Here is a 57671-nt window from a genome sequence, read left to right on the forward strand (position 1 = left end):
TACCCGCTAAAATATATATGCTATTCCCCAACAATTGGTTTACCCACCATTTGCTAGAAAAAGAACCATGATTGCTGTCGTGCATAACATTCATACCCACACCTGCCATTCCCAAGCCCATTAATACACACATTACCAACTGCCAACTTCCTTGTAGGGTAGGAAACAACAACAAGGCAAAATAAGGAACAAACAACAGGGCAAACATTAACAAGGCTTTTACATATAAAACCCAGTTTCCTGTTCGCTTTAAGTTGTTATCCTTAAAGTATTTATTAACCCTTTGATTCAGGGTTTTAAAAAAGAGATTATTGGTATCTCTGGTAAAGCTTACTTGTTGCATTTGTAAAATGAAGGCATTTTTAACCGTATAACAGGCAAAAATAACGAATTTTCGGTCAGATTAATAGTCTTTTTGACTAAGAAATTTAAGTTTTAAACACTTTTATAGCTTTTGTAAATTCCCTTTAGTCAATTAGATAGAATGTTAAGCAGTTTTGTTTAAAATTCCTCCAAGACTTCTAGCCAAAGTAGAGAAATAACTTCTGTAAGCTCTAATAAAAGTCACGACAAAAACCAATATTTAAATCTATTACTATGTTTTTAAAAAAAATTGCTCTAGCATTGTTATGCTTTCTTAGCCTAAGTGTGTTTGCACAAGAACAAAATTCAGACTATTCATTTATTTCTTCAGGTTCTAAACTTATTGCAGGTAGCATTGCTTATGCTAACAATAAAACCAAATCTGAGGTTGAAGATTCAACAACTCACACTACCAATTTAAATTTAAACTATGGATATGCATTACAAGACAACTTAGTTATAGGTCTTAATACTATTTATTCTATTACTAGAATTGATGGTGGAAGGTCTGATTTTTTTGGAAATCAAGAAGACACAAGACTTGACATATACAATATTTCTTTTTACCTCAGAAGATACTACAAAATCACAAATAGGCTATTATTCAATGTAGAGGGACAGGCAGGAATTTTGAAAGGTAAAATTGAAGACTTTAATATACCGTCAGAAATAAAAACGAATGGATATAACCTTACTTTAGAACCAGGGATTACATTTCAATTAACCCCTAGATTTGGACTCATAGCCAGTTTTGGAAATATAAGCTTCGTACATATGGAATTTAGCTCAGATGAGATAGAAGCTGATAGAGAAACAGATGCATTTAATTTTAATTTAGGTATAGACAACCTTGCTCTTGGAGCAATATTAGTTTTATAAATGTATCAGCTTAATATCTAACTCTCTTAGATATCATAATCAGCACCTGATTACTCAGATTTAAATCACTAACCAGATGGCTCGGATTTGCAATCCGAGTCCTTATACAATTAAAACAAATCTACCCAATTCACCGTAGTAATAGTTATAAAATATCCCGTATCCTTTTCTGTAGCTTTGTATCTGGAAGGCATCCTTTTTTTTCTAAAAATAATAAAAAATGCCAACTAATAAGTAGTTGACATTTCTTGTTATACGCTATACTATAGACTCGGATTGCAAATCCGTTCCATCAGGTATCTGAACCATTACCTAAATATGAATTGACACAACGATATGTACTTGATTTATTCTTTGCCATTTTTTGGAGTCCCCTTAATTTGCAATACTATAAAGCCAAGATATTTTGCTTTTAGATAATGGATAAACCTTTTCTTTCCTTGCTTTATCAAAACCTATTTTCCTGATATTCTCAAACCATTTTTCATAATTTTGATACGCTTTTTCTATGATTTGCCCTTTTATTGTTTCTTCTTTTTTCGTTTCGCGATCTATTAAAACAGGTATAGGGGAATAATTAAAAGGAGTGTCAAAAAATATTTGATTAATTAAAAACAAAGCTTCTAATTGAATTGAATAATCTTTGGCCTTTCCTCTATAAATTTTAGATAGTTTTGGATTATAATTAGATATAGCATTACTGCATATTCTATAATCATCTTTAAAAGACAATAACTCTTCTATCATTTGCAATTTCTCTTCATCACTATAAGTAGAAGTATTAATTGGATAAAGCAATAATTCTTGATTACCTTTTTGGCTAATCTTATAATAAATTTGATTATTGTCATTGACCGTTTGGAACAAAATTCTTTGCCCTTCTATTACTTCGAAGTAGTCTTTTTTAACCCCATTATTACACGAGAAAAGAGCGATTATGTTAAAAAATAATATAATACTTTTCATATTTTAATTACCATTTAATATTTTTAAAAATTCTGCAATATCTTTCTTGTTAGTTATTTTTCTAACACCAGATAGCTCGGATTTGCAATCCGAGTTCCTCACACAATTAAAATAGTGGCAAACAAACTACCTCTAAAACTGATTCTAAATCAGAATAGTTTCTTGCAGAACTAAACAAATAATCTTCCGGATTCTCCACTATTCTTTCTTTAACAGGATTATTATGAATATAATTAATCTTTTGCTTTATAAACTTCTGAGAGAAGACTTTCTCTGCATAATATCCGTTTTGCCAAACTTTGAATTCCTGGTTTCTTTTTAAATGTTCACAAGCATCTGCAAACATTTTTAACAACCACTCTCTTCTACTTTCTGGTTCGTTTTGTATGGTTTCAATTATCTTCTTTGCTGTAAACTTCTTAAAATCCCTCATAATTTCTGAAACCGTTTGTTCCCCATCGTCTCTACACAATAAATGTATATGGCTAGACATAATACAATAAGCATAAATTTCTAATCCTTTGTTTTTAGAACAATATTGCAAACTATCAACTATTACTCTTCTTAGAGACAAACGCGTAAACAAATCTACCCAATTCACCGTAGTAATAGTTATAAAATATCCCGTGTCCTTTTCTGTAGCTTTGTATCTGGAAGGCATCCTTTTTTGCTAAAAATAATAAAAAATGCCAACTAATAAGTAGCTGACATTTCTTGTTATATGCTACACTACAGACTCGGATTGCAAATCCGAGCCATCGGGGTTACACCAAGTCATTAGCCGTTCGTTATTATCCTAGCCTATATAACCAACCTTAAGATTAACTGAAACTAGTCGCCCTTGATTTAAATTAAAAATCAAACTCATAGAACCCTCAAAATCAGAAACTACAACCTCTTTAGTTTCTAGGGGTATACTTAGATGTAACCTCTCTGACAATTCATCTATAGACATTCCTATTACCACACCTTCTAAACGCAGAAGTCCAGCGTTTAATATAATACCCGAACATAAAATATTTTTAGTGTTAGTTCTGTAATAGAATAAGACATCATTATAATTTGACACTAACTTCTCAATCCTATCTATTTGACTTGGATCATATTTATTCGGTTGTTCTTTTATTGAAACGATTTTGAACCTATCAACAATCTCTTCGTATTTTAAGCTCTCAAGAACTCTATAAACTATTTCATTATTTTCATTATAATCCTCTAAAGACTTTAGCTTAGAAGCTTCTAAGTTATTTTCATTCTTAAAAGAGGGCAAAACAGTATCTTTTCTATACTTATTTAGCTCTATACTTTCTTTTTCAACTTTCTTATTGATATTAACACCCTGTTCTTTTATATCATTTTTAACTTCTTTCTTATTTTCTACACAAGATGATAGTAGACAGAACAATAAAAACAGAAACAATAAATTCTTCATAGCATTTTTTGTTACAAATTAAGGTTTTCTATTTCAAAAAACTACCTCTTTTCATTTCTTCGATTCAAGCAATGGTTTACTTAAAATAAATTACTTTTGCAGAACTATGACAGTAGATCTTATTTTAAAATATTTTCCCGATTTAAGTCCAACTCAAATTGAACAATTTGGGAAACTAGAACAATTATACAAAGAATGGAATGCACAAATAAATGTAATTTCTAGAAAAGATATAGACGAGTTATACGTTCGTCATGTACTACATTCCTTAGGAATTGCAAAAGTGCAAGCTTTTAAACCCGGATCTAGAATTTTAGACGTAGGTACCGGGGGTGGATTTCCTGGAATTCCGTTGGCCATTCTATTTCCAGAGACTGAATTCTTGTTAGTAGACTCTATTGGTAAGAAAATTAAAGTAGTAAATGGAGTAGCAGAAGGTGTTGGATTAAAAAACTTAACTGCCGAGCATATGCGTGCAGAAAAGGTAAAAGGGGAATTCGATTTTATTGTAAGTAGAGCTGTTACCGCTATGCCCGATTTTGTAAAGTGGATTAAAAAGAAAGCCACTAAAAAACAAAATCACGCATTAAAAAATGGAATTCTATACCTAAAAGGAGGTGATTTATCTGAAGAACTAAAAGACTTCCCTAACTGTACGTTATACGATTTACCAGATTATTTTGAAGAAGATTTTTTTGATACCAAAAAAGTAGTCCACCTACCATTAAAATACAAACCCGTATAAACAATGAAAAAATTCTTCTGTATTTGTTGTTACCTGTTTTTTTTGAGCCTTGCGGCACAAGAAAAAGAAGAAGTGTTTGTAGACAATAAATATTTAGAAGATCAATTCTACATAGGAATACAATACAATAGTATTTTAAGTCCTAATACTACAATAGACAACAACGGAATTCCTTATAGTCTGCAAGCAGGTTTTATAAAAGACATTCCCATCAACAAAAGAAGAAACATTGGTTTTGGTATAGGCTTGGGATATAGTTTTGACTTAATAAGACCCAACATAACTATTACAACAAACAACAACGAACTGGTTTATAATATTAGCAATAGTTTTGATAATTATAGATACACTTCTCATAGTTTAGAACTCCCTTTAGAATTTAGATGGAGAACCTCAACACCTACTAAATTTAGCTTTTGGCGAATCTACACAGGGGCTTCCATAGTATACAACTTTAGCAACCAAGCTAGCTTTGAGGACAACGGAACAGATACGACCTACAAAAATCTTGATGCTTGGCGAAAGACCAATTATACTGTTTACACCTCTATTGGTTATGGAACATGGAACTTTCATATTAAGTACTCTTTAAATGCTCCTTTTACAGATAACACCTTAACCAGCGATGGAAAGTCTTTAGACTTTAATCAATTAAAGATTGGGGTTATGTTTTATATTTTATAAAACAATCATTAATAATTAGTTCTCGACTAATCGAACACCTTACGGAAACTAAACATACACTTTACAACTCAATACTTAAATAATAAAACTCAGTACAATTGGCAAGAGTATTCCTACTCCGGTTCCTATTAAAATCTCTTTATAGTTATGTGCTTTTAATAGAAGTCTAGCCGTTGCTAAAGCTCCCGAAAGAAAGACAATTAAGGCTATTAAAAAAACAGGATACTCATAGTTAGCACCATATATAAGCACAAAACTTAACACACTAGAGATTCCTAACATATGTAGACTTATCTTAATTTTGGTATACAAAAACACCCAAGCAATACATAAACCTGTTGCCGTAGCGTAGGCCAAAATAGTTAGTTCTTTAAATTGCCAAAAATTCTCTAAAACTCTTGCTAAAAATAAATAGTTAAAAATCATTATCAACACAGGAAACTTACGCTCTTGTATGGTTTTGGCATCGTTAGATTTTACTTGTCCTGTAATTCTTAATACAATTAATGTTAACAAGGGTACTAAAAAAGAACCTCCAACAATAATAAATAAGACTAAAAACTTTTGTGCTTCGGATATGGGGATTGGCAATCCTTGCAGATAACCTAAAACCGCATACGTTGGCAACAGTATAGGATGTAATAGATAAGAAAGTATTTTTGCAATTTTTTGTTCCATAGAATTTAAATTTCTTTTCTAAGTCTAGCTACCGGAATGTCTAATTGCTCTCTATATTTTGCTATGGTTCTTCTTGCTATTAAGTAACCTTTTTCTTTTAGCATAGCAGAAAGTTTATCATCCGTTAACGGTTTTCTCTTATCCTCATCTGCCACTACCTGTTTTAATATACTCTTAATTTCTTTGGTAGACACATCTTCTCCTTGATCGTTCTTCATAGATTCTGAGAAGAATTCTTTCACCAACTTGGTTCCATAAGGAGTTGCACAATATTTACTATTTGCAACACGAGAAACCGTAGAAATATCCATATCAATTTTTTCTGCAATGTCCTTTAAAATCATTGGTTTTAACTTACTCTCATCACCAGACAACAAATACTCACGCTGTTTTTCTACAATTGCATTCATTGTAACATATAAGGTTTGCTGACGTTGTTTGATAGCATCTATAAACCACTTGGCCGCATCTAACTTTTGTTTGATGAACTGTACAGCATCTTTTTGAGACCTACTTTTATTCTTAGACTCCTGATACCCTTTTAACATGTTATGATACTCTCTGGAAACATGCAATTCTGGAGCATTTCTAGAATTTAACAACAACTCTAATTCTCCTTCGTTTATTCTAATGGTAAAATCCGGAACAATTTGCTCGGCTATTTTTGCATTTCCAACCACAGAACTCCCTGGCTTAGGGTTTAATTTTTCAATTTCTTGAATGGCACATTTTAAATCATCCTCTGTAATTTCGAACTTAGCCAATAACTTTTTGTAATGCTTTTTTACAAAAGGATCAAAAGCCTGATCTAATATTTGAATCGCCAATTCTACCCCGTGTGTTTGTACTTTATTTTCTAACTGAATTAACAAACACTCTCTTAAATCTCTTGCCCCTACTCCTATCGGGTCCAATCGTTGTACTACATCGTACAATATATCATCAACTTTATTCTCTTCGGTATAGATGTTTTGGGTAAACGCTAAATCATCAACTATATCAATGGTTTCTCTACGCAAATAACCATTTTCGTTAATACTCCCCACTAAAAACTCTGCAATGGCATAATCTTGCTCCGATAAAGAAAAGGTATTTAACTGATTGATTAAAGACTGATGAAAAGTAACTCCTCCGGCATAAGGAATATCCTTTTCTTCATCATCCGAAGAATAATTATTGGCTTGCAATTTATAATCCGGAATATCATCGTCACTTAAATAATCGTCTATATTAATATCATCCGCCTCTATAGAGTCATTTCCCTCATTATCGTAATCACTGTAATCATCGTCTAAACTGTCTTCATTCTCCTTTTCTTTCCCAGACTCTAAAGCAGGATTTTCTTCTATCTCCTGTTTTAAACGTTGTTCAAAGGCTTGCGTTGGTAGTTGAATCATCTTCATCAACTGAATTTGTTGAGGAGATAATTTTTGCGATAATTTTAAGTTTAAGCTCTGTTTTAGCATAGTTTGATGATCGGTTCTAGTGCCTTTACATCTAAAGTAAGTAAAGTATTGGTTAGAAACAAGCAAGCGTTTATCAAATTTAATGCCAACTTTAAACACAACAACCTAACACACTTGTATACAACACAATAAAAAAGGAACAGTAATTTACCTACTGTTCCTTTTTTTAACCAAATAAACCTCTTTTATTTATTTTACCACCAAAGTATATTGAGGAGTTGGGTTTAGCGGACAAAAATATACGTATTCCCCTTTTTTTAATGTTACTTCCTTAGAGTGACCTTTGGTATTGTTCTTTACCAAAGAGGTTACATAGGCATTTTTAATATGATGTGCTTGATCTGTTTTTCCTTTTGGTGCTAATACAAAACCTACATCTTTCCCCACTTCTGTATTCGCGATTTCAAAAACATAAGTCCCTTCAGATAAAGTCAACCCTTTTTCTGTAAACTCACCTTTTGTTTGTTCCAAGGCTACTGTTTTCACTTCTTTACTTTGTGCATTTGCTGTAAATATTGTTCCTAATGCTACTAAAACTCCTAATACTAAATTTTTCATGATCTTGTTTTTTATAAATTTTATTGTTTGATATTGTTACTACAAAGATGCAACCCGAAGGAACCTTTAAAAATGGACAAAGGTTCCTACCCCTTGCACTTTTGTTTTTTAAGCTTGTACTGCAGCTAATTCTTCTGATTTTACGATTGGAAAATCAATCTCTGTTTCTGCAATATGGTTTACATAATTAGTTAGTGTGTTAGAGACCACGTTTAATACAATCTCTAAAACCTCACCATCGTCGTAACCTGCATTTTTAACAGCCTGCAAAGCCTCCGCAGACACCTGCCCTCTTTTTTCTGTAACTTCTTTGGCAAATACTAAACCTGCTTCTTGTTTTGCATCTTCCGCTTGTGCTTTTCTACTTGCCGTTAACTGATCTTGATTTAATCCGTTTAATTTCCCAATAGCAGAGTGTGCAGACAAACAATAATCACAATCGTTTGTTTGTGCAATCGTTAATGCCAATTGCTCTCTAAACTTGTTGGTAAATTTTCCACTTGCTGTTAGCTCTCCTAAAGACAAGTAACTTTTTAAAGTTGCTGGCGAGTTTCCAAATACTTTAATTAGGTTAGGAATAAAACCTAATTTCTTTTCAACTGCATTGAATAATTCTTTTGCTTCTCCTGTAGTTGTTGCTGGGTTTAATGTTTCAATTTTAGTACTCATAATTTCTATTTTTTATAATTAATAATTTGTTGTTCCCTTTGGACACTACAAAGGTGCAACCCATATGAGTCTTTAAAAATGGACAGAAGTTCCTACTGCTTGTACTTGGTTGTTGATGGTATATTAAATATCTTTCGACTATACAAATCTGCGAATATGGCTCAACTCTTACTTAAAGTATTTTTACCCCTATCTTTAGCGATTATTATGTTTGGTATGGGAATGACCTTAGTTATAAACGACTTTACCAGTGTTTTTAAGCACCCAAAAGCAGTAATTATTGGACTTATCAATCAGATTGTCCTCTTACCCTTAATTGCTTTTTTATTAGCCCTTCTTTTCAACATGGATCCTACCATGGCGGTGGGACTAATTATTTTAGCAGCTTGTCCCGGAGGACCAACCAGTAACATGATTACCCAAATTTGCAATGGTAATATTGCACTATCTGTTAGTTTAACCGCTATTGCTAGTTTTACAAGTATTGTTACCATTAATTTTATCGCCTCTTTTGCTTTGCAATACTTTGGATCTACGAACAATACCGCTATAGAACTTCCCGTTTTAGACACCACACTTCAAATTATGACCATTACTTTGATTCCCATATCGCTAGGAATGTTAGTTCGTAACTATAAAACAGCCTTTGCAATTAGAATGGAAAAACCAATGAAAATAGCTTCTACTAGTATTTTTGTACTCATTTTTGCGGGAATAATAGCCACCAATTTTAACATTCTAGGAGATGCCATCTCTAAAGTGGGACATATTACACTATTGCTTAATCTTGCTACTATAGGAGGAGGATATTTAGTAGCCAAAGCTGTTAAATTAAACTACAAAGATGCCATTGCCATTGGTATAGAAGGAGGAATACAAAACGGAACCTTGGCATTTGTAATTACCACGTCTATTCTTAACAATACAGAAATGGCAATTCCTACAGCCGCTTATGCTGTTTGGATGTATGTTACAGCGAGTATTCTAATGTGGAGACTAAAAAACAAAAAATAGTTATCGGTTGTTTGCTGTTCGTTGCTAGCCATAGACGTTGAATCAACTTAATATTCTTTTCGGAATTGTAAAGGAGACTTATCTGTAGCTTTGGTAAAAAAACGAGTAAAGTAAGCAGCATCGTTAAAACCTAAATCGTAAGCTACTTCTTTTACAGGAGCATGTGAGTAGATTAATTGTCGTTTGGCCTCTAATAGAATTCTGTTCTTAATAAATTCACTTGGAGAGGCCGCCCCTACCCTTTTAAAATTTTTAGTCAACGATTTTGGAGACACTCCCAACCTATCTGCATAATCCGTTACAGTATGTAGCGATTTAAAGTTCATCTCTACCAGCGTACTAAAGTCTTTAAACAACTTTGTCTCAACATCTGTTTTTATAGCCGCATTCTCTTTCTGAATTCTTACGGACAAAATAATAAATTGTTTTAGGTAAGCCTGTAACATATCGTACTGAGCTACTTCGCTCTTTTGAAACTCTTCTTCCAAACTTTCCAACACAAAACTTAGCTTTCTGGTATCGCTCTCGCAAGGCTGCACAAAAGGTGTTTCATATACATTGTTAAACAATACACCATTACAAGCCACGGCTTTGTCGTGTGTTTGAATGCAATAAAAATCTTTGGTAAACGTAATCTTATAAGCTTCTTTTATGCTTTCTGTAGCTACACTAAATACTTGTCCGGGTGATAAGAAAAACAATACATTATCTTCAAAATCATATTTTTTAAAGTCGATATGATAAGTTCCCTTCCCTTGCTTAATCCAATACACGCTATACCTATCTACTTGCTCGGGTTTATGAAACACACAAGCATTTTCAAAATCTACAACTTCTAAAGAAAATTGATCTTTGTACTGATAGGTCTCAATGTGTTGGATAGCCATAATTCATTTCATTTTCTAACTATCGGTCGGAAAGAACACACTAAAATAACACCCAAACTATAAAACACGTGTTCTTTTGCCTATTTTAAAACAATCTATATGTCATATTTACGACCATTCTACTATTCCAAATAAAGTCTTCTTCCTGATAAGCCAACCCAGTAGTTAAGATAACACCTACATTTATCTTCTTAATTTGAACATTAGGACAAACTGCCAAGCCACCTGTATACACCCAAGAATCATCTGCTTTTGCAATAGGAATCATATCTACCTGACCAAACACACTAGTGTTAACAGAAAACGAATTCCCCAAATCTGTAGATTTTAAAACTTTTCCTAAAACTACATAATGCGCATGTACATCGCCTTCTAACAATATAGTTCCTAGCTCACCAAACAAAGATTTTTTAAACCATCCCAATCCAGCAGAAACCCCATCTATATAGGTAGTTTTATTATTACTAAAATTATAGTTTACCAATTCTGCGGTTCTAGAAAAAGCGTACATTCCTAATTCCTGTGCACTTGCTTTGCCACAAAACAAAGAGCTTAATAAAATTGTAATTGTTAAAATCTGTTTCATCTTATTTGTGTTTTTAAAAGTAAGGCAAGATTAATTCATTGTACTTTTAAAAACGTTGAACAAGTTCAACAGCAGAACAGACTAGATACTGGCAATATAATTACTTAAATCATCATCTCTTTTTAAACCTATTTTTTTTCGAATTCTATGCCTAGAGATATGCACACTGTTAACCGATATATTTAACAAACCAGCCATTTCTTTACTATCAAACTTTAATTTAATCAAAGCACAATGTTTTTGTTCTGTAGGCGTTAAGGTCTCGTGCTTATTTCTTAAACGTTGGTAAAAATCTGTATTAACCTCTGTAAATCTAAGATTAAAACGCTCCCATAAATCTTTATTCCCTCTTACAATATCTTTTTGCAATCTTCTATAACTCGCTGGAGATTCTTCTTTTAAAACCTCTAACAACTTATCTATGTTCTTATCCTTTTCTATTAATTGCAAAGCAGATACTGTTAGTTCTTTACTTTTGGTTTCTAATACCGCGTTTAATTTTTCTTTATCATGTTTAATTTGAGTTGCAGTGTTTTCTTGCTCCACTTTTAAGTTTCGAACCTTTGTCTTATGATAATTATAAAATAGAAGCCCAATCACTCCAAAACCAATAATAACAATTACGATTAGCAACTGAGACTGGATTCTTTTTTTTCTTTCTATTACATGTTTTTGCTCACTAATTCTAGCATCTTTTTTAAGAATCTTTTTTTGATACTCGTCTTTAATTTCAAAAAGCTCCCCGTTACTTTTACTTTTCATACTAAACAAACTATCCGCAACTTTATACGATTTCTCCAAATAAAAATAAGCCTCATTTAACTGCTGCTTCTCTTTGTGTAAAGTGGCTATTTTTTGTAAAACATTTGTTTTTAAATCGGTGTGGGTGCTATGCTCCTCCATCATTACCAAACTCTTTTTGTAATAATCAATCGCTTTTACTTTGTCCTTCTTTTTTAAATACAAATCTCCTAGAGATTTATAAACAATAATTAAAAACGTTTTACGATCTTTTTCAAAAATATCTCTAGCTTGAATTAAAAATTCTTCTGACTGCTGTAAATCACCTTTTAACAAAAAAATATTCCCTTTTTCTGTTAACACATAAGGATTACTGATTTCGTTAAATTTATTTTTACTAACAGCCAAACAAGAGTCTAAATAGATTAAACTCTTATTAAATTCTTTACTTTTTCTATACTGAACTGCCAAACTATAATAAGCACTTCCTAAATTTATTTTCTTCTTTTTTGAGGTATTAGACTTTACATATTCTAACATCTTTAATTTGTGCTCAATTGCTTTTTTATTCTTGCCATATATACCATAAAGCAACCCTAATTCATTATGTATTGTTGCCAACCTCTCAGAATCATTTGTTGCCTCTGAAAGCAACATTGCTTTCCATAATTCATCATATGACAAAGCATATAAACCATTGTTCTTATTTTCGTCTGCTTTTATGATGTGTTCATTTATTAAAAAAAGAGTATCTACTTCTTTTAATTTCAATGTATCATTTAGCATCAAATTCGTTACTACAATCTTAGTTTCCAAAGCAAATCCGTGGGACCAACTAAGCGTACTAAATATCAGAATTAGCAAAAATCTTTTCATAGTATGCAATCTAGTACTTTTCCCAAAAAAGAAAGAATAGAGGCTCACAATATAACACCTCATTTAACCTACTGTAAAGTTATTGTTAAGTAGATATGACATGAACTTTGAAAGTCTTTGGATAATTTTGATAAGACTGCATATTATGTAGAAAACCATCGGATTAATTAACAATTCGATAACAAAAACTTATTAAAACTAACCATTCAAAAAAAACTTATTTACTAGACAATTATGAAAAAATTGACACTAATTCCTTTCTTAGTATTTGCTTTACTAATCTCTTGTGGCGATGATGCCAAAGAAACATTTATTCCACCAGTAGAAACACCAACTGACGAAACACCAGGTAACGAAACTCCTTCGGAATGTTTAATTACCAATAAAGATGGATTGCTAATAATAGAAGCTGAAAGCTTTGACTTAAATGGAAGTTGGAGACTCCTAGAAGATGAAAAAGCATCTGGAGGAAAATACATTGAATACTACGGAGCTAATAGTTATGCTAGTTATGTAAATCAAGGAGCTCACGAGATTAGTGTAAAATTCTATGTTGACAAAGAATCTAATTATTTATTTAGATGGTTTATGAGACAAGACCCTCACGAAGAAGGAGGAGACTTATCAAATGATGTTTGGTTATACTTCCCTGGTAATTTAAGCCGTGCCAATATTGATGGAAGCCCTTATACCCTAACTCATTTTGAAAAATTTGTAAGTAGAAGTGAAAACAATGACTTTATATACGGTGGTGCTTTAGATTTACACGAACCCAAAAAATCTAGTTCTTGGATGAGAGTTGTTTTCCCTGCTGCAGGAGAATATACTTTAAAAATAAGAGGTCGTTCTAAAGGATTCCAGTTAGACAAAATTATTATGTCTACAGGTATTCCTGACACAGACGTAAAAACCATGTCTAAAACATTAACAGAAGTAAAAACTTGTGACAATTAAATCTTAATTGCATAAAAAGAGAAGCTTAGACTCAGACTATTATAGTCTGAGTCTTTTTTTTCTATACCTATTTAACACTACCAACACCAAAATACACCTCCATTTAAATTCAATATCACACATAATAAACATATGTATTACTGAATTAGAACATAGGTGCCCCTAATTATACGGTTCTACAATAATTTAGTAATCCATTCAATTAGAACATCCTAAAAATGACATTCAAAACACAACTTCTATTACTCTTTTTACTAGCTTCCTCTATTTCATTTGCCAAAACGATCTACGTTGCAACCAACGGAAATGACAATAACAACGGAACCATAAACGCACCCTACAAAACTTTTAACAAAGCAGTTTCCGTAATGAGTGCTGGTGATATTTGTATTATTAGAGGTGGTACATATGAAAATGAACTTATTATTAATAAAAGTGGTAATGCTTCTAATTTTTTAACTTTTAAAGCTGCTGATGGAGAAGATGTAAAGGTAAAAGCCACATCTTTTGTTAATGGATGGCAACAGCATAGTGGAAATATTTACAAAGCCAATGTCTCTATGTCTATAGCTAGTAGATTTAGAACAGTATATCATAATAATGAGTATATGGACTTAGCCAGATGGCCTAACAACACAGATAAAAATCGTTGGACAGTTAATTGTACACCTGTTACGGGAGGAAATGGATCTCACTTTACCGTTTCTAGTATGCCTGACATAGATTGGACAGGAGGTCTGGTATATTACTTAGGAGCTCACTCTGGTGCTAGTTGGACTAGAACAATTACCTCAAACACAGCTACACAAATAAACTTTACCAATGTAGATATTACCAAATGGCCTTTTAGTACTCACAACCCTACAACATGGAGAAATTATCCGGGTAACCAACGTGGGCAACTTTACCTATTTAACAAATTAGAAGCATTAGATTACGCTAGAGAGTGGTACTATGAGTCATCTTCTAACACTCTTTATTTACAAACAGAAAATGGAAATAAGCCAGAAGACAACTCTGTAGAATATGCTACACGAAAATATGCTGCTGAATTAAACGGAGACTATATAAAATTAGAAGGAATTGAATTTTTTGGTGGAGCTATTAAAATTCACAACCGAGCCGACTACAACCAAATTATAAACTGTACTGTAACACACGGTAGTGAAGGGCACGACTCACTTACCAATACAGGAGCTCAAGTTGGAGAAGCATCTATAGAAGTCTTAGGTGACTTTACCTTAATAAAAGGATGTACCATCAATCATAGTTCTGTAAGTGGTATTGTAATATCTGGATGGGCAGCAGATGACTGTATCGTAGAAGAAAACACTATTAGCAATACGGACTATGTTGGTATTCATGCTTCACCTATAAGAACCAGTGGTGATAGAATGAAAGTACTTAAAAACACTATTTTCAACACAGGAAGAGATGGTATGTACGTAGCTGGAACAAACTGTGAAGTAGCTTATAACGATGTTTCTCATTCTCAAATAATTAATAGTGACTCTGGTGTTTTTTATACCGTAGGAAACGACAACCCTAAGAATAACGAAATTCACCACAACTGGTTTCATGACGCTACCGCTCCTTCTTATTCTCACAACCCTAGTTCCCCAGCAAAAGCTGCTGGTATATACTTAGACAATGATAGTAAAGGATACTCAGTACACCACAATGTAGTCTGGAATATCTCTTGGACAGGTTATCAAGTAAACTGGAATAATGTTGATTTGAATTTTTATCACAACACCATTTGGAATGCGTGGGGAGCTATGGATTCATGGGACATCAATGGACCACAATTGAATAATAAAATATACAACAACTACGCCAACACAGGTTCTTGGTTTACAAAAACTAATACAGATTTTGACATAAAAAACAGTCCTATTTTTTCTGATTCACCATTTGAAAATGCATCGGAACAAAATTTTATGCCCAAAGCAGGAAGCAGTCTAATAGATACCGCTCCAATCATCTCTGGGTTTTCTAAAATTTACAAAGGAGCTTCTCCAGATATTGGTGCTTATGAAAGAGGAGGAACAAGATGGACAGCAGGAGTAAATGCGATTGAGGACACTGGAAACGATGATACTTGGACAATTTTTGACACACAATTCACCATCAATTCAACATCAGAAACATGCCCAGACGAAAACAATGGAACTGCTTTTATTACAGCAGACATCTCTGGTAACTACAAGGTTGAATTCAACAACACCAGTAGAAGTTTTACAAAAGAAACTACTTTTACCAACCTTTCTCCAGGTACTTACCCTCTTTGTATTTCTAATCAAGGAGAGACCGATCGTCAATGTTATGAGATTGTAATTAACAGCAGTGAAAATATTATAGCTACCTCATCACTATCCGCGACATTATTAAACTTAGAAATAGAAAAAGGAACTCCGCCTTTTTCCGTTTATATAAATGGTAATGAAACTCTAAACACCTCTTCTAAAAACATCCAAACTAAAGTACATAACGGAGACATTGTAGAAGTTAAATCTCACGAAGCGTGCGAAGGTTCTATTATTAAAACTATTGACTTTAATGAAAATATAATAGCTACTCCCAATCCTACAACGGGAATTTTCTACATACAAACCTCTATAAGTAACGGAAACATCCCTGTTAAAATCTACAATACACAATCGTTATTAATTAAATCTAACACCTACAAAATTAATAACGGAACCATTCTTATCAACCTAGAGAATCAAAGTCCTGGAGTTTATTTTGTGAAAATTTTCAACGAAAATTCTAAAGTACTAAAAGTAATTAAGAAATAACCTTACATAATAACAGCCAGTATTTTAACAAAAAATACTGGCTGTTCACTTTAGGCATAATAATTGGTTAATTTTGAATAAAAAAAATCAAAACACTATGACTAAAAAAATTACTTTATTCACCACTATTCTATTCATCGCTATAACTAGCTCTATTAAAGCTCAAATAAACAAAGACGATAATAAATTTTTAATTGGAGCACAAATCACACAAAGTCACGAAGATACAGGTCTGGGATTTAATGTAACAAGTCCTATGCTTGATCGTAAGAACATTGCTCTTAGGCTAAGAGGAGATGTGTTGTGGAAAAAAATTATCAGCTTAGACATAAAAGACAAAAAGATAGATGCTCCATACTCCAAACTGTCTCTTGGTGTTGTTGGCTTTGGAGGCGAGTTATTTGATGCCACAAAAGTGTATGGTGAGGGAGGTTTAACTTTTATTTTCCCTACCAATAATCCGTCTTCGGATGCTAATTTTTTTGGTGGTTATGGAGTATTTGGCCTAGAATATAAAACAAACTACAAAAATTATTGGTTTTTAGAGATTGGAGGAATTGGAACTGGAGGAACCACTAAGAGTATATCTGCCAATGGAGTTCTTTTTAATTTTGGATATAGATACAAGATCTACTAACATGAAAATATCCTTAAGAAAAGCCAACCTACAAGACTTAAAAGAGATTCAACAACTTTTTGTTGAGAGCATAAATCATACTTGTAATAAGGATTACAATACACAACAAATTAAAGTATGGACGGCCTCGGTAAAAAAGATCGAAAAATGGAGTTCTAAACTTACTTCACAATACTTTATAGTTGCAGAAACGCAGCATAAAATTATAGGCTTTGCATCGTTAGAACAAGGAAACTATTTTGATTTATTATACGTTCATAAAGATTTCCTTAGAAAAGGAGTGGCTAGCTTACTCTATAACAATATAAAAAAAGAAGCACTCCTAAGCGGCTTTCAAAAGCTACATACCAAAGCCAGTATAACCGCTGTTCCTTTTTTTAAAACCAAAGGGTTTACTATAAAGACTGAAAATAAAAATAGACTAAACGGAGTTGAAATCATCAACTACGATATGGAACAATAGCTATTTAAAAGAATTTTTTAGCCTTTAAAACAGCTCCACCAATACGCTTGTATTTTACTTTTTTTCCATTCACACAGAAATAATAAACTCCACGCTCTTTTAACTCAGAAATTTCTAAGAGGATAACATCGCTTACATTGCAATGAAAATCTTTTGCAACTCTCTTCTTAATATACTTCATAGAAGATTTACTCCTTTTTAATTGCGTCTGTATCTTATTATTTAACTTCGGTTCTTTGTAATCACTTGCCAAATCGCATCCTCCTTTTGCAACGGCAGCTCCAAGATCTTGCTTTAGTTCCTCTTTTTTCTCTGGTACAACTGCATCAATATACTCCCAAGTATAGTCTGCTTTTAACAACACTCTACGTCCATCGTCGGTTTTAACAATATGGTTATTTTGAGAAAAGCTTACAGTAAAAGCCAACAAGAATAATAAAAAGATATATTTTTTCATTTTGTAAGAATTCTAAATCCACCCAAAAATACAATTAAAAACATACAATTCTCATGTATCTTCTTTTGATTTTATTCTATAACTTTCACTTATGGAAATTTATCAGCTGCCAGAATATTTAGGTTTGGAAAGTCATCAGGATTTTCAAATGTATAGATACCAAACTCACAAAGAAAACAACAAACACAAGGTGTCTTTACAAATGAATACCTTTAGTTTTTTAACAGATGGCTACAAACAAGTTTTTGCTCAGAACGAACCTATTGCTATTGATAATAAGAAATTTCTATTTATGAGAAAAGGGCATTGTTTAATGACCGAAAGATTAACCCACCAAAACACCTCTTACAAGAGTCTTTTACTTTTTGTTAGTACTGCTGCAATTGAAAACTTTATTAGTCAAAACAATATAAAGCCAAACAAAACAAACACTCTTAGTCCTATTCAGCAATTTTCCTACGACCCTTTTCTTAAAAATTTTGTAACTAGTTTAGAACATATTTACAACTTAACACCATTGGTTAAAGGAAAAATATTAGGCAACAAATTTCATGAATTAATGCACTATCTTATAGAGACATATGGAACCGAATTTCTATCTCCTTTTTTTAACAACAACACCTCTATAGAAAAACAGTTAACAAAAGTTGTTGAAGCCAATAAATACGAAAAACTAAGTCTATCAGAATTGGCTTTTTTATCTAACATGAGCCTTTCTACGTTTAAAAGAACATTTCACAAACACTACAATAGCTCACCTAGTAAATGGTTTAAAGAACAACGATTAGAACATGCCAGCGTGCTTCTAAAAACAAAAGCTCCCTCGGAAATATATCATCTTGCAGGTTACGAATCTTTATCTAATTTTATACAAGCTTTTAAAAAAAAGTATGGTACAACCCCCAAACAGCATCAAGTAACTTGAACTTTTAGCAATAGTTTTTGACCTTTTGCCAACAAATTTTTAATCTAGATAAGCTTAAATTTGTGATACATAAAAACAGCATATTATGAAACAACTTTTTACAATTGCATTTGCCTTTTTAATTAGCAATGCTTTATTCGCGCAAAAAACATTTACACTTAGTAGTAAAACGCTAGGAGGACAAGCAACAATTACCGAAGAATTCAACGGTTTTGGATGTGTAGGTAAAAACATATCACCTGAGCTTTCTTGGGAAAACGCACCAGAAGGGACAAAAAGTTTTGCAGTTACTGTATACGACCCAGATGCCCCTACAGGAAGTGGATGGTGGCACTGGTTGGTGTTTAACATTCCAGCAGATGTAAACCAATTGGTTCCCGATGCTGGTAACCCTAAATCTGGCTTAGCACCAGAAGGAGCAATTCAAAGCACCACAGATTATGGATCTAAGGGTTATGGTGGTCCTTGCCCACCAGAAGGACATGGCCTACACCAATACATTATTACAGTACACGCGTTAGACACAGAAAACTTAGGTTTAAATGCAGATACCAATGCTGCTGTAGTAGGTTACTATTTAGGAAACCACACACTAGCTAAAGCTACTATTGTAGCTTATTATAAAAGAGACAAGAAATAATATTTCTTAAAAGTTGATTTGTTGAAACGTGCATTCGTTACTTCAATAATTTAAAAAGAGGTTTGCTTAATTCAAACCTCTTTTTTTATGCTATTACCAAATTTCATAACGAATCCCTTCGTTGTTCATATAGGTATTCTCCTCTTTGTTTAGATTGATTTCATTTCCAAAATAATCTGTTACCACAATACCAACAGCTTCGGCAATACAAGAACTTGCTGCAAAATCCCAAGCAGAACCACCTCCTTGCTTATCTCTATGTGGCTTTATATAGACCGCAGGAGCATTTTCTATAACACTCATGGCATTTATGACTGCTCCTTGATGTGAAACCACCTCTAACACTCCATTATATTTCTCCTTAGATATTTTCTCTAAAGACTGAATTAAAAAAGGATAAGCTCCAGAGGATAGAAAACTTAAATCGCTATAAAATGTTAACGGTTTATTTTCGTTATACGTTATTACAAACTCCTCTCCATTTTTATAAGCCTTTTCTCCTTTTATAGCATCGTAAAGATTGTCATTATAAGGATCGTAAGCAACCCCTAACACACACTTACCCGCCTTAGAAACCAACCCTATAGAAACAGAAAAACCATTCGTTTTTTTGGTAAAAGGCAAGGTTCCATCAATAGGATCTACCGTAAAAAAGTAATCTTTTACCAAGCGACTTCCATCATCAGGTGTTTCTTCTCCCAGCCAACCTAAATCGTACTTTTCTATACTTGATTGCAACGCTACTGCAACTATTTTTTGAGCATTAATATCTACTTCTGTTACAATATCCGAAGCAATGCTATTGGTTCCTTTGCTCCCCACTTCATAATCCTCGTTAAGCTTACTCATAATATACTTACCCGCTGTTAAAGCTGCTTTTTTAGCTATTTCTTTTAGCTCTTGTAAGTCTAACAATTGAAGTTCCATGCTTTTAGTTTTAAGAAAGCTAAGTTCGATAATCTTATAGACTAGAAAAATATTTTCTAAGATTATAATGGTAATTTAATACCATCTCGAAAATATATTTCACTAATCTTATTTGATCCAACATCTCGACTCCGCTCGATGGCCTATATTTTTTTTAGGTGTTCGAGCGGAGTCGAGAACTAAATAAACTTGATAAAAAATTGATACAAAAAAAATGCTTCAGAGTTATATCTCTGAAGCATTTCGTTTTCTTTATTCTTATTATGTTATTCCGCTAAAAAAGCAGTTACATTCTTTTCTATACGCTCTAACACATCAGAAATATCTGCTTTCACAAAAGATTCTCCAGTAATTTGCTCGTACAACTCAATGTATCTATTAGAAATTTCTTCTATTTTTTCGTCTGTTAACTCAGGAATTTGCTGTCCTTCTTTTCCTTGAAAGTCATTTTCTATCAACCATTGACGCACAAACTCTTTAGATAATTGCTTTTGAGCCTCACCATTATCTTGTCTTTCTTGATACCCTTCTGCATAGAAATAACGAGAAGAGTCTGGTGTATGAATTTCATCAATCACCACAATCTTTCCATCTGCAGTTTTTCCGAATTCATACTTCGTATCTACTAAAATCAATCCTCTTTCTGCTGCTAATTCAGTTCCTTTTTGAAACAAAGCCAATGTGTAAGCCTCTAACTGCGTGTAATCTTCTTCAGACACTACTCCGTTTGCCAAAATAGCTTCACGAGAAATATCTTCATCATGATCTCCCAAGTCTGCTTTAGTCGTTGGTGTAATAATTGGAGTTGGAAATTTATCATTCTCTTTCATCCCTTCAGGCATGGTAACTCCACATAAAGTTCTTTCACCACTTCTATAAGTTCTCCACGCATGACCTGTACAATATCCACGTACTACCATTTCTACTTTAAAAGGTTCACACGCATAACCAACCGTAACATTAGGATCTGGTGTCCCCAATACCCAGTTTGGACAAATATCTTTGGTTGCTTCTAACATTTTAGCCGCAATCTGATTTAAAATCTGTCCTTTGTATGGAATTTGTTTCGGCATAATTACATCAAAAGCAGAAAGCCTATCCGATGCAATCATTACTAATTTTTCTTCTACAGTATATACTTCGCGAACTTTTCCTTTGTAAACCGCTGTTTGGTTTGGAAAGTTAAAATTGGTATCGTTGATTGTGTTACTCATACTCTTAAATTAAGTGTTGCAAAAATACATTTTTAGAATCAAGTATCTAGATTCAAGAATTAAGACTTTATAAAATATAAATACCTGACTCTTGGATCATGATTCCTACATCTATATATCCGTCTCTATACTCTTATAAGCTGTTATAATTTCTTTTACCAAACGGTGACGAATAACATCTCTACCATCTAAGAAAACTTGGGCTATTCCTTTTACATCTTTTAAGGCTAACAACGCTTCTTTTAAACCTGAAACTTGCTTTCTTGGCAAATCAATTTGTCCTGGGTCCCCCGTAATGATAAACTTTGCTCTTTTCCCCATACGGGTTAAAAACATTTTCATTTGCTGATGCGTCGTGTTTTGGGCTTCGTCTAAAATAACAAAAGCATTATCTAAGGTTCTACCACGCATAAAAGCCAAAGGGGCTATTTGAATCACTCCTTTTTCCATATAAGATGCCAATCGTTCGGCCGGAATCATATCACGTAAAGCATCGTACAAAGGTTGCATGTATGGATCTAACTTTTCTTTCATGTCTCCGGGTAAAAAACCTAAGTTCTCTCCAGATTCTACAGCAGGACGTGTTAGAATAATTCTTTTTACTTCTTTTTCCTTTAGAGCTCTTACTGCCAAAGCAACAGCAGTGTAAGTTTTACCGGTTCCGGCTGGTCCAACAGCAAACAACATATCATTTTCATCAACAGCCTTTACCATACTCTGCTGATTTAAGGTTTGAGCTTTTACCAAATTACCTCCTACTCCGTGTACCAATACGTCATCGTATTTTTTGGTCTTTTGAATTTCACTCTGAGAAGACAACAACAATTGTTCAATACTGGTATAATCTAGCTTATTGTATTTTATCAAAAAGCTTTCCAACATCTGAATCCTCTTTTCAAATTCATCTAACAAAACAGCTTCTCCATAAGCCTTTATTACATTGCCCCTTACTACTAATTTTAGCTTTGGATAATACGATTTTATCAAATCTATATTTGCATTGTTCGTTCCAAAAAAATCAATTGGATTTACGTCTTCTAAAGTAATTAACCGTTCGTTCAAGCTCTATTTTGGTTTTATAAATTGAAGCTACAAAGTACATAATTATCATTTACATTTCTTTAAATTTGCCCTATTATTATCCAAAATTTAGCAACAACAGTAATTTCTATGGCATTAATAACCCTTACAACCGATTTTGGAACAAAGGATCATTTTGTATCTGCGGTAAAGGGAGCTATTTATTCTTTGTTGCCTACCACTACTGTGGTAGATATATCTCACGAGATTTCTCCTTTTAACATTACAGAAACTGCCTATATTCTTAAAAATGCTTACAAGAGTTTTCCCGAGGGAACCATTCATATTGTTGGAGTAGATACAGAGTTAACCCCTATTAACAAACATATTGCATTGGCTTTAGATGGACAGTATTTTGTATGTCCCGATAATGGAATTATGTCTTTGATAGCTTCTGAGGTTAAACCCAATAAAATAGTAGAAATTAACATTCACGAACATATAGAAACTAGCTTTTCTGTACTCGATGTTTTTGTACATGTTGCTTGTCATATTGCGCGTGGTGGAACTTTAGATGTTATTGGAAAACCACTAACAGAGATTAAAGCCAATGTAGAATTACAGCCTAAATTGGAAGGTTCTAAAATTGTAGGATCTATTATATATATAGACAATTACGGAAATGCTGTTTCTAATATTTCCAAAGAGTTGTTTCAGGAGTTTGGTAAAGGTAGACCTTTTACAATTTCTGCAGGAAGGTATACTACTTCTAAAATTGCAAACAAATACAGCGATATTATAGATTTTAATTCCCCAGACTCTATAAAATTTGGACCAGGAACAAGATTAATGTTGTTCAACTCCAGTAATTTTTTAGAAATTGCTATTTATAAAAGTAATCCTAAAACCGTAGGAGCTGCTTCTACCCTATTAGGATTAAATTACAGAGAACCCATAACCATAGAATTTAAACAATCGAACACGCACTAATGAAAGCTATTTTTAATAAAGAAATACAATCATTTTTTAGCAATACTGTAGGCTATTTAATTATCGCTTCTTTTTTGGTAATTAACGCTTTGCTACTTTGGTTTTTTAAAGGATATAGCAATGTAATTGTAACTGGTTTTGCCAACATCAATGCATTTTTCACCAATAGCTCGTGGATTTTTGCCTTTTTAATTCCGGCAATCACCATGAAAAGCTTTGCAGACGAATATCAGCATGGAACCATCGAAACTTTAAAGACCTTACCTGTTAAAACTTACCAAATAGTATTGGGTAAGTTTTTAGCCTATGTATGTATTATATTGCTTGCAATTGCTCCAACATTAGTTTTTGTTTACAGCACTTATCAGTTAGGAGACCCTAAAGGAAATATCGATTTAGGAAGTACTTTTACTTCTTATATAGGTTTAATTTTATTAGCATCTACCTACATATCTATAGGGATTTTTAGTTCTTTAGTCACCAAAAACAACATTACCTCTTTTATAATTGCTTGTGTAATTAATGTGGTTTTCTATTTTGGTTTTCCCGCTTTAGAAAACATATCAGAAACGTCCACGTTTGGTTGGAATACTTTAGGAATTCCAGAACATTTTGAAAGCATGACTCGTGGGGTTATTTCTTATACCGATATTGCATATTTTGTATCACTCACATTTCTTTTTATAGGATGTACTCAACTAAAATTAAATGATGATTAAAAAGAAAGCGTATCTATATCTAATTTTATTTGTGGTTCTGAATATCTTTTTCGCAAATCAAATTCACTTTCGTTGGGACTTTACCAAAGATCAAAAATACTCTTTATCCAAGCCTACTAAAGAGTTACTAAACTCCTTAGACACCCAGGTGTACATACAAGTATACTTAACTGGAAATATGCCTTTTGACTTTGAACGTTTAAGTAGAGAAACCGATTATTTTTTAAAAGAGTTAAATGCCTCTAACACTAATATCAACTACCTTTTTATTGACCCTAAAGGAAAAGAAGACAAACTGATAAAACAAGGCCTAACACCAAGCAGATTGACCGTACAAGAAGATGGTAAAATATCCGAAAGCATTATTTTTCCATGGGCTATTGTGAGAGCCAATAAAAAATCTAAAAAAGTAAATTTATTAAAGAGTTCCTTTTTTGAAGACGAAGCTACACAGATTGAAAACTCGGTGCAAAATTTAGAGTTTGCTTTTGCCAATGGAATACAAAAAGTAAGTGCTGAAAAAAAACAAAAAATTGCGGTATTAAGAGGAAACGGAGAATTGCAAGACATTTACCAATACGACTTGCTAAAGAGTTTGGGCGAAAATTATTTTTTAGCTCCATTTACCTTAGATTCTGTAGCTAAAAACCCTCAAAAAACACTAGAACAGTTACAACAGTACGACTTAGCAATTATTAGCAAACCAACGGAAGCTTTTACCGAACAAGAAAAATTTGCATTAGATCAGTTTACCGTAAATGGAGGAAAATCTATTTGGTTGTTAGACTTGGTACACACTCCTAAAGATAGCTTAATGCAATACGGAAAGTTATTAGCTTATCAACGAGATCTAAATTTAACAGACTACTTATTTAATTACGGAGTTAGAATTAACAAACACTTGGTTAGAGATCTATACGCAGCTAAAATTCCATTAGCCACAGGTAAAGTAGGAAACAATACCCAGTTTGACGAATTTTTATGGGATTACTACCCAGTTGTTAAAAGCAACGAAAAACATGTTATTACCAAAAACATTGGACAAGTAAAACTGGAGTTTGCCAATAGCATAGATACATTAAACAAAAACATAAAAAAAACACCTTTACTAGAAAGTTCTAACTTAACCAAAACCACATCGGTTCCTAACTATATTAGCCTATCTAGTATTACAGAGAGTAACAATATGGACTCCTACAATCAACCCTCTAAAATTTTAGGTGTTTTATTAGAAGGAGATTTTTCTTCGGCTTACGCAAACAGAATAAAGCCCTTTAAAAATAAATTTATAGACCAAGGAAAGAACAATAAAATGGTGGTAATCACAGATGGAGATATCAGTTCTAATCAAATTAACAAAGGGCAACCTTTAGAGTTAGGGTTAGACAAGTGGACCAATACCTTTTATGCCAACAAAGAGTTCTTAACCAACACGGTAAACTACTTATTAAACGACACAGGATTAATTCAGTTAAGAGCAAAAAAAATAACCATAGACAGCATAAACAAACCTAAAGCATACAAGGAAAAAACTAAATGGCAATTGATTAATATTTTTGTTCCATTGCTTATTTTAACTGCTTTTGGTTTTGCAAATTTATACCTAAGAAAATCCAAATATTAAGCCAAGGTTATTAACAGTTTGGCCAATTATGTTCAAAAGATTTCTTTGAAACAAATTCATTTCATTCTATATTAGCTTATTCGTAAAAATATATTAGATCATCCTATGAAATTTATAGTATCTAGCTCACAGTTGTTAAAGCAATTGCAAGTTTTAAGCGGTGTTATTAGCTCTAGCAACACCTTACCTATTTTAGACAACTTCCTTTTCGAACTAAGTGAGAACGAGTTAAAAATCTCTGCCTCAGACTTAGAGACTACAATGTCTACTACGATAGAAGTACAGTCTGAAAACGAAGGATCTATTGCCGTTCCTTCAAGAATTTTATTAGATACTTTAAAAACACTTCCCAATCAGCCTTTAACATTTAAGATTGAGGAGAACGAAGTAGAGATGACTTCTGAGCAAGGAAGCTACGGAATGCCTTTCTTTGATGGAAGCGAATTCCCGAAAGCAGTAGAATTAGAAAACCCTAGTACTACATTGGTTCCTGCAAATGTATTAGCAAATGCAATTTCTAAAACTATTTTTGCTGCAGGTAACGATGAGTTAAGACCTGTAATGAGTGGTGTATTCTTCCAATTTGGAACTGAAGATTTAACTTTTGTAGCAACAGATGCACACAAATTAGTAAAGTACACAAGAACAGATGTAAAAGCAGACACTGCTGCTGAATTTATTATGCCTAAAAAACCTTTAAATATTTTAAAGGGGATTTTAGCATCATCGGATGCGGAAGTAAGTATTTCTTACAACGAGTCTAATGCTAAGTTTACATTTGACAATGTTTCTTTAATCTGTAGATTGATTGACGGAAAATACCCAAACTACAATGCAGTAATACCAAAAGAGAATCCTAACGTTTTGTCTATTTCTAGAAACTCCTTCTTAAGTTCTACAAAGCGTGTATCTATTTTCTCTAGCAAAACAACACACCAGATTCGTTTAAAAATGGCTGGGACTGAATTAAATATTTCTGCAGAAGATATTGATTTCTCTAACAAAGCAAACGAACGTTTGTCTTGTGACTATAATGGAGACGATATGGAAATTGGATTCAACTCACGTTTTTTAACAGAAATGCTAAACAACTTAGCTTCTGAAAATGTTCAATTAGAAATGTCTTTACCAAACAGAGCGGGAATTTTAACACCTGCAGACGGTACAGAAGAGGGCGAATTAATTACCATGTTGGTAATGCCTGTTATGTTGAGTAACTAAACTAGAACTAACTATATTTTTAAAAGCGTTTTGCACATCCTGTAAAACGCTTTTTTTGTTTACCTTCATGGTAAAATTAAAAAGCGATGAACTTCCTTGCTCATTTATACTTAGCCAATACAGACAAAGAGGTGATTATAGGGAATTTTATTGCCGATACGCTAAAAGGAAATAAATACGATCAATTTTCTAATGGTATACAGTTTGGAATTAAAATGCACCGCGCTATAGATGTATTTACAGATGAGCATCCTATTTTTAGAAAAAGCAAAAGACGATTAGATCCAAAATACCGACTTTACAAAGGAGTCATTATCGACTTAATTTACGATCACTTTTTAGCAAAAAACTGGAGCAAATACTCTGCAATTCCCCTAGATACTTTTACACAAGGTATCTACGAACTATTTTACGACAACTTTGATACATTGCCACAAAAAGCACAACATATGATTCCTTATATGGCACAACAAAACTGGCTGTATAAATACAGAACCATACAAGGAATTGGAGAAATTATGCACGATATGAATGTAAGAACTCGTGGCATTTCTAAAATGAACGAGGCTGTAGAAGATTTAAAAGAGAATTACACTATTTTTGAAGAGGATTTCACTGCTTTTTTTGATGAAATTCAGAACTACTGTACAGAATACCTAAAAAAATATGACCGCAAAAACCTTAAGTAACGGACTCCTAAGAACACTGGCTATTATTGTCGGAATTTTTGCAATAATTTGGTTTTTCATTCAAATAAAAACCATTATTGTTTACATAATTATCTCTGCAATTTTAGCACTTATCTCTAGACCACTGGTAAAATTTTTAACCCGAAAACTAAAATTAAAAAGCACCTTGGCTGCAGTAATTGGTATGTTCACTTACATTATATTTATTACTGTTTTAATCAACGCTTTTGCACCTTTAATTAGCAAGCAAAGCGAAAACATTGCCTTATTAAACTCTGATGAATTTAAAGACAAAGTAGAAGTATTAACTACAGAAATAAACACTTATCTACTAGCTAATAATATTGACATTCTAGAAAAAACAAAAAACTTTGATTTTATTCCTAGTATTAAAAACATTCCTAATATTTTAAACGTAGTACTAGGAAGTATTGGTTCTTTTAGTATGGGATTATTTTCGGTTTTGTTCATCACGTTTTTCTTTATGTCAGACTCTAAAATTCTAACCAAAGGTACTTTTGCTATGATTCCTAAAAAGCAAATCTACCACGCAGCAAGAGCCCTAGAAAACATTAAAGAATTATTATCTCGTTATTTCATAGGATTGATTATTCAAATAACAGTGCTATTTGCAATTTATACAATTGTACTTACTGTTTTCGACATAGAAAATGCCGTAATCATTGCATTTTTATGCGCTCTATTTAATCTAATTCCTTACATAGGTCCTTTAATTGGAGCCATTATTATGTTTGTTTTAGCAACCACTAACAATCTAGATTTAGATTTTCAGAACGAAATACTACCAAATACTTTCTATATAATGGGAGGTTATCTGTTTGCTCAATTGGTAGATAATTTTGTGAGTCAGCCTTTAATCTTTTCTAAGAGTGTTAAATCTCATCCTTTAGAAATTTTCTTAGTGATTATGATTTTTGGAAGCTTATTTGGAGTCGTTGGAATGGTGGTTTCTATTCCTTGTTACACAGCTATTAAAGTAATTGCCAAGGAATTCTTTAACAAGTATTACGCAGTAAAATTGTTAACTCAAGATTTATAGTTTGAATCCAAAACTACTACAAAAAGAAGTTCAAGAATACATTAAAAACAACCTTAAAACCGATATTACACAATTGGTTTTAAAAGGAAGTTCTTTTGATGGCATTACCACTCAAGAATTAATTGAGCAAGTAGAGGCTAAAAAACGATCTCAGAAAAAACTACCTACTTGGTTTGCTACAGAAGGAGTTTTCTACCCTAATAAGCTTAACATAGAACAAACTTCTTCGGAAGCCACAGCAACTTTTAAAAACGAGTTGATTCAAGGGAAATCTATTATAGACATTACAGGAGGTTTTGGGGTTGATTGTAAAGCGTTTTCCGAGTGTTTTGAATCGGTTACACATTGCGAATTGAATGCTGGATTATCAGAAATTGTTCAACACAACATACAGCAGTTTCAAACAACAAACATAAAATGTATTCAAGGAGATGGAGTTGAATACATTCTAGAAAACGAACAAACCTATGACTGGATTTACGTAGACCCTTCTCGTAGAAACGATGTAAAAGGAAAAGTATTCTTACTAAAAGATTGCTTACCAAACGTTCCTTTGCATTTAGAGGCACTATTAGAAAAGAGCAACAATATCTTAATTAAAAACTCCCCTCTAATAGACATTACAAGCTGTATCAACGAACTACAATTCGTAAAAGAGGTGCATGTAGTCGCTTTACAAAACGAGGTAAAAGAGGTTTTGGTGATGATTGAAAAAGGATACGAGGGAGAAATTAAGATTTCGGCCACCAATCTCGATACAAAAATAAACACCTTTGAGTTTAGCTACCAACAAGAGTACAATTACGAGCTTTCTGAGCCTTTAAAATACATTTACGAACCGAATAGTGCTATTTTAAAATCAGGAGGATTTACAGCTGTTTGTGAACAATTGGAAGTAAAAAAACTACACAAACACTCTCATCTTTATACCTCAAACCAAGTTGTAGACTTCCCGGGACGTAGTTTTGAAATTTTACACATCCTTCCTTATAACAAAAAACAACTCATAAAATTACTCCCAACTAAGAAAGCAAACATCACCACACGTAACTTTAAAGAATCCGTAGCTACCATTCGTAAAAAAACAGGAATTAAAGATGGTGGAAACACTTATTTATTTTTTACCACGAATTTAAAGAATAAACAAGTGGTTTTGGTTTGTGAGAAAACTAACAAATAAGTTAAAATTACACTCTACACCCTTTAATTTACACAATTAGCCCCTATTAAAAACTGAACTATATATTAGTTTTACCCGTTGATTTTAATGTTTTTAAAATGAAAAAGTTTTTTTTAGTTCTTTTTATTATTGGATTGATTACTTCTTGTAGTAAAGAAGACACTGTTATAAGTAACACCTCAGATTCAGAAGAAGTTCCTCAAAAAGAGGACGAAAAAGAAGAAGAGAAAAAAGACGATATAAACATTGATTCAGAAACTGAAATAGAATTATCAGAAGCTAATTTATATGGAGAGTGGGATGTTATTGAACTAAACTTCTCTAGCATTGAAAAGTCAGGCATAAGCGGAGGAAACCCAGATGTAATTGAAATAACAGGAGCGTTAACAAAATCCAGTTATAAATTAAACATCTCTAACAACACAATTGCTAGAACTGGAGAATACACCTTAAAAAACACCATTAAAACTAAGTTTCATGGTTTTGATGAACGTACTCAAACCGAAACCAGAACTTATTCGGATATTTTATACGAAACTAAAATTAGCATCCTTGCTGGAGATAGAAGAATTGACTCTCGTTCGTCAAACAACATAGAGTTATACGCACAAAAAATTACTACTAATTTTTTACAACTAAAACTATTAGAAAAACACTCTCAGGATGGAGGTAACAGCACTAAAAACAACACTTATACTATTATTCTAAAAAAAATAATTTCAGAAAATAATGGCGAAGAAATAGAAAATGAAGATTGCTCTCAATATGAATCTATTGACGAAAACTCAAAAGTATTAATTGCAAGCAAAGAAGGATACGGTTTTAATCGAGAATATAGAACTAATTGGGAAAGTTTAATGAATCAAGAAGAAATAGACACTTTCTCCAAAAACAAATACACTAAAATAATTGGCGATTTAGAAATTCAAAATGCCGATGATCTTTCTGGGCTATGTAGTTTGCAAAAAATAGAAGGAAATCTAGAAATATACATCGCCAAGCTTGAAAACCTTGAAGGGCTTAACAACCTGAAAAACATTGAAGGAGACTTAATTCTACATCTTAATGACAACTTATTAAGCTTAGACGGATTAAACAACTTAAAATCTATTGGTGGATCGTTAGTTATTGTAAACAATTACAAGCTAACAAACTTAAGTAGTTTAAGTAACCTTGAGAATATATCAGATGACCTCATAGTGTTTGGGCTTAATAGTGATTTTCTAGGTTTAGAAAAAATTAGTTCTGTTAACAATCTCAAAATATCAGCCATTACAAAAATTAAAGTCGGGACATCTGAGCACAATGTACCGGATAAATATACTCCAATAACGTCTTTTAAAGGATTAGATAATTTAAAAACTATCAGAGGAAGTATAACAATTAAACATACAAATATCAACAATTTTCAACACTTAAATTCCTTAGAAAGTATTGCTTCCGAAGTTTCTATTTATGACAACAACAATCTTATAGACTTTACAGGTTTAGAAAAAATTACAGTAATAAATGATAATTTTTATATAGTAGGTAATGAGTCTTTAAAAAACTTTAATGGCCTAAATAATTTAAAACAAATTAATTCAAAACTTAGATTTAGCGACAATACGCATGATAGAAACAGCTCATTAAAGAACTTTATTGGCTTTGATAATCTTGAATATATTAACGACATAATGATTTCTAACAGTGGATTTAAAGGTTTACCAAATCTAGAAAACTTCATAGGTTTCAATAAACTTAAGACCGTTAGAAAACTTTCGCTAGAAATTTACAATCATCCAATAATTACCAATCCAAAACTTGAATTTAACGGCTTTAATTCTTTAACAAAAGCTTATAGTTTCTCCATTCAATTTTACAACAATGACAAAACTTATAAAATAATTCGTTTTGCAGAAAACTTATTACCTAATTACGATATAGAGATAGACAAATCATATTTTATATCTTCCGAAGAGTTTAATAAGTTAGGCTCTATAACTCATTAAGCTCATCTAATAAAGCCTTTAAATACTCTTTCATCCCCCCATAAACAAACTCCAACTCCTCTTGTTTTATAATATACGGAGGAACGATATACAAGGTATTCCCTAGTGGTCTTAAAAAGATTCCTTTATTCATAAAGTGATTGAAGATCGCATTCCTATCTTTTCCGTAACGGTCAATATCTAAGTCTAAGTCAATAGCTAGAATAACCCCAAGTGTTCTTATCTCTTTTACTTTTGGATGTTCCTGAACATCTTTTACAAAAGCCTCATGTGATTTTTCAATTCGCTGCATTCCTTCTTGAATTTCTTCCATTTGTAGCAACTCCACACTCGCAATTACCGAAGTACAAGCAATTGGATTTGCAGAATAGGTGTGCCCATGGAAGAATCCTTTAGAGATTTCATCCGCATAAAAAACATCGTATATTTTTTGAGTACAAGTGGTCAATCCCATAGGAACCATTCCACCAGTTAATGCTTTGGACAAGCACATTACGTCTGGTTTATTTTCTAATCTATCAGAAGCAAAATAAGTTCCTGTTTTTCCGAAACCTGTCATTACCTCGTCAGCCACACAAACAGCATCGTATTTCTGTGCTAAAGCGATTAACCGATCTAAATGTTCTGCTTTGTGCATTCGCATACAATTGGCTCCTTGCACTAAAGGTTCAAACACAAAACAAGCCACTTCATCCGTAGCTAGTAACTCCTCAAAGTCAGCTAAAACTTCATTGATATTTTCCTCTGTAGGAACTGGAATTCTATCTACATTTAAAACCACATCAGAAAAAGGACCGTTATACACATCCAAACCAGAAACAGACATTGCCCCAAAAGTATCTCCGTGGAAAGCATTTTCAAAAGCAACTATTTTCAGTTTCTTTTTTCCTTGGTTAAAATGGTATTGCAAACTCATTTTAATAGCAATATCAATCGTAGTAGAACCATTATCAGAAAAGTAAATCTTCTGTTGGTTGTCTGGAAGAATTTCCATCAACTTTTCAGACATTTCCACAGCAGCAGGATGCGTAAACCCTGCAAACACCACCTGATCCATTGTAGCAACTTGCTCCTGCACCTTTTTCACCATATGAGGATGACAGTGTCCATAAGAACAAGTATACCAGGAAGAAATAGCATCTATGTATTCCTTTCCCTCTTCATCATACAAATACACTCCATTCGCTTTCACAATTCCCAAATGCTCAGGAGTCATTTTATGCTGCGTAAGTGGGTGCCACAAATGCTTTTGATCTCTTTTATTTAAGCTCATTCTCTAAGTTTTCTTTAAATAAATCAGCGTATTTTTTTATTACTTTTGGGTTCACATCTACTTCTTCATCTACGCTACCAATTACTGGAACCCCAGTCATTTTATCAATAATACTTTCTGTAGTAGTATGTTCGTTACCACTGTAAATTAAAGCCATTTTACAACCTTTTTGTTGTAACAACTCTAAAGTCATTAAAGTATGATTGATACTCCCCAAATAATGCCTAGAAACCACTATCACCAAAGCATCCGACGGAATTATATCAGCAATCGTTTGTGTATCGTTAATCGGAACCAACAAGCCTCCCGCTCCTTCTATTACCAATGTGTGTTCTGTCTCGGGAGCTATAATTTTATCCAACTCAATGGTTACTCCATCAATCTCTGCTGCAGCATGTGGGCTCATAGGTGTTTGTAAGGCATAGGTGTTTTTGTAAAACACGGATTTAGAATTGCTAACCAAAGCTTTTACTCTATCCATATCTCCAAAATCAACATCTCCCGCTTGTATGGGTTTCCAATAATCAGCCTGTAAGGCCTCTACTAAAATGGCCGAAACCAATGTTTTACCAACATCGGTTGAAATTCCAGTTACAAATATTTTTTTCTGCATCGTTCCGCTAACTCTTTTCTTTAATTAATTGTAATAATTTATCAATCTCTTCTTCTGTATTAAAAGCATGCAAACAAATACGCAAACGCTCCTTTCCTTTAGGAACTGTAGGAGACATGACTGCTTTTACACTAATACCTGTACTCTGTATTTTTGCTGCTAGAGATTTTACAGCATAATTACCAGGTACAATAGAACAATGAATAGCACTGTTGCTTTCTATAAAACGATCCTCTAAATCTAATGTCTTTAATTGCTGCTTAAAATAAGTGATTTTTGTTTTTAAGTTCAATTGGCTTTCTCCTTCTGCTAGTTCTTGATAAGCAGCTTTTATAGTTGCTACCGCATGCAACGGTATGGCAGTTGTATATATAAAGGAACGAGAAAAGTTAATTAAGTATTCCCTTAATCCTGTAGGTCCTAAAACTATCGCTCCATGACAACCTAAGGCCTTTCCAAACGTATGTACTCGTGCAAAAATTTTAGACTCCAAATCTAGCTCATTCGCTAACCCTTTTCCTTTCTCTCCAAACACTCCGCCTGAATGTGCTTCATCAATAATTAAATGTGCTTTGTATTGCTCACATAAATCTACTATTTCCTTTAATGGAGCAGTATCTCCATCCATAGAATAGACCGTTTCAATAGCGACATACAATTCAGTACTTTTTTCAGAAAATCGTTTTAATTTCTTTTCTAGATCCTCTAAATCGTTATGCTTAAACTTATAAGTACTAGCATTGCTCATTCTAATCCCATCACGTACCGAAGCATGAATCAATTCATCAAACAACAACACATCGTTCTTTTGCAATACTGCTGAAAACAATCCCACATTCGCATCATATCCGGAATTGTATAGTAACCCAACTTCAGCATTATGAAATTCGGCTAATTGCTCCTCAACCTCTAAATGCAAAGAATGTGTTCCAGAAATTAATCTAGACCCTGTACTTCCATTAGAAATTATACTTTCCTTTACATAATCTAAAGCCTTATTCGCAATAATATTAGAGGATGCAAACCCTAAATAATCGTTAGAATAAAAATCTATTTGAGTAGACTTTAACTCCAAAGATCGCAAAGAATTACTCTCTATTCTATCTTGTAACTTTTGTTGTAAAGATTTAGGAATATTATACATAGTAGGCAAAAATAAAAAACGCTATCTAAAAATAGATAGCGTTTTTTTGTTTTATAAGATGATTAAAAATTAATCTGCCAAAACAATTACTTTATTGTCTTTCATTTCAACAGTTCCGCTCTTAATTTTCAGCGTTAAAACTTTATCATCATCTGCATGAGGAACTAATCCTCCTTTTAAATCGTTTAATTCGATGTGTTCCTGAGAATGCGTATGCACTTTAACAACACCTTCTGCTAATTCTGAAACAATAGCAGCGTGATTGTTTAACATTTGAAACTCTCCTTGAACTCCAGGTACTGTTACAGAATCTACTTCTGATGAAAACAATACAGCTTCTGGTGATACTATTTCTAAATACATATTTTTTAGTATTTAGTACTGAGTATTTAGTATTGAGTACATAGCATTAAAGCTTTATACTTTGTACTATATACTTTGTACTGTTATTATGCTTCAGCTAACATTTTCTCTCCTGCATCAATTGCTTCTTGAATTGATCCTCTCAAGTTGAATGCTGCTTCTGGGTACTTATCTAATTCACCATCCATAATCATGTTGAATCCTTTGATAGTATCTTTAATATCAACTAATACTCCAGGAATACCTGTAAACTGTTCAGCTACGTGGAATGGTTGAGATAAGAAACGTTGTGCACGACGTGCTCTGTGAACTACTAATTTATCTTCCTCAGATAATTCTTCCATACCTAAGATTGCAATAATATCTTGTAATTCTTTGTAACGTTGTAATAACTCTTTTACGTTTTGTGCACAGTCATAGTGTTCTTTACCTAAGATCTCAGCTGTTAAAATTCTTGAAGTAGAATCTAACGGATCAACCGCTGGGTAAATACCTAATTCAGCAATCTTACGAGACAATACTGTAGTTGCATCTAAGTGAGCAAACGTTGTTGCTGGTGCAGGGTCAGTTAAATCATCCGCAGGTACATATACTGCCTGTACAGATGTAATAGATCCTGTTTTAGTAGAAGTAATACGCTCCTGCATAGCTCCCATCTCAGTTGCTAATGTTGGTTGGTATCCTACTGCTGATGGCATACGTCCTAATAATGCAGACACCTCAGATCCAGCTTGTGTAAAACGGAAGATGTTATCTACGAAGAATAATACATCCTTCCCTTGTCCATCTCCTGCTCCATCACGGAAATATTCAGCAATTGTTAATCCTGATAAAGCTACACGTGCACGTGCTCCAGGAGGTTCATTCATCTGTCCGAATACGAAAGATACTTTAGATTCTTTCATTTTCTCATGGTCGATCTTTTCAAGATCCCATCCTCCTTCTTCCATTGAATGCTCAAATTCTTCTCCGTACGAGATAATTCCAGCTTCAATCATTTCACGCATTAAATCATTTCCTTCACGAGTTCTCTCTCCAACTCCTGCAAATACAGATAATCCTCCGTGTCCTTTTGCAATGTTGTTAATTAACTCCTGAATTAATACTGTTTTACCTACTCCAGCACCTCCAAATAATCCAATCTTACCTCCTTTTGCGTAAGGCTCAATTAAGTCGATTACTTTAATACCTGTAAATAAAACTTCTGTAGAAACAGATAAGTCTTCAAATCTTGGAGCCTCACGGTGAATAGGTAATCCATTTGCACCATCTTTTGGCAATGCTTGTAAACCATCAATAGGATCTCCAGAAACGTTAAATAAACGTCCGTAAATATTATCACCAACAGGAACCTTAATTGGTTCTCCAGTAACTATTACTTCCGTTCCTCTAGACAATCCATCAGAAGAATCCATTGCAATACATCTTACAGTATTTTCACCAATGTGTTGTTCAACCTCTAACACCAATGTGTTTCCTTCTCCACGGTTGATAACTAAAGAATCGTAAATTTTTGGAAGCTCAGTCCCAGTTTCGAAAGCAACGTCAATTACTGGTCCAATAATTTGAGCGATTTTACCTGTTGTTTTAGACATTTTTGTATTATTAAAAGAATTTAATTTCTAGTTTAATATGAAACCATTTCACGGTTTTAATTGAGTGCAAAGATATATTTTTTATTATTCTCTACAACTCCATTCTAAAAAAAAAACAAAAGGCTAAAGATTTTAAATCCTTAGCCTTTAATATGTTTTACAATCTTGAAATTAATCTTTAAAAATTATAAATCCAAGATCCGTAATATTGAGACCCAATCATTCCTGTACCTGGTGCAACAAAATAATTATGTCCTAATATATTTGCCCCTCCTATCTTAATTTTAGAATTCCATTTCTCTATATTATACATTACCTGTGCATCTACTAATGTTCTTGCGTCTATAGCTCCATCAACAAAAGAAGATTGCCAGTAGTATTTATCTTGCCATCTAACATTCAATCCAAAACCAAATCCATTGTAAACATCATTATTTCCAAAAGAAGCTTTTACTTTATGCTCTGGTGTATTAAATCCTGTTTCAAAATTTGGATCATCTTCTTGATCGAATTCTTGTTTGGCAAATGCATAGTTTATTCCTATATCATATCCATCACCAATAGTTGTCTCTAAACCAACATTTACACCATAAGAAGCTACATCTGCTTTTGTATTTGTATACAGAGAAGTTACCTGAGAGTCTCCGTTTATCAATGCCCAAACCGCATTTGGTAATGGAGTAACTACTCCAGGAACTGGAGTACCAACATCACTTAGATTGGTATTACCATAGTTAGGAACAATTACATTTATAATGTTTATAAAATCTGTGTACTTGTTGTAATAGGCACTAAAATCCAACACTGTTTTTTCAGCCATTTTTCCTCTATAACCAACTTCAAACGAAAGTACTTTTTCTGGCTTAATTAAATCTACATCTGCTTTAACTAAAGCTCCAATTGCACCTGGAATATTCCCTTCACCAGCCAACGTAGAGAAAGCCTGAGCAGAAGTTACTGTAAAAGCCTCACTGTATGCTCTTTGACCTGTAAACTGAGTTGAAGCACCAAAACCAAGAGCTTGACCACTAGCAGAATTACTAATATTTGCCGTATACCTATCTAAATTATCAGGTGCAGAACCTAACAACCTTGTATTCCCTAAATCTAAACCTATATACTGCTCTTGAGTAGTAGGGTTTCTGAAACCTGTTTGAATAGAAGCTCTAATATTGTGTTTTTTATCTTCGTCTGGGCTAAAAGAAACTGAAAATCTTGGTGAAAAATTACCATCAAAATTTTGTGCTTTATCATAACGAATAGAACCTGTTAATTTCAATCGATCATCTACTAACTTTTTTTGCATTTGAGTATATATACCAAATTCATCATAACTAATAGAACCATCAGCATCTGTATATATAGTCCCTTCAGAATTTAACACATATCTTCTAGCAGATCCTCCTACCTGTATCTCAGCAAACTCTATTTGATCTTTAAAATTATAATTAAAATCTGAATGATATAATCGAGAACTATCTACGAACTTAGCTCCTGTTTTAAAATCTGGATTACTAATAACTGTATTGAAAATACTTCTAAACTCCTCGCTATTAGGATCTGTTCTAAAATTAGTATCCGCAGCAGTTCTTGCAGCGACTCTTGCTTGAGCTTGAGTTGCTCCTCCTCCCAAAGCAGCACCATAAGCTGCTCCATAAGTACCAAACCACAACTCATCTACAGATAAAGATGTATTATTTAAAGCATTATATCCGTTAACAGCATTATTGGCAGACCTTAATGTGTTAATTCCTGCAAAACGTATGTCATAAGAATCTCCAGCATCTTCTATAGAAACATAACTTCTTATCATTAAGTTTTTAGTTCTAAACTCTAATTTATGTTGATGCATTACAAAATTCCTTAATGCGTATCTACTAGCCCCTTGGTATATGGCATTTCCTGTTCCATATTTACTCCCTAAAATAATTTCGGTATCAGAATCGCCCTCAATAGGTCTAAAATGTAAAGCAATATCCGCCTTAAAACTATCTGCAGTGTAATCCACCAAATCTCTCTCATTATATCCTGTTCTTGTTACTTTACCAAAACCTAGATCGTCTGGATTGGTAAATTCATCTCCATACACATTAATTCCATTGTAATTAAAGGTATTCTCTCTTGTTCCAGACAACACTTCTCCACTTACAGAGTTTATGTTTCTAGAATCTGAAGCAACCCAATCTGTACCTCTAAACAAAGAACCTGTAAACTTAATAGCTACCTTTTCATTTATTTTTTTTGCAACTCTAAATCCTGCATCTATAAAATGATTTACACCTCCATTATCAGAATCAGTAAATCCTATTTTACCATACACAGAAGATCCAGGGTTTGTAAAAGGATTCTTACTTCTCATTAACATAATTCCGTTAAAGGCATTAGCTCCGTACAATGCAGATGCTGCTCCAGGTAATAATTCCACAGAACCTACATCCAAATCATTCAGTCCTACTAAATTCCCTAAAGCAAAGTTTAAACCAGGAGAAGCGTTATCAACTCCATCTACCAACTGTACAAAACGAGAGTTCGCGAAAGTGGCAAAACCACGGGTATTAACAGACTTAAATGTTAAACTACTTGAGTTTACATCTACTCCTTTTAAATTTTCCAATCCATCATAAAAATTGGCAGAAGTAGTAGTTTCAACCTGCTTTGCACCAATTCTTTCAATAGTTACAGGAGACTCAAACACTCTTTCGGGTGTTCTAGAAGCAGAAAGCACTACCTGATCTAAACTGGTAACGTCTTCGTCTAAATGAATTCTCATGCTAGAATTAGCAACGGTTATTTTATGCTTATAATGTTTAAATCCAATAGCATTTACGTGTATTTCAACTGGTGGAGCTTTTTTTAGCTCTAAGGTAAAATTACCTTTTTCATCAACCACTGCTATTTCTGGAGAGTTTGCAACAGATACTGTTGCTGTAATTACTGGGGTATTGTCTTTTGAGTTTAAAACCTTTCCTTTTATCACAGTCGTGTTCTGTCCATAAAAATTAAGGCATATCAAAAAAAACAAGGAGCTTAATAGTTTTGTTTTCATAGTATAGTTATAAGTTTCTTTTAGTTGTTATACAAGTTACAAAAAAAATAAACATAGGTTTAATTACCGATATATTTTTCATAAAAAAACAATCATTTTTTTGCATTTACTTTAAGGAGTGTATTAAAATAGTATTCTTAAATTTGACGAAAATTTAATCATCCTTGGAAGTAATTCACAACTACAATAATTTTCCTGAGAACGTCAACACTGTTGTAACCATAGGAACTTTTGATGGAGTTCATGTTGGACATAGAAAAATATTGGATCAGCTTTTTAAAGAAGCTAGAGAAAAAGGGTTAAAATCTGTGCTTTTAACTTTTTTCCCACACCCTAGAATGGTAATTCAGGCTAATAACTCTATAAAGCTTATCAACACCATTGATGAAAGAATTGAAATACTTTCTAAAACAGATTTAGATTATTTAGTGATTCACCCTTTTGATAAAGATTTTTCTAACCTAAGTGCTTTTGATTTTGTTAGAAACGTTTTAGTAAACAAACTTAACGTAGAAGAATTGGTAATTGGTTACGATCATAGGTTTGGAAAAAACAGAGAAGGTGATTTTGAACAACTTAAAGACTTTAGCCACACCTTTGATTTTAACATTAAAGAAATAGAAGTACAGGATATTAATAACATTTCTGTTAGCTCTACTAAAATTAGAAAAGCCTTAACCTCTGGAGATGTTAAAACCGCCAACGAGTACCTAACCACTCCTTTTTTTATTAACGGAATGGTTGTTAAAGGGCAACAACTAGGAAACACTATTGGATTTCCTACTGCAAATATTAAAATAGCAGAAACGTATAAGTTAATTCCAAAAAACGGAGCTTACGTAATTAGAGCCATCCACAACAACCATGTTTATAACGGAATGTTAAACATAGGAAATAGACCTACTGTTAACGGTAAAGGCAAAACAATTGAGGCTCACTTATTCAATTTTGACCAAGATATTTATGATGATGATATTAGAATTGAATTTTTACATTTCTTAAGAGAAGAGACTAGATTCTACTCTATTGAAGAGCTAAAACAGCAATTATTTAAAGACAAAGAAGAGAGTTTAAACTATATCCAATCTCTATCTCTTTAATCCTCTATTCTTAGTATTAGATTGTTTCCACGTTTGAATGGAAAGACTATATTTGTGACAAATTAATTTAATATGTTACAAGTACCTTTTATTAGAGAAAATAAAGAAGAAGTATTGGCAGGATTAGCCAAACGTAACTTTAAAGATGCAGAGACAATTATTAACGATGTAATTGACACAGACGAATTAAAAAGAAGTACGCAAGCTAAGCTTGACAAAGTATTGGCTGAATCTAACTCCTTAAATAAAGAAATTGGAATTCTTTTTAAATCTGGAGAAGCCAAAAAAGCAAACATATTAAAAGAAAAATCGGGACAGTTAAAGGCTAGCTCTAAAGAATTACAAGAGCAATTTAATACTGCTGAGCAAAAATTAGCAGATTTACTTTACACCATCCCAAATGTACCTAACAAAATTGTACCTGCTGGGTCTAACGAAGAAGACAATATTACTGTTTTTGAAGAAGGAGAAATTCCTACACTGGAAGAAGGAGCATTACCTCACTGGGAGTTAGCAAAAAAATACAACATAATTGATTTTGAACTAGGAAATAAAATTACTGGAGCCGGTTTCCCTGTTTACAGAGGAAAAGGAGCAAGATTACAACGTGCGTTAATCAATTATTTTTTAGATAAAAACACCGCTGCTGGATACGAAGAAACACAAGTTCCTCACTTGGTAAACGAAGCTTCTGGAATGGGAACAGGACAATTGCCCGACAAAGAAGGACAAATGTACCATGCAACAATAGATGACTTATATTTAATTCCAACTGGAGAAGTACCTTTAACTAACATCTTTAGAGGAGAATTGTTAAAAGAAGATATGTTTCCTATTTGCTTAACAGGATACACTCCTTGTTTTAGACGTGAAGCTGGTTCTTACGGAGCCCATGTTCGTGGTCTAAATAGATTGCACCAGTTTGATAAAGTAGAAATTGTAAGAATTGAACACCCTGAAAAATCTGCTGAAGCTTTAGATGGAATGGTAGATCATGTAAAAGATATTTTAAGAGAATTAAAATTACCTTATAGAATCTTAAACCTATGTGGTGGAGATTTAGGATTTACTTCTACACTAACATACGACTTTGAGGTGTTCTCTACAGGACAAGATAGATGGTTAGAAATCAGCTCGGTTTCTAACTTTGAAACTTTCCAAGCGAATCGTTTAAAATTAAGATTTAAAAACTCAGAAGGAAAAAGCACTTTAGCGCATACACTAAACGGTAGTTCATTAGCATTGCCAAGAGTATTAGCCGCTATTTTAGAAAACTACCAAACTCCTGATGGAATAAAAATTCCTGAGGTATTAGTACCATATACAGGGTTTGATTTGATTAACTAAAATCATCAAACTACAAGCATAAAAAATCCCAAGCCTACAAGTTTGGGATTTTTGTTTTACTTTAACTAAGCTAATTCATTAGCTTACCCATATAAACCTCTAAATCTTTCAGTTGGTGTTTATCTACCTGATTTAAATACACCTTAAAATAATTTTTAGCAGTATAGATTCTATACTCTAATTTACCTTTTTCTATTCTGATAATGTCTTTATGCTTGATAAGTTTGTATAAGAGATTCTTTACAACCATCTCTTCCCTTCCTAAAATTAAATAACCTCTTTTTTTCAGCACAAAAAACAGGAGTATCCAACAGGTAAAGAAAACAAGAAAAATACAATCAATAATGCCAAATGATGAACTTATAATTAAGTTGATAGCAATGGCGGATATACCAATTACTAAGTAAGTGAAAAGTAAATATTTTGTTGAATAATTTATTTGCATAGCGATTTTAATTAAAAAAACGCTCTATTTTGTGACTAACAAATTAGAGCGTTTAATGGATAAACTTAAATTAACATTCTATTTTACCGATTAAAATAGTAAACCATAAACTCTCATAGAAGGATCATCTACACTTGTAAATGTTACTGCTCTGTTGCTAAAACTAAAAGAAGAACTACTAAAACTACCTTCTCGCGTAAATACCATACCTTGAGAACTATTTAAAAAGTTGATTAACGGCTGTATGCGACTTTCAAAGAAAGCTCCATTACCTCCATCAGGTCCCGTGTATCTTAAAAATACTTTTCGCTCTTCAACGGTAGCTTTTTCAAAACAATAAAAACCGAAGAAAGCTGCACCATCACTTAGTCTCACAACTCTAATTCTAACAGAGGTAGAACAATCACCATCCGTAGCAAAGTCAGTTGAAATTGTATATTCAGTTAATACAAATCCTATAGCTCCTAAATTACTATTTACCTCATCAATCATTCTGTCATGTGCACTAGAAGTCAATGGGTTAGTACCTAAGTTAATTCTATAAAGAAATGTTTCTGGTTGTGTTATAATTTCTTCGTAATCTTTGGTGATAAATGCAGGTTGATTGTCAAAAACTATGGAGGCTGTAGTACCATTCACTGTAGAAACATAAGATCTGTCAACTGAATTAAATGCAAATTCTTCATAAACCTCTCCTCCAAACTCCAAAGCTGGGCTAATAGTCAATTTATTCTCCTCAAATAAAATCCCAAAACTAAACTCGGTTATACTTCCATCATCTAACGTAATACTTGCATTAGCAAAACCTCTAAAAGCATCGTAATTAAAATTAAACGAAGATGTCCCACTTGTATTTTCAACCTTTAAAACCTGAAAAACAGAACTGGTTGCTAACGGTAAAATATTTGCTTCCTGAGTTAAATTTGTCGTCACAGTTACTATACTTTCAGTGTCAAAATTTGTAAAACTCGTTGGGTTTAACTTTAAAAATCCAGTATTCATATTTCTAACATCTCTAAACAACAATGTTTCTCCCTCTTTTCCAAAGTATTGAAAAGTAGAAGTTCCTTTAAAACCTGTCCCTCTTAATTCCGCTATTTCAGGATTACTCACTTTTTGAATATGATTCCTTGTGGTAAAAACCAATTCGGTAGTTGTACCCGATCTGACGTCAAAAGAAGAACTCATAATATCCGTATCAGTGTCAAAATCCGAAGTCATATCTACCGTACCGTCCTCCTTAAATTTCATAAAAAAGGTAAAACCACCAAACTCATCGTTCTTCGTAAAATAGGATGCCTTATACCCTTGTTCTTTAGACGTTAACAACGTTAGTAATTCATTATTTCTTTCTGTCATTCTTATAGCTGGAGCTGTACTAAACACCTCTTGATCATCATCCCCACACGAGAATAATAATACGGCTATTAAATATAGTATGTTATGTATTTTTTTCATGTTCTTTTATTTAACTAGTTTAAGTGTAGCTTCTTCAATTAACGCTTGAAGTTCATATAAGTCAATCCCAAAATTATCTTGATAATATTCTATTACTAATCTTTCCTTAATCCTAATATATGCTTTAGCTTGTTCGCTTGTAATTCCTTCCACAATTGCATCAAAATCCGTTTTAGAATTTGTACAAATTTCAGACACCATCTCTACAAAATCTTCCTCAGGGCTACTTGATGCGTAAGCTGTTATATACCCTAATTCTCTTGCCTCTTCATCTGTTCTATTAAACCATTGAGCTGTGTAATCTGCTGGGTTTACCAATCTATATGACGGATTAAAAGGAACTGTTTGATTGAGTATATGACCATATTCGTGCTGTACTGTTTTTAAAGGTCTTTTTATACTCGTTATATCTGTAAAGTCTAAGAAATCTATATTAAAAAGTGTGATTTTAGTACCTGCCTCTGCTACACCCAATGTAATGGTGGGACTATTAGGATTGTAATTAAAACTTCCCGCTAGCGTAAAAAACCTAGGAGCAATTTTTTTTATAAAATCAGGATCTCCAGATGCTTGACTATATGGTTCTATCCAAGCCTTTAACAAAGCTTCTGCTACGGGTTTAACACTCGATTCAAATGGGGGATGTAAATATCTAGCTACATCAGTTTCGTTAATATCCCATTTGTATTGTACATCTATATTGTATGTATGCACAAAATTTTCTCTTAGCCAAATGTCCAAATCGTTTAAAATAGGTGGAGTAGTATCTATTTGACTTGCTCCCACCTCATCTGTATTTTTACAAGAAACAGCAAAACACAAAAGCAAAATAATTCGTATGTATATTGTATATTTTTTCATGATTTAATTTTTTATCTTGGATTAATATCTATCCCTAGTGCTTTAGCAGCTTCAGGAATTTGTATCGCCTTTCTATTATCCCCTTTTGTTAAAATATATTCATTCCCAAATACATCTCTATGATTCACGACCATATCATGTCGTTTTATATCAAACCACCTAAGACCATCGTTGTAAAACAAAGTTCTTTTGGTAGTTAGCACCGCATTTATCATTGCTAGTGATGCTGCAGGAATATCATAGAAAGGAGTATATAATTGTGGATCTAAAACCTCAAAAATTGCATTTACATCATCAACTGTAAAGGCATCATCTGCAACAACATACCCTTGCGTATTTACTTGATAGATAGTATTTAAATCTGCTAAAGCCAAATCTAACTGTCCTTTCATGGCGTAGGCCTCGGCTCTATTACACAACACCTCATCTGTAGATAATAAAACATAAGCAACAAATGTATCACCAGTTCCTGCAGCTTGATTTGTCACTTTAAAATATTCTCTAATTTTAGGTACATTGAAAAATAAATCACTTGATCCAAAGAATCTTCTAGACCAAGATTTACCTACTGGATTTCCTTGAAACAACTCAGAAGCGATATCTAAAGTCAATTGATATCTTGCATTGAAATGAAACCTATCATATGTAGAATTAGATGAAACCAATAATAAGTTTGCAGGTTCTATAGTAGATGTGTAAGCTATTTGAATTTGAGAATAGGTTAATGCTTGCGTTCTATAATTAGCCCAATTTCTTACAACAGCTAGAGGATCTCCGCCCAAAGCAAGATTACTATGTGCTATTACCTCATCCCAATCTCCCTTATTTAAATAAAACCGAGAAGCGAGTGCATGTGCTGCTTTTGGCGTAAAATGATATTTTGGCTGTTGATATTCATTATCCACCAATGCAATCCCTTCAAGCAAATCATCTTCAATTTTAGCATAAACATCTGCTACCGTACCTCTTTCATACGCTCCAAACAATATTGTCTCTGGTTCTGTTACATAAGGTATTCCTAAGTCTACATCTGCAGTACTTGGGTTGTATGCTTTAGAGTAAATACTTACCAACATAAAATGCGCATAAGCTCTACACAATAAAGCTTCTCCCTTTAGAGCTTGTAACTCTTCTCCTCCCCCTAGTTCTTCAATAGAAACTAATGCTTGGTTTGCCTGAGCAATTGCAGTATATGCCCTATTCCAATAATTCGTTGGAGTATCAAGATTAGTATCGCTTATATCTCTCCAAAAATACATCTCTCTATTAATCCTTTCTCCATTTGAATTATCAGTATTCGCAACTGGGCTTTTATCTCCTGCATTATCGGTCATTGGCTCTAAAAAAGGCACATACGCTCCGTTGGGATATGCAGCAACCAATAACTCTGCTATTTTGTCTGCGCTATCAATAAATGTTCTATTATCTGGTGTTTCATCAAGAACACTGTCACAAGAAACCATAAGCATAGATAAGATTATGATTCTTGCTACTTTCAATATTATATTTTTACAATCTTCCATTTTAAAATCCGATATTTAAAGTGAGTGTATACTGTCTTGTTATTGGATATGCTACCCCTCCAGATCTAAAAAATTCTGGGTCTTGCCCTCCCAGCTTATCATCTGAATACAATAGAAACAAATTGGTTCCTTGTAAAGCAACCCTCATACTCGACACATTTAGTTTGTCTACTATTTTTTTATCCAAAGAGTACCCTAAAGAGATATTCTTCATTCTAATAAAATCTCCATCTGCAACTCTTTGAGTGGAGTAATTGTAAGCACTGTAAACCCTTTCTATGGTATTCTCTCCGTATGCTTGCTCTATTTGCTTAGATATAATTGCAGGGACATTAGTTTTTAATTCATCTCCTGGAAACAACCACCTATTTGTTAACTCTCTTGGAAACACGTCTAAATCTGTATACTCTGAATCGTAAATAGGATTTAATCTTATTTTATTACCCCCTGAGAAAGAAATAAAGAAACTAAAGTTCCAGTTCTTATAAGTAAAATTATTACTTATTCCTCCAGACAAATTTGGTTCTGTTGGCCCTTCATAAACCAAATAATCCAATGGGTTATCTGTATCTTGAAAATCTATCAAATCAAAAGGTCTACTAGGGTTGTATTCTGGGTGATCTGTAAAGAACTTAGGAATTCCAAGCTCATTTAACCCCTGAAAATCAAAAGAAAAAAGAGCCCCTTTCTCAAACCCTAACGCATTCCCTTTTCCTGTACCAGAAACTAGATCAAATACATTGGGCTGTTGTTTAAGTGCTGTTATTTCTTGATTGAACTTAGAAATATTGAATGTTGTTTTCCACTTGAAATTATCCGTACGAATATTCACAGTATTTAACTGAAATTCGAATCCATTAGTGGTCATATCCGAATTGTTTCCCAGTTTTATTTCCTCACCACCAATACCTGTTGTTCTAATTAAGTCTATTAAGTCTTTTCCTTTCCTAAAATAAGCATCAACACTGGCGGTTATTCTATTCTTTAAGAAACCAACATCTATCCCTAAATTCAACTCATACGTTTTTTCCCAAGTTAGTTCTGTATTTTGAAGATCTTCTATTTGAATAAAATTCTCTCTTTGATCAGCAAACTCTCTATCTGTAATTTCATTTTTAAATACCGCTAGATTATTCGTTGCATTATCTGCCAATAACGCTACTAGCCCATAACTTGGTCTAAAAGATAAATTAGATACTAAATCGGAATCTTTTAAAAAATCCTCTTTATCTAAATTCCAACGACCTCCAACAGTATAGGTTGGCAACCATCTAGATTGAGAAGATTTTCCTGCTCTGTTAGAACCTTCGTAATTCCCTGTAAGGTTTAACACATATTTTTTTTGATAATCGTAGGTAAGTGCAGAAAAGAAAGAAATCTCTCTTTGTCTTGTTTCTAAAGACTTAAAATAAGGTCGGTCATCAATAATTGCTTTTTCTAAAATTCTAGGATCGGTAAAAACAGTTCCCCCTCTATTAAATTGATATCCATATCCGGTATTTTCACTCTCTTCTCTATCTGCATACCTATATTCCTGACCTGCGTATATTGTTAAACCATGCTTTTCATCATCAAACCTCTTAGAAAACTCTATGGTATTTCTAAAGGTGTAGGTTCTTAACGTGTTCTTACCATTTATTAATATACCTCCGTATGGTAATACAGGGACTGGCAATGCTTCAGAATCATTTGGATCATCGTATAAAAAATTATTATCATTTGCTACAATTGTCGTTTCATTAGCATTATAAGCTCCAACAACATTTGAATTTTCTTTTACTCTATGATCTGTATTAGAAGCGACATATCTTGTAGAACCTAGAAAACTATATTTTATGTTTTTGGCTACATTATAATCTAATTGAGTCTGAAACTTTAAATCAATAACATTTAACTCCAACTCATTATTTTCTAATTCATTAATTATATTAAATGGTGCCCAATTATATCTAGAATATTCCAAATCACCATTACTATCCCTTGCTCTTAGAGCTCTACTTGTATTAATTGCGTAACTAAATGGATTGATATCAAAATCTCTAGTGAAAGAACCACTTACTAAATCTTCACTCCTGGCAAAAGTCCCTGGTGCAAACTGATTTCTAATAGAACCTTGTAACTGTGTTGTTATTTTTAATTTGTCATCGTTTAAGAAATAAGTATTTCGTAGGTTTCCAGTAACTCTATTTACCTTATCTGCAACTGTCCATCCAGAATCTGTGTAGTAACTAAAAGAAGCATATGTTGTAGAGTTTTTACCACCACTAGAAAAACTAACATTATGAGTTTGAGTAGGAGTGGAACTAAACAGTTCGTTAAACCAATCTGTATTGGACAATTCGTACTGTCTTAAGAACTCTGCTCTAGCTTCGGGAGTGTTTACCAAAGCAAAAGTTCCAGTTTCACTATCATAACTATTAATAGACCTATACATAATATTGTATATCCCACCATATCTTCCTTGAAATGAATCTGGAGCTCTTAACCAACCTTTTTGATACATTTCATTGTAAACTGAAACTGTTTCTTGAGAATTTAACAAGTCGTAATTGGAGTAACTAGGTATATCTCTAACAGCAAACTCTGAAGAATAACTTACTTTAGGCTTTTGATTTCGTTTTCCTGATTTTGTAGTGATAACTATCACACCATTTAGCGCTCTAGCTCCATATAGAGCAGAAGCTGATGCATCCTTTAAGATTTCAAAGCTTTCTATGTCTGAGGCATTTAATCCTGCAACGGCAGAACTTAATAAGGTGTTTGTATCTCCAGAAACCAATTCTGATACGGACACGTTCACAATTTCTTCTTGAATTACTCCATCTACAATCCAAATAGGTTTTGTATCTCCTAAAATAGAAGAGGAACCTCTAATAGTAATTCTGGGAGCAGCACCAAATGTACCTGTTACATTTTGAACACTTACCCCTGTAGATCGTCCTTCTAAAGATCTTGAAACATCAGGAACACCATCTAATTTAATTTCTTCAGCCTTTATGTTTTGGGAGGCTCCCGTAAATAATTCTTTGCTGATGGTTTGGTAACCTGTAATAACTACCGCATCTAGAGCCTCTAGATCTTCTTGCATTACTATATCTAAAACAGTAATATTCGCTACGGTCCGAGTTTCCGTCTTCATACCGATGTAGATAAATTCTAGCACATCACCTTTTTTAGTTTCTATGCTGTAATCTCCTTCAAAATCTGAGACGATTCCTTTTTGGCTACCTTTAATCAAAACTGTTACACCTCCAAGCGGTGTTCCAGAAACGTCTTTAATGGTACCTGTGACTGTTTTTTTAGCCTGTGCATAACCACCTTCAATAAAGAGAATTGAAAACAGTAGCATGAGCCAAGATAATTTTAGTTTCATGTTGAGAATAATTTTATTAGGTTGACTATAAATTTCTCAAACAAAAACAACTAACAAACTGCTAATTAGCAGTTTAAACAAAAACTGATTTTACTAAAATTATCATAATAAAAAAATAAGACAGATGATTTTAATTGCTTCGTAATATTTTAGCATCTTTTTCTACGCAATCTTAGTTTAAGAAGTAAAAAACGAAAATTTAACAAAAAATCGTTTTTTGTTTTTTTAAACCTTTGTTTAACCAACAACTTCTACTTAAATGTTTGTTAAACTTTTAGATTATTTACAAAAAAAGCCTGTGTACATAGTGTACACAGGCTTTAAGGATTATAAATAGTAAAGCTTTTAAAAATTAGCTTCCATTTTTTCTTTAATTAAATCTAACCTAAGATTCCCAACAGAACCAATATGTGTATGATTTACATTTAAATCTGGCTTAAATTCTCCCTTTTCTATCTTAGCTCCAACAATTTTATAAGCATCTCTAAACGGAGTTCCTTCTTGTACCAAAGCATTTACCTCCTCTACACTAAAAATATACTTATACTTATCATCGGCAACTATGTTTTCTGTAATGATGATATTTTCTAAAGAGAACACCATCATATCTAAACAAGATTTTAACGTAGAAACAGAAGGAACCAAACCTTCTTTTACCAATTGTAAATCTCTATGATAACCACTTGGTAAATTATTTGTAATTAACGTTAACTCGTATGGTAGAGCTTGTAATTTGTTACATTTTCCACGAATTAATTCAAAAACATCTGGATTCTTTTTATGTGGCATAATACTAGAACCTGTTGTTAACTCGTCTGGAAAAGCAATAAATCCAAAATTCTGACTCATATACAAACAAATATCCATACTCATTTTAGACAAGGTTGCAGACAAACTTGCAATGGCAAAAGAAATAGACTTCTCTAACTTTCCACGTCCCATTTGAGCCGCTACTGAATTCACCTTTAAAGTTTCAAAACCTAACTCTTTAGTGGTCATTTCTCTATCAATAGGAAAAGAAGAACCGTAACCTGCAGCAGAACCTAACGGATTCTGATCTGCTACCTTGTAAGCAGCATCTAAAAAGTACACATCGTCTATTAAACTCTCTGCATAAGCAGAAAACCACATTCCAAAAGAAGATGGCATTGCCACTTGTAAATGCGTATATCCTGGTAATAAATGATTCTTATATTTCTCAGCCAATTCTAGCAACAAATCAAACAATTTCTTTGCCCAATCTTTTAATTCTAAAATAGCATCTTTGGAATATAAATGCACATCTAATAAAACCTGATCGTTACGAGAACGTGCTGTATGAATTTTCTTACCTGCATCACCTAACTTCTCCGTTAACAACCATTCCACTTTAGAATGCACATCTTCAAAAGAATCTTCAATGGTAAAAGTTCCGTCTTCTACAGTTTTTAAAATGTTTTTTAATTCTGCTAATAAACCCTCTAACTCTTCATCAGAAATAGTTCCTATAGAATTTAACATTTTAGTCTGAGCCATATTCCCTAACACATCGTATTTAGCCAATTCTAAATCCAATTCTCTGTCATTACCTACCGTAAAAATGTCTATTTTCTTATCTGTAGCGTATCCTTTATCCCAAAGTTTCATCGATTCTCTTTTAAATATGACTGCAAAGATACTGTTTTTCGTCTTTACGAAAGAACCCTAATCTACTCCTCTTCTTCCTTTTGCAAGACCTTTAAAATTACAATACCTATCCTAGGCAAAATAAAGGTTATGGTTCCAAAAAGAGTAGTTAAAAAAGATACTTTTAAGCCCATAGCCAATATTCCTGCCTCAATACCTCCCTTTGCTCCAATTACGTCAAAAGCGGTAATCATTCCAATAATAGAACCTAAAAAACCAATAACCAAACCAAGAACACTAATTTCCGATGCTAGGCCTGTCATTCTTTTTGACCTTTTAACATCTTTTTTAAGATTTAGGAAGCCCAACACAACAAAAGCAATGGACAACACCAAACAGATTAAAATAAGAGACATAAACAAAGGCCCTCCTTCCATAAACCTATCGACAAAAGGATTAGAGAATAATACAAAATTTGCAACTAAAGTTTTCATAATAAATACAATTAAATTAAACACTGTTCAAACTTAGTTTACTTTTAAATTCATAAATTCCAAATGCGACAAACAACCAGTTTACGAACTCTTTTAACTATTTGTAGAAACCGTTTTAAAATTGGTCATTCGTCTATAAAAAACAATCATAAATTAAAAATACAGTACTATTGTAAAGCTGTTACCTTAAAATGATTCGAAAATTTATATATCATAAAATTAACCAATTCCTTCTCCATGGCTTCTTTTGGTCTTTGGTATTACTTTTTTACACTTACTTTTTTGGCTTTAATAGTAACGATTTTCACTATATATTATCTTTCTCCTTATTCTTAATGCCTATTACCATAGCAACTACCTATGTGTTTATTTATAAAGTAATACCCAACTACCTAATTACAAAAAAGTATTTTCTATTTATTTTATACAGCAGTTACACATTTATTATCTCTGCATACCTAATTGTTGTCTCTGTTTTCTTTGGATTGATTTATCTATCTAAAATGAAGTACAATAACATGGCTCCTGTTAGTAAAAGCATCCTTTTTGTTTTTACCGGTGTATATATAGTCGTAATAGCGGTTAGTGCTTTTAAGCTCCTTAATTTAAACTTAAAACAAATTGAAAAATCTAAAGATCTACAAACCAAAATTTTAGAAGCTCAATTAAAATTAAAAGAACAGGAGTTAAAATATTTAAAAACACAAATCCACCCTCATTTCTTGTTTAACACCCTAAACACTATTTATGGTTTTGCATTAAAAAAGTCTGATGAAACTCCAGATATTATCCTAAAACTTTCGGAACTGTTAGATTACATTTTGTACAAAGTAGAAAAACCACTGGTTTCTTTAAATGAAGAAATTAATCATTTAAGGAATTATATTGAACTAGAAAAAGTGCGTTTTAAAGACACACTTTTGGTTGACTTTAATCTACAGGAAATTCCCAATACAATAAAAATTGCTCCAATGCTACTATTATCGTTTACAGAGAATAGTTTTAAGCATGGAAGCATTAAAAACAACAAGCTGCACATTAAAATAGACATCAAACACTTTAACAACCAGCTAAACTTTTATATAGAAAATACTTATTTAGAACCCTCATCTAAAAGCACAGGTATAGGCTTAAAAAACACAAAAAAAAGACTAGATTTATTATATCCTAACAAATACCTATTAGATATAAAGACCGAAAACAGACTTTATATAGTTAACCTAAAAATAGATTTATCATAGTTTGAAACAATTAAAAAACATATCGTGTATTATTGTGGACGACGAAAGTATTGCTAGAGAAATAATAGCCACACATCTGTCCAAAATAGACCATGTAACTATTATAAATTCTTTTGGCAACGCGATAGATGCAATTAACTTTCTTAGAAACACTTCTGTTGATTTAATTTTTCTGGACATTAACATGCCCGATATTACAGGCATCGCTTTTGCAAAAGCTATAGACCCTAGCATAAAAATTATATTTACCACAGCCTATAGAGATTATGCAGTAGAAGGTTTTGAACTACAGGCTGTAGATTATTTATTAAAACCTATTTCCTTTGATAGAATTCTAAAAGCCATTACCAACTTTTCTAACAGCCAATCAACTCTCACACCGCAAACTGCTAACGACTTTATATTTGTTAGATCTGACAGAAAAATGGTTAAAGTTAATTTTAACGACATTAACTACATAGAGAGCTTTAGCGATTATCTTAAAATTCACCTAGAAGCGCAAACCGTAGTTACTAGAGAAACTATTTCTTCTATTAAAGAAAAACTCCCACCTAATAAATTCCTAAGAATTCATAGATCTTATATTATTCCCATTCATAAAATTAGCTCTTATACCAACGAAGAAATTATCATCCATAACAAATCATTTCCTATAAGTAGAAGCTATAAAAATGAAATTTTAAACAAGCTGAACTCTTTTTAAACCTATTCTCTATCCCAATGCTTATACATTTCTATTTCCTTTAAAGCAGATTCGTGAAGCAGGTCCTGAAACACCGTGTTTAACTCTTTTGTTTTAACAGGATTAAAGGTTTTTGGCTCCTTAATTTTATCAAATTCCTCCTTCTTAATTTTATGAGCATCAATTATTAAATAGTCAAATGATGATTTTACAGATGTTTTAAGTTTAAAATCTATTTTTATCTCTTCTAACGTTTTATCCAACAAAAAACGCTCTCTTCTTTTCTGCAAAGTTACTTTTCTATCTACCCCAAAAAAATCGTGAGATGAATTAGAAAAGAATTTTAACTGATACTTTTTTCCAACTTTTGTAAAGAATATATTCCCTTTATAATCTTTTCTTTCTATAGAAAAACCTAAGGCTTTAAACTTTCCTGAGCTCTTTCCTTCCGCATGTTCATAATTGGCCTTTACCAATGCATAAGACTCCACCGAAACATACATTTTCCCTTTAAAAACACCTTTCTTTTTAGGAGTAAAATCAATAATGTACACCTCTTCGTTATTTAGTTTGGTTATACCATCAATGTGGTAATTATATCGATTGGTTTTGTGTAAAAACTCCCATCCCTTTTTGTTGTTAAAATTTAGCCATGCCGCTCCAGAAAAAAGGCTTCTTCTTAATCTCTTTATGTTATTGGGAGAAATATTACCTAAAGAATCCGTATCCATTTCAATTTTCTTTTTAATGATACCACTCTTCACTCTCCAATACTCTTTCTTTTCTAAATTAGCATACTCTTCATTAAACGTTTTAAAAATCCCTACCTCATCTATCTTTTCTGTTTCATAAAGACTCACCTTTTTAGGTACTAATTTAACATCGGTCCCTTTTTTCTCCCTCTGCGACAAATACAAATCTCCTAACACCCCAAACTGTTCCGTAGAATGCTTAGGTGCGGTTCTTTCTATTTCCTCCAATTTAGATTTAGACAACCACGGAATGGTTCCCTTTTTAAAATCCATATCTAGCTCTTCTACATCTTCACTAGCATAAGATCTATAAAAAGCATTATTAACCTTTATTTTATGATACAGATAATTCTTACCTCTATTTTCTAATATTTTTTCTACAATTTTCTCCGCAGATAAGTTTTTACCGGTCAACACAACAGGATTTATCTCTGTAATATCTTTGACCAAATCAATATTTAAAAAATCTTTTGAAATGTCTTTTAAAGCCAACGTTTTAGTCTTGTAACCTACTGCCTGAAAACTTATAGAATCTTGAGTTTGGGTTTCCCTATAAACCACTTTAAACTCCCCCTCTTCATTTGCAATGGTTCCAACCGCACTTTTCTTAAGAATAACAGTTACAAAAGGAATGGGTTCTTTGGTATCTTTTTCTAAAACTTTTCCTGTTAACACTTTTTGAGCATAGCTACCAACAGCTGTTAAACCCACTAAAAAAAGGAATAGGTATTTCTGTTTCATTCATTTTTATTTTACGTCGTAAAAGTATTTAGCAAATAGCATACCTTAAATTGATTTAAGTCAACTTCATACTTTAATTACTCAAATCACATTTCTTACCAAACGTCAATGCACGCGTTTTTATAAACCCTCAACTTTGTGATGTAATTAAATCATACATCATGAAAAATCACAAAATTATTGGCTTACTCTATCTTTCTATAGCCATTATAGGAGGATTTAGTATGGGATACGCTCCAATGCAACTAATAGACATTCACAATATTCCAGACACGCTTCAACTGTTAAAACAAAACCTACAACTATTTCAGTTTAGTATTTTGGGAGACGGAATTGTAGTAATTCTAGAACTTTTTATCACCATACTACTATTTCAATTCTTTGAAAAGACAAACAAAACCTGGAGCGAAATTGCCAAATTATCTCGATACGCAATGGCCATTATCATGGCTCTAAACTTGGTAAATTATATCATCCCTCTGCACAGTATTAACAATAAAACTACCACTAATAGTTTGTTAAACTTCTGTCTGCAAGCTCATTTTTATACGGTTTACATATGGCAAGTCTTTTTTGGAATACACATGATTGCTTTAGCTGTTTTAACCTGTAAACATCCCAAGTTTTCTAAAATTTTATCCGTACTACTACTCTTAGGCGGAATAGGATACTTGCTAGATTGTACTGTGTACTTTACAGGAATTCAGAACAATATTTTTACCACCATTGCTAATATTCTATTAGCTGCAGCTGTACTATCAGAATTAAGCTTTGCCATACTACTAATAGTTAAAAGAATAGAAGACTGATGAACACACTCTATTTTGACCAACAAAAGAAGCTCTTAAGCACCCTTTGGATATTTGTAACCTTAAACTACCTGTACTGCGATGTAATGAGTTTAATGGATGCCAATCTTTTAAGACAATATTTAACAGGCAAGATAGATGGGCTAACCTTAGATGCTAATTTTCTTTTAGCTGCAGCAATTCTAATGGAACTACCCATAGCCATGATATTGCTCTCTAAAATTTTATCTCCAGTATACAATTGCTGGGCTAACATAATTGTTGCATCCATAAAAACCTTAGCAATGACAGCCTCCCTTTTTATTGGAACTACAAGCAGTTACTATCTATTTTTTGCTTCTATAGAAATAGCAACCACCTTATTTATTATTGGTTATTGTTGGTACTGGAAAAATAAATTAACTCAATAAGCAACCTTTTATTAATAACACGTCTATACTATATGTCGCTATACAAATCGAAAGAAAAAAAAGAAGAGATTCTTAATTTATACAATCAAAAATTAAAAGAACTAGATATTGACTATCAATACAAAACAGTTTACACTAGTTTTGGAACTACCAATATTATTACTTGTGGTACGCAAACAAATCCTCCCATAATTTTACTCCACGGCTCTAATGCTTGTGCTCCTATTGCTATTGAAACCTATAGAGAATTAGTACCTCATTTTAGTGTTTATGCTATAGACATTTTAGCACAGCCCAACAAGAGTGATGAAATAAGATTAAATATGAAAGATAATTCTTATGGAAAATGGATGAATGAAGTTATTAATGCTCTACAACTTGAAAACGTTACCCTTGCTGGTTTTTCTTTTGGTGGTTTGGTTGTTTTAAAAACCTTAGAATACAATGAAACTAAAATTAGCAACGCATATTTATCTGCACCTGCATACATTGTAAATGGCAATCCATTAAAGGCTTTGTTTAAGGTTTTTATACCTATGAAAAAATTTATAAGAACCAAAAAGAAAAAGCACTTAGAAAAATTTTTAAAAGAAATTTTTAGCGAAACAGATCCTTTTGCTTTACAATTTTTATCAAAAGTGTTGCCTAATTTTAATATGGACTTTACTCCTGTTCCTACTATTTCTACACAAAAAGCAAAGGCTATAAAAACTCCTATTGTATTATTTGCAGCCGAAAACGAT

At 32.8% G+C, this 57671-nt stretch carries 54 protein-coding genes (2 of these 54 cut by a window edge); 25 read left to right on the forward strand and 29 right to left on the reverse strand.

What is annotated here, in order from left to right:
- Positions 1–343, reverse strand: the 5' portion of a protein-coding gene (locus ACXHHC_RS08850; protein WP_458226005.1) for a fatty acid desaturase family protein. 755 nt of this gene lie to the left of the window's left edge; the window shows 343 of its 1098 coding nt (coding positions 1–343); its start codon is at positions 341–343; its stop codon lies off the left edge, out of view.
- 254 nt (positions 344–597) lie between these two features.
- Here ACXHHC_RS08850 and ACXHHC_RS08855 point away from each other — a divergent pair, with 254 nt between their 5' ends.
- Positions 598–1242: an outer membrane beta-barrel protein gene (locus ACXHHC_RS08855; protein WP_458226006.1), complete on the forward strand. Its 645-nt coding sequence runs from the start codon at positions 598–600 to the stop codon at positions 1240–1242.
- A gap of 375 nt (positions 1243–1617) precedes the next feature.
- Here ACXHHC_RS08855 and ACXHHC_RS08860 read toward each other — a convergent pair whose 3' ends face one another.
- The 3 genes from ACXHHC_RS08860 to ACXHHC_RS08870 all read right to left on the reverse strand — a co-directional run bounded on the left by ACXHHC_RS08860 (position 1618) and on the right by ACXHHC_RS08870 (position 3640).
- Entirely contained in the window at positions 1618–2208 is a 591-nt protein-coding gene (locus tag ACXHHC_RS08860; RefSeq protein ID WP_458226007.1) for a hypothetical protein, read from the reverse strand.
- A gap of 106 nt (positions 2209–2314) precedes the next feature.
- The gene (locus ACXHHC_RS08865) at positions 2315–2869 is read right to left on the reverse strand and encodes an REP-associated tyrosine transposase (protein ID WP_458226008.1); all 555 of its coding nucleotides are present in this window, start codon (positions 2867–2869) and stop codon (positions 2315–2317) included.
- 135 nt (positions 2870–3004) lie between these two features.
- Positions 3005–3640 (reverse strand): hypothetical protein, encoded by a 636-nt coding sequence (locus tag ACXHHC_RS08870; protein WP_458226009.1) that lies wholly within the window; start codon positions 3638–3640, stop codon positions 3005–3007.
- Positions 3641–3746: 106 nt separating this feature from the next.
- Between ACXHHC_RS08870 and rsmG the strand changes: the two genes are divergently transcribed.
- Positions 3747–4385 (forward strand): 16S rRNA (guanine(527)-N(7))-methyltransferase RsmG, encoded by a 639-nt coding sequence (rsmG, locus tag ACXHHC_RS08875; protein WP_458226010.1) that lies wholly within the window; start codon positions 3747–3749, stop codon positions 4383–4385.
- Between the two features lie 3 nt (positions 4386–4388).
- Positions 4389–5069, forward strand: a complete 681-nt coding sequence (locus ACXHHC_RS08880) for a porin family protein (protein ID WP_458226011.1) — start codon at positions 4389–4391, stop codon at positions 5067–5069.
- A 75-nt stretch (positions 5070–5144) separates the two neighbouring features.
- On the opposite strand, the gene ACXHHC_RS08885 is transcribed toward ACXHHC_RS08880, so the two are convergent.
- The 4 genes from ACXHHC_RS08885 to ACXHHC_RS08900 all read right to left on the reverse strand — a co-directional run bounded on the left by ACXHHC_RS08885 (position 5145) and on the right by ACXHHC_RS08900 (position 8440).
- On the reverse strand, positions 5145–5747 hold the full coding sequence (locus tag ACXHHC_RS08885; RefSeq protein ID WP_458226012.1) for a hypothetical protein: 603 nt from the start codon (positions 5745–5747) through the stop codon (positions 5145–5147).
- Between the two features lie 5 nt (positions 5748–5752).
- Positions 5753–7213 carry an RNA polymerase factor sigma-54 gene (rpoN, locus tag ACXHHC_RS08890; protein WP_458226013.1) on the reverse strand — a complete coding sequence of 487 codons (1461 nt, stop codon included), beginning with the start codon at positions 7211–7213 and terminating at the stop codon, positions 5753–5755.
- Between the two features lie 189 nt (positions 7214–7402).
- The gene (locus ACXHHC_RS08895) at positions 7403–7771 is read right to left on the reverse strand and encodes a hypothetical protein (protein ID WP_458226014.1); all 369 of its coding nucleotides are present in this window, start codon (positions 7769–7771) and stop codon (positions 7403–7405) included.
- Between the two features lie 108 nt (positions 7772–7879).
- Positions 7880–8440, reverse strand: coding sequence for a carboxymuconolactone decarboxylase family protein (locus tag ACXHHC_RS08900; RefSeq protein ID WP_458226015.1), 561 nt, complete (start codon positions 8438–8440; stop codon positions 7880–7882).
- A 156-nt stretch (positions 8441–8596) separates the two neighbouring features.
- On the opposite strand from ACXHHC_RS08900, the gene ACXHHC_RS08905 reads away from it, so the two are divergent.
- Positions 8597–9454 carry a bile acid:sodium symporter family protein gene (locus ACXHHC_RS08905; RefSeq protein WP_458226016.1) on the forward strand — a complete coding sequence of 286 codons (858 nt, stop codon included), beginning with the start codon at positions 8597–8599 and terminating at the stop codon, positions 9452–9454.
- Positions 9455–9501: 47 nt separating this feature from the next.
- On the opposite strand, the gene ACXHHC_RS08910 is transcribed toward ACXHHC_RS08905, so the two are convergent.
- The 3 genes from ACXHHC_RS08910 to ACXHHC_RS08920 form a co-directional block, all read right to left on the reverse strand.
- Positions 9502–10341 carry a helix-turn-helix domain-containing protein gene (locus tag ACXHHC_RS08910; protein ID WP_458226017.1) on the reverse strand — a complete coding sequence of 280 codons (840 nt, stop codon included), beginning with the start codon at positions 10339–10341 and terminating at the stop codon, positions 9502–9504.
- Between the two features lie 85 nt (positions 10342–10426).
- The gene (locus ACXHHC_RS08915) at positions 10427–10927 is read right to left on the reverse strand and encodes a hypothetical protein (RefSeq protein WP_458226018.1); all 501 of its coding nucleotides are present in this window, start codon (positions 10925–10927) and stop codon (positions 10427–10429) included.
- A gap of 81 nt (positions 10928–11008) precedes the next feature.
- Positions 11009–12544: a tetratricopeptide repeat protein gene (locus ACXHHC_RS08920; RefSeq protein ID WP_458226019.1), complete on the reverse strand. Its 1536-nt coding sequence runs from the start codon at positions 12542–12544 to the stop codon at positions 11009–11011.
- Between the two features lie 234 nt (positions 12545–12778).
- Here ACXHHC_RS08920 and ACXHHC_RS08925 point away from each other — a divergent pair, with 234 nt between their 5' ends.
- From ACXHHC_RS08925 to ACXHHC_RS08940, 4 genes are all read left to right on the forward strand, one after another.
- Positions 12779–13498, forward strand: coding sequence for a hypothetical protein (locus ACXHHC_RS08925; RefSeq protein ID WP_458226020.1), 720 nt, complete (start codon positions 12779–12781; stop codon positions 13496–13498).
- A 218-nt stretch (positions 13499–13716) separates the two neighbouring features.
- Positions 13717–16296, forward strand: coding sequence for a T9SS type A sorting domain-containing protein (locus ACXHHC_RS08930; protein WP_458226021.1), 2580 nt, complete (start codon positions 13717–13719; stop codon positions 16294–16296).
- 97 nt (positions 16297–16393) lie between these two features.
- Positions 16394–16933, forward strand: a complete 540-nt coding sequence (locus ACXHHC_RS08935; RefSeq protein ID WP_458226022.1) for a hypothetical protein — start codon at positions 16394–16396, stop codon at positions 16931–16933.
- Position 16934: 1 nt separating this feature from the next.
- Positions 16935–17396 carry a GNAT family N-acetyltransferase gene (locus tag ACXHHC_RS08940; protein ID WP_458226023.1) on the forward strand — a complete coding sequence of 154 codons (462 nt, stop codon included), beginning with the start codon at positions 16935–16937 and terminating at the stop codon, positions 17394–17396.
- Positions 17397–17400: 4 nt separating this feature from the next.
- On the opposite strand, the gene ACXHHC_RS08945 is transcribed toward ACXHHC_RS08940, so the two are convergent.
- Positions 17401–17853: a DUF3157 family protein gene (locus tag ACXHHC_RS08945; RefSeq protein ID WP_458226024.1), complete on the reverse strand. Its 453-nt coding sequence runs from the start codon at positions 17851–17853 to the stop codon at positions 17401–17403.
- A gap of 91 nt (positions 17854–17944) precedes the next feature.
- On the opposite strand from ACXHHC_RS08945, the gene ACXHHC_RS08950 reads away from it, so the two are divergent.
- Together ACXHHC_RS08950 and ACXHHC_RS08955 are read left to right on the forward strand one after the other, a co-directional pair.
- Positions 17945–18778, forward strand: coding sequence for a helix-turn-helix domain-containing protein (locus ACXHHC_RS08950; protein ID WP_458226025.1), 834 nt, complete (start codon positions 17945–17947; stop codon positions 18776–18778).
- Positions 18779–18863: 85 nt separating this feature from the next.
- The gene (locus ACXHHC_RS08955; RefSeq protein WP_458226026.1) at positions 18864–19418 is read left to right on the forward strand and encodes a YbhB/YbcL family Raf kinase inhibitor-like protein; all 555 of its coding nucleotides are present in this window, start codon (positions 18864–18866) and stop codon (positions 19416–19418) included.
- Between the two features lie 93 nt (positions 19419–19511).
- On the opposite strand, the gene ACXHHC_RS08960 is transcribed toward ACXHHC_RS08955, so the two are convergent.
- The 3 genes from ACXHHC_RS08960 to ACXHHC_RS08970 form a co-directional block, all read right to left on the reverse strand.
- A complete protein-coding gene (locus ACXHHC_RS08960; protein ID WP_458226027.1) occupies positions 19512–20345 on the reverse strand; it encodes a 3'(2'),5'-bisphosphate nucleotidase CysQ family protein in 834 nt (277 codons plus the stop codon).
- A gap of 266 nt (positions 20346–20611) precedes the next feature.
- A complete protein-coding gene (locus ACXHHC_RS08965) occupies positions 20612–21559 on the reverse strand; it encodes a phosphoribosylaminoimidazolesuccinocarboxamide synthase (RefSeq protein ID WP_458226028.1) in 948 nt (315 codons plus the stop codon).
- Between the two features lie 111 nt (positions 21560–21670).
- Positions 21671–22621, reverse strand: coding sequence for a PhoH family protein (locus ACXHHC_RS08970; RefSeq protein WP_458226029.1), 951 nt, complete (start codon positions 22619–22621; stop codon positions 21671–21673).
- Positions 22622–22729: 108 nt separating this feature from the next.
- On the opposite strand from ACXHHC_RS08970, the gene ACXHHC_RS08975 reads away from it, so the two are divergent.
- From ACXHHC_RS08975 to ACXHHC_RS09010, 8 genes are all read left to right on the forward strand, one after another.
- Positions 22730–23569 carry an SAM hydrolase/SAM-dependent halogenase family protein gene (locus ACXHHC_RS08975; RefSeq protein WP_458226030.1) on the forward strand — a complete coding sequence of 280 codons (840 nt, stop codon included), beginning with the start codon at positions 22730–22732 and terminating at the stop codon, positions 23567–23569.
- Entirely contained in the window at positions 23569–24288 is a 720-nt protein-coding gene (locus tag ACXHHC_RS08980) for an ABC transporter permease subunit (RefSeq protein WP_458226031.1), read from the forward strand. The genes ACXHHC_RS08975 and ACXHHC_RS08980 overlap by 1 nt, the downstream gene beginning before the upstream one ends.
- Positions 24278–25912 (forward strand): gliding motility-associated ABC transporter substrate-binding protein GldG, encoded by a 1635-nt coding sequence (gldG, locus tag ACXHHC_RS08985; protein ID WP_458226032.1) that lies wholly within the window; start codon positions 24278–24280, stop codon positions 25910–25912. Before ACXHHC_RS08980 ends, gldG begins: the two co-directional genes overlap by 11 nt.
- 105 nt (positions 25913–26017) lie before the next feature.
- Positions 26018–27133, forward strand: coding sequence for a DNA polymerase III subunit beta (gene dnaN, locus ACXHHC_RS08990; RefSeq protein WP_458226033.1), 1116 nt, complete (start codon positions 26018–26020; stop codon positions 27131–27133).
- A gap of 86 nt (positions 27134–27219) precedes the next feature.
- Complete coding sequence (locus ACXHHC_RS08995; RefSeq protein ID WP_458226034.1) at positions 27220–27822, forward strand: acyl carrier protein phosphodiesterase; 603 nt, start codon at positions 27220–27222, stop codon at positions 27820–27822.
- Entirely contained in the window at positions 27800–28882 is a 1083-nt protein-coding gene (locus ACXHHC_RS09000) for an AI-2E family transporter (RefSeq protein WP_458226035.1), read from the forward strand. The genes ACXHHC_RS08995 and ACXHHC_RS09000 overlap by 23 nt, the downstream gene beginning before the upstream one ends.
- 1 nt (position 28883) lies before the next feature.
- On the forward strand, positions 28884–30062 hold the full coding sequence (locus ACXHHC_RS09005; RefSeq protein WP_458226036.1) for a THUMP-like domain-containing protein: 1179 nt from the start codon (positions 28884–28886) through the stop codon (positions 30060–30062).
- 98 nt (positions 30063–30160) lie between these two features.
- Entirely contained in the window at positions 30161–32053 is a 1893-nt protein-coding gene (locus ACXHHC_RS09010) for a hypothetical protein (protein ID WP_458226037.1), read from the forward strand.
- Here ACXHHC_RS09010 and bioA read toward each other — a convergent pair.
- The 6 genes from bioA to ACXHHC_RS09040 all read right to left on the reverse strand — a co-directional run bounded on the left by bioA (position 32040) and on the right by ACXHHC_RS09040 (position 40087).
- On the reverse strand, positions 32040–33326 hold the full coding sequence (bioA, locus tag ACXHHC_RS09015) for an adenosylmethionine--8-amino-7-oxononanoate transaminase (protein ID WP_458226038.1): 1287 nt from the start codon (positions 33324–33326) through the stop codon (positions 32040–32042). The two genes, ACXHHC_RS09010 and bioA, sit on opposite strands and share 14 nt — an antisense overlap.
- On the reverse strand, positions 33313–33939 hold the full coding sequence (gene bioD, locus ACXHHC_RS09020; RefSeq protein ID WP_458226039.1) for a dethiobiotin synthase: 627 nt from the start codon (positions 33937–33939) through the stop codon (positions 33313–33315). The genes bioA and bioD overlap by 14 nt, the downstream gene beginning before the upstream one ends.
- 7 nt (positions 33940–33946) lie before the next feature.
- Complete coding sequence (locus tag ACXHHC_RS09025) at positions 33947–35083, reverse strand: aminotransferase class I/II-fold pyridoxal phosphate-dependent enzyme (protein WP_458226040.1); 1137 nt, start codon at positions 35081–35083, stop codon at positions 33947–33949.
- A gap of 69 nt (positions 35084–35152) precedes the next feature.
- A complete protein-coding gene (locus ACXHHC_RS09030) occupies positions 35153–35446 on the reverse strand; it encodes a FoF1 ATP synthase subunit delta/epsilon (protein ID WP_458226041.1) in 294 nt (97 codons plus the stop codon).
- Between the two features lie 86 nt (positions 35447–35532).
- Complete coding sequence (gene atpD, locus ACXHHC_RS09035; RefSeq protein WP_458226042.1) at positions 35533–37041, reverse strand: F0F1 ATP synthase subunit beta; 1509 nt, start codon at positions 37039–37041, stop codon at positions 35533–35535.
- Between the two features lie 178 nt (positions 37042–37219).
- Positions 37220–40087 carry a TonB-dependent receptor gene (locus tag ACXHHC_RS09040; protein ID WP_458226043.1) on the reverse strand — a complete coding sequence of 956 codons (2868 nt, stop codon included), beginning with the start codon at positions 40085–40087 and terminating at the stop codon, positions 37220–37222.
- A 164-nt stretch (positions 40088–40251) separates the two neighbouring features.
- Between ACXHHC_RS09040 and ACXHHC_RS09045 the strand changes: the two genes are divergently transcribed.
- Positions 40252–41187: a bifunctional riboflavin kinase/FAD synthetase gene (locus tag ACXHHC_RS09045; RefSeq protein WP_458226044.1), complete on the forward strand. Its 936-nt coding sequence runs from the start codon at positions 40252–40254 to the stop codon at positions 41185–41187.
- 72 nt (positions 41188–41259) lie between these two features.
- The gene (serS, locus tag ACXHHC_RS09050) at positions 41260–42534 is read left to right on the forward strand and encodes a serine--tRNA ligase (protein ID WP_458226045.1); all 1275 of its coding nucleotides are present in this window, start codon (positions 41260–41262) and stop codon (positions 42532–42534) included.
- A 70-nt stretch (positions 42535–42604) separates the two neighbouring features.
- Here serS and ACXHHC_RS09055 read toward each other — a convergent pair whose 3' ends face one another.
- The 7 genes from ACXHHC_RS09055 to ACXHHC_RS09085 form a co-directional block, all read right to left on the reverse strand.
- Positions 42605–42826 (reverse strand): hypothetical protein, encoded by a 222-nt coding sequence (locus ACXHHC_RS09055; RefSeq protein WP_458226046.1) that lies wholly within the window; start codon positions 42824–42826, stop codon positions 42605–42607.
- Between the two features lie 243 nt (positions 42827–43069).
- Positions 43070–44437 (reverse strand): DUF4302 domain-containing protein, encoded by a 1368-nt coding sequence (locus tag ACXHHC_RS09060; RefSeq protein WP_458226047.1) that lies wholly within the window; start codon positions 44435–44437, stop codon positions 43070–43072.
- Positions 44438–44443: 6 nt separating this feature from the next.
- Entirely contained in the window at positions 44444–45298 is an 855-nt protein-coding gene (locus ACXHHC_RS09065; protein WP_458226048.1) for a substrate import-associated zinc metallohydrolase lipoprotein, read from the reverse strand.
- A gap of 11 nt (positions 45299–45309) precedes the next feature.
- Positions 45310–46797, reverse strand: coding sequence for a RagB/SusD family nutrient uptake outer membrane protein (locus tag ACXHHC_RS09070; protein WP_458226049.1), 1488 nt, complete (start codon positions 46795–46797; stop codon positions 45310–45312).
- 25 nt (positions 46798–46822) lie between these two features.
- Entirely contained in the window at positions 46823–50194 is a 3372-nt protein-coding gene (locus ACXHHC_RS09075; RefSeq protein WP_458226050.1) for a SusC/RagA family TonB-linked outer membrane protein, read from the reverse strand.
- A gap of 345 nt (positions 50195–50539) precedes the next feature.
- Positions 50540–51820: an argininosuccinate lyase gene (gene argH / locus ACXHHC_RS09080; RefSeq protein ID WP_458226051.1), complete on the reverse strand. Its 1281-nt coding sequence runs from the start codon at positions 51818–51820 to the stop codon at positions 50540–50542.
- A 62-nt stretch (positions 51821–51882) separates the two neighbouring features.
- Positions 51883–52293, reverse strand: a complete 411-nt coding sequence (locus tag ACXHHC_RS09085) for a MotA/TolQ/ExbB proton channel family protein (RefSeq protein WP_458226052.1) — start codon at positions 52291–52293, stop codon at positions 51883–51885.
- Between the two features lie 191 nt (positions 52294–52484).
- On the opposite strand from ACXHHC_RS09085, the gene ACXHHC_RS09090 reads away from it, so the two are divergent.
- The gene (locus ACXHHC_RS09090) at positions 52485–53534 is read left to right on the forward strand and encodes a sensor histidine kinase (RefSeq protein ID WP_458226053.1); all 1050 of its coding nucleotides are present in this window, start codon (positions 52485–52487) and stop codon (positions 53532–53534) included.
- 1 nt (position 53535) lies between these two features.
- Positions 53536–54237 carry a LytR/AlgR family response regulator transcription factor gene (locus ACXHHC_RS09095; protein WP_458226054.1) on the forward strand — a complete coding sequence of 234 codons (702 nt, stop codon included), beginning with the start codon at positions 53536–53538 and terminating at the stop codon, positions 54235–54237.
- A 2-nt stretch (positions 54238–54239) separates the two neighbouring features.
- Here the strand turns inward: ACXHHC_RS09095 and ACXHHC_RS09100 are convergent, their stop codons facing one another.
- Entirely contained in the window at positions 54240–55709 is a 1470-nt protein-coding gene (locus ACXHHC_RS09100) for a carboxypeptidase-like regulatory domain-containing protein (RefSeq protein ID WP_458226055.1), read from the reverse strand.
- Positions 55710–55870: 161 nt separating this feature from the next.
- Between ACXHHC_RS09100 and ACXHHC_RS09105 the strand changes: the two genes are divergently transcribed.
- The 3 genes in view from ACXHHC_RS09105 to ACXHHC_RS09115 are tightly spaced (at most 32 nt apart) and all read left to right on the forward strand, a layout consistent with a single transcriptional unit that may run on beyond the window.
- Positions 55871–56518 (forward strand): DUF4386 domain-containing protein, encoded by a 648-nt coding sequence (locus tag ACXHHC_RS09105; RefSeq protein ID WP_458226056.1) that lies wholly within the window; start codon positions 55871–55873, stop codon positions 56516–56518.
- Positions 56518–56928, forward strand: coding sequence for a DUF6326 family protein (locus ACXHHC_RS09110; RefSeq protein WP_458226057.1), 411 nt, complete (start codon positions 56518–56520; stop codon positions 56926–56928). Before ACXHHC_RS09105 ends, ACXHHC_RS09110 begins: the two co-directional genes overlap by 1 nt.
- 32 nt (positions 56929–56960) lie before the next feature.
- On the forward strand, positions 56961–57671 hold the 5' portion of the coding sequence (locus tag ACXHHC_RS09115; RefSeq protein WP_458226058.1) for an alpha/beta hydrolase. 156 nt of this gene lie beyond the right edge of the window; only the first 711 of its 867 coding nucleotides appear in the window; it begins with the start codon at positions 56961–56963; its stop codon lies off the right edge, out of view.

This window comes from Wenyingzhuangia sp. IMCC45574 (assembly GCF_054182685.1).

Coding starts and splice junctions, on each gene's coding strand:
- ACXHHC_RS08995 (WP_458226034.1), top strand. CDS start 27,220: ATGAACTTCCTTGCTCATTTATACTTAGCCAATACAGACAAAGAGGTG.
- ACXHHC_RS09060 (WP_458226047.1), bottom strand. CDS start 44,437: ATGAAAAAAATACATAACATACTATATTTAATAGCCGTATTATTATTC.
- bioA (WP_458226038.1), bottom strand. CDS start 33,326: ATGAGCTTAAATAAAAGAGATCAAAAGCATTTGTGGCACCCACTTACG.
- bioD (WP_458226039.1), bottom strand. CDS start 33,939: ATGCAGAAAAAAATATTTGTAACTGGAATTTCAACCGATGTTGGTAAA.
- ACXHHC_RS09075 (WP_458226050.1), bottom strand. CDS start 50,194: ATGAAACTAAAATTATCTTGGCTCATGCTACTGTTTTCAATTCTCTTT.
- ACXHHC_RS08880 (WP_458226011.1), top strand. CDS start 4,389: ATGAAAAAATTCTTCTGTATTTGTTGTTACCTGTTTTTTTTGAGCCTT.
- ACXHHC_RS09025 (WP_458226040.1), bottom strand. CDS start 35,083: ATGTATAATATTCCTAAATCTTTACAACAAAAGTTACAAGATAGAATA.
- serS (WP_458226045.1), top strand. CDS start 41,260: ATGTTACAAGTACCTTTTATTAGAGAAAATAAAGAAGAAGTATTGGCA.
- ACXHHC_RS09100 (WP_458226055.1), bottom strand. CDS start 55,709: ATGAAACAGAAATACCTATTCCTTTTTTTAGTGGGTTTAACAGCTGTT.
- ACXHHC_RS08975 (WP_458226030.1), top strand. CDS start 22,730: ATGGCATTAATAACCCTTACAACCGATTTTGGAACAAAGGATCATTTT.
- atpD (WP_458226042.1), bottom strand. CDS start 37,041: ATGTCTAAAACAACAGGTAAAATCGCTCAAATTATTGGACCAGTAATT.
- ACXHHC_RS08960 (WP_458226027.1), bottom strand. CDS start 20,345: ATGGAACTTCAATTGTTAGACTTACAAGAGCTAAAAGAAATAGCTAAA.
- ACXHHC_RS08895 (WP_458226014.1), bottom strand. CDS start 7,771: ATGAAAAATTTAGTATTAGGAGTTTTAGTAGCATTAGGAACAATATTT.
- ACXHHC_RS08955 (WP_458226026.1), top strand. CDS start 18,864: ATGAAACAACTTTTTACAATTGCATTTGCCTTTTTAATTAGCAATGCT.
- ACXHHC_RS08915 (WP_458226018.1), bottom strand. CDS start 10,927: ATGAAACAGATTTTAACAATTACAATTTTATTAAGCTCTTTGTTTTGT.
- ACXHHC_RS09090 (WP_458226053.1), top strand. CDS start 52,485: ATGATTCGAAAATTTATATATCATAAAATTAACCAATTCCTTCTCCAT.
- ACXHHC_RS08910 (WP_458226017.1), bottom strand. CDS start 10,341: ATGGCTATCCAACACATTGAGACCTATCAGTACAAAGATCAATTTTCT.
- ACXHHC_RS08855 (WP_458226006.1), top strand. CDS start 598: ATGTTTTTAAAAAAAATTGCTCTAGCATTGTTATGCTTTCTTAGCCTA.
- ACXHHC_RS08900 (WP_458226015.1), bottom strand. CDS start 8,440: ATGAGTACTAAAATTGAAACATTAAACCCAGCAACAACTACAGGAGAA.
- gldG (WP_458226032.1), top strand. CDS start 24,278: ATGATGATTAAAAAGAAAGCGTATCTATATCTAATTTTATTTGTGGTT.
- rpoN (WP_458226013.1), bottom strand. CDS start 7,213: ATGCTAAAACAGAGCTTAAACTTAAAATTATCGCAAAAATTATCTCCT.
- ACXHHC_RS09110 (WP_458226057.1), top strand. CDS start 56,518: ATGAACACACTCTATTTTGACCAACAAAAGAAGCTCTTAAGCACCCTT.
- ACXHHC_RS09105 (WP_458226056.1), top strand. CDS start 55,871: ATGAAAAATCACAAAATTATTGGCTTACTCTATCTTTCTATAGCCATT.
- ACXHHC_RS08925 (WP_458226020.1), top strand. CDS start 12,779: ATGAAAAAATTGACACTAATTCCTTTCTTAGTATTTGCTTTACTAATC.
- ACXHHC_RS08905 (WP_458226016.1), top strand. CDS start 8,597: ATGGCTCAACTCTTACTTAAAGTATTTTTACCCCTATCTTTAGCGATT.
- ACXHHC_RS08920 (WP_458226019.1), bottom strand. CDS start 12,544: ATGAAAAGATTTTTGCTAATTCTGATATTTAGTACGCTTAGTTGGTCC.
- ACXHHC_RS09065 (WP_458226048.1), bottom strand. CDS start 45,298: ATGAAAAAATATACAATATACATACGAATTATTTTGCTTTTGTGTTTT.
- ACXHHC_RS08865 (WP_458226008.1), bottom strand. CDS start 2,869: ATGCCTTCCAGATACAAAGCTACAGAAAAGGACACGGGATATTTTATA.
- ACXHHC_RS08885 (WP_458226012.1), bottom strand. CDS start 5,747: ATGGAACAAAAAATTGCAAAAATACTTTCTTATCTATTACATCCTATA.
- ACXHHC_RS09010 (WP_458226037.1), top strand. CDS start 30,161: ATGAAAAAGTTTTTTTTAGTTCTTTTTATTATTGGATTGATTACTTCT.
- ACXHHC_RS09030 (WP_458226041.1), bottom strand. CDS start 35,446: ATGTATTTAGAAATAGTATCACCAGAAGCTGTATTGTTTTCATCAGAA.
- ACXHHC_RS09085 (WP_458226052.1), bottom strand. CDS start 52,293: ATGAAAACTTTAGTTGCAAATTTTGTATTATTCTCTAATCCTTTTGTC.
- argH (WP_458226051.1), bottom strand. CDS start 51,820: ATGAAACTTTGGGATAAAGGATACGCTACAGATAAGAAAATAGACATT.
- ACXHHC_RS08950 (WP_458226025.1), top strand. CDS start 17,945: ATGGAAATTTATCAGCTGCCAGAATATTTAGGTTTGGAAAGTCATCAG.
- ACXHHC_RS08860 (WP_458226007.1), bottom strand. CDS start 2,208: ATGAAAAGTATTATATTATTTTTTAACATAATCGCTCTTTTCTCGTGT.
- ACXHHC_RS08930 (WP_458226021.1), top strand. CDS start 13,717: ATGACATTCAAAACACAACTTCTATTACTCTTTTTACTAGCTTCCTCT.
- rsmG (WP_458226010.1), top strand. CDS start 3,747: ATGACAGTAGATCTTATTTTAAAATATTTTCCCGATTTAAGTCCAACT.
- ACXHHC_RS09000 (WP_458226035.1), top strand. CDS start 27,800: ATGACCGCAAAAACCTTAAGTAACGGACTCCTAAGAACACTGGCTATT.
- ACXHHC_RS08940 (WP_458226023.1), top strand. CDS start 16,935: ATGAAAATATCCTTAAGAAAAGCCAACCTACAAGACTTAAAAGAGATT.
- ACXHHC_RS08935 (WP_458226022.1), top strand. CDS start 16,394: ATGACTAAAAAAATTACTTTATTCACCACTATTCTATTCATCGCTATA.
- ACXHHC_RS08965 (WP_458226028.1), bottom strand. CDS start 21,559: ATGAGTAACACAATCAACGATACCAATTTTAACTTTCCAAACCAAACA.
- ACXHHC_RS08945 (WP_458226024.1), bottom strand. CDS start 17,853: ATGAAAAAATATATCTTTTTATTATTCTTGTTGGCTTTTACTGTAAGC.
- ACXHHC_RS09040 (WP_458226043.1), bottom strand. CDS start 40,087: ATGAAAACAAAACTATTAAGCTCCTTGTTTTTTTTGATATGCCTTAAT.
- ACXHHC_RS08870 (WP_458226009.1), bottom strand. CDS start 3,640: ATGAAGAATTTATTGTTTCTGTTTTTATTGTTCTGTCTACTATCATCT.
- dnaN (WP_458226033.1), top strand. CDS start 26,018: ATGAAATTTATAGTATCTAGCTCACAGTTGTTAAAGCAATTGCAAGTT.
- ACXHHC_RS08980 (WP_458226031.1), top strand. CDS start 23,569: ATGAAAGCTATTTTTAATAAAGAAATACAATCATTTTTTAGCAATACT.